The sequence below is a fragment of the Candidatus Binatia bacterium genome, assembly GCA_023150935.1.
Taxonomy (GTDB): Bacteria; Desulfobacterota; Binatia; order HRBIN30; family HRBIN30; genus JAKLJW01.
The window spans coordinates 1-55,813 of sequence record JAKLJW010000023.1 but is presented as its reverse complement, the minus strand read 5'-3'; the positions used below and the strand labels follow the sequence as shown (position 1 = coordinate 55,813).

General features: G+C 65.0%; 56 protein-coding genes and 8 tRNA genes (1 of these 64 cut by a window edge). 45 read left to right on the top strand and 19 right to left on the bottom strand.

Translation table 11 applies throughout. The features are described from left to right. The 8 genes from L6Q96_14410 to L6Q96_14375 form a co-directional block, all read left to right on the top strand. Positions 1–831: the final stretch of a protein kinase gene (locus L6Q96_14410; protein MCK6555746.1), read on the top strand. 3,573 nt of this gene lie to the left of the window's left edge; only the last 831 of its 4,404 coding nucleotides appear in the window; its start codon lies beyond the left edge, outside the window; it ends in the stop codon at positions 829–831. Further along, a complete protein-coding gene (locus L6Q96_14405; protein MCK6555745.1) occupies positions 815–1,438 on the top strand; it encodes a hypothetical protein in 624 nt (207 codons plus the stop codon). The genes L6Q96_14410 and L6Q96_14405 overlap by 17 nt, the downstream gene beginning before the upstream one ends. Positions 1,439–1,520: 82 nt before the next feature. Next, positions 1,521–2,243: a 1-acyl-sn-glycerol-3-phosphate acyltransferase gene (locus L6Q96_14400; protein ID MCK6555744.1), complete on the top strand. Its 723-nt coding sequence runs from the start codon at positions 1,521–1,523 to the stop codon at positions 2,241–2,243. A 271-nt stretch (positions 2,244–2,514) separates the two neighbouring features. After that, positions 2,515–3,231 carry a paraquat-inducible protein A gene (locus L6Q96_14395; GenBank protein ID MCK6555743.1) on the top strand — a complete coding sequence of 239 codons (717 nt, stop codon included), beginning with the start codon at positions 2,515–2,517 and terminating at the stop codon, positions 3,229–3,231. After that, positions 3,228–3,869 (top strand): paraquat-inducible protein A, encoded by a 642-nt coding sequence (locus tag L6Q96_14390; GenBank protein MCK6555742.1) that lies wholly within the window; start codon positions 3,228–3,230, stop codon positions 3,867–3,869. The genes L6Q96_14395 and L6Q96_14390 overlap by 4 nt, the downstream gene beginning before the upstream one ends. After that, positions 3,862–5,484 carry an MlaD family protein gene (locus L6Q96_14385; protein ID MCK6555741.1) on the top strand — a complete coding sequence of 541 codons (1,623 nt, stop codon included), beginning with the start codon at positions 3,862–3,864 and terminating at the stop codon, positions 5,482–5,484. The genes L6Q96_14390 and L6Q96_14385 overlap by 8 nt, the downstream gene beginning before the upstream one ends. Beyond that, complete coding sequence (locus tag L6Q96_14380; protein MCK6555740.1) at positions 5,481–6,071, top strand: PqiC family protein; 591 nt, start codon at positions 5,481–5,483, stop codon at positions 6,069–6,071. Before L6Q96_14385 ends, L6Q96_14380 begins: the two co-directional genes overlap by 4 nt. A gap of 110 nt (positions 6,072–6,181) precedes the next feature. After that, positions 6,182–7,330: an acyl-CoA dehydrogenase family protein gene (locus L6Q96_14375; GenBank protein MCK6555739.1), complete on the top strand. Its 1,149-nt coding sequence runs from the start codon at positions 6,182–6,184 to the stop codon at positions 7,328–7,330. A 25-nt stretch (positions 7,331–7,355) separates the two neighbouring features. Here the strand turns inward: L6Q96_14375 and L6Q96_14370 are convergent, their stop codons facing one another. Beyond that, positions 7,356–8,561 (bottom strand): acetate/propionate family kinase, encoded by a 1,206-nt coding sequence (locus L6Q96_14370; GenBank protein MCK6555738.1) that lies wholly within the window; start codon positions 8,559–8,561, stop codon positions 7,356–7,358. Positions 8,562–8,684: 123 nt separating this feature from the next. Between L6Q96_14370 and L6Q96_14365 the strand changes: the two genes are divergently transcribed. Together L6Q96_14365 and L6Q96_14360 are read left to right on the top strand one after the other, a co-directional pair. After that, positions 8,685–9,140, top strand: a complete 456-nt coding sequence (locus tag L6Q96_14365) for a universal stress protein (GenBank protein MCK6555737.1) — start codon at positions 8,685–8,687, stop codon at positions 9,138–9,140. A gap of 28 nt (positions 9,141–9,168) precedes the next feature. Beyond that, positions 9,169–9,864 (top strand): class I SAM-dependent methyltransferase, encoded by a 696-nt coding sequence (locus L6Q96_14360; protein ID MCK6555736.1) that lies wholly within the window; start codon positions 9,169–9,171, stop codon positions 9,862–9,864. An 11-nt stretch (positions 9,865–9,875) separates the two neighbouring features. On the opposite strand, the gene L6Q96_14355 is transcribed toward L6Q96_14360, so the two are convergent. Beyond that, a complete protein-coding gene (locus L6Q96_14355; protein ID MCK6555735.1) occupies positions 9,876–11,717 on the bottom strand; it encodes a lytic transglycosylase domain-containing protein in 1,842 nt (613 codons plus the stop codon). A 101-nt stretch (positions 11,718–11,818) separates the two neighbouring features. On the opposite strand from L6Q96_14355, the gene L6Q96_14350 reads away from it, so the two are divergent. Beyond that, positions 11,819–13,006 (top strand): acetyl-CoA C-acyltransferase, encoded by a 1,188-nt coding sequence (locus L6Q96_14350; GenBank protein MCK6555734.1) that lies wholly within the window; start codon positions 11,819–11,821, stop codon positions 13,004–13,006. A gap of 149 nt (positions 13,007–13,155) precedes the next feature. Here the strand turns inward: L6Q96_14350 and L6Q96_14345 are convergent, their stop codons facing one another. Both L6Q96_14345 and L6Q96_14340 read right to left on the bottom strand, forming a co-directional pair. Then, a complete protein-coding gene (locus L6Q96_14345) occupies positions 13,156–13,473 on the bottom strand; it encodes a hypothetical protein (GenBank protein ID MCK6555733.1) in 318 nt (105 codons plus the stop codon). Between the two features lie 165 nt (positions 13,474–13,638). Further along, positions 13,639–14,370 (bottom strand): SIMPL domain-containing protein, encoded by a 732-nt coding sequence (locus tag L6Q96_14340; protein ID MCK6555732.1) that lies wholly within the window; start codon positions 14,368–14,370, stop codon positions 13,639–13,641. A 143-nt stretch (positions 14,371–14,513) separates the two neighbouring features. On the opposite strand from L6Q96_14340, the gene L6Q96_14335 reads away from it, so the two are divergent. Next, positions 14,514–15,053: a hypothetical protein gene (locus L6Q96_14335; protein MCK6555731.1), complete on the top strand. Its 540-nt coding sequence runs from the start codon at positions 14,514–14,516 to the stop codon at positions 15,051–15,053. A 43-nt stretch (positions 15,054–15,096) separates the two neighbouring features. Here L6Q96_14335 and L6Q96_14330 read toward each other — a convergent pair whose 3' ends face one another. From L6Q96_14330 to L6Q96_14310, 5 genes are all read right to left on the bottom strand, one after another. Beyond that, positions 15,097–16,389, bottom strand: coding sequence for a metallophosphoesterase (locus tag L6Q96_14330; GenBank protein ID MCK6555730.1), 1,293 nt, complete (start codon positions 16,387–16,389; stop codon positions 15,097–15,099). Positions 16,390–16,476: 87 nt separating this feature from the next. Beyond that, positions 16,477–17,025, bottom strand: a complete 549-nt coding sequence (locus tag L6Q96_14325) for a hypothetical protein (protein ID MCK6555729.1) — start codon at positions 17,023–17,025, stop codon at positions 16,477–16,479. Positions 17,026–17,425: 400 nt separating this feature from the next. Beyond that, positions 17,426–19,489 (bottom strand): VCBS repeat-containing protein, encoded by a 2,064-nt coding sequence (locus tag L6Q96_14320; protein MCK6555728.1) that lies wholly within the window; start codon positions 19,487–19,489, stop codon positions 17,426–17,428. 206 nt (positions 19,490–19,695) lie between these two features. Beyond that, positions 19,696–20,874, bottom strand: a complete 1,179-nt coding sequence (locus tag L6Q96_14315; protein MCK6555727.1) for a beta-lactamase family protein — start codon at positions 20,872–20,874, stop codon at positions 19,696–19,698. A gap of 192 nt (positions 20,875–21,066) precedes the next feature. Further along, entirely contained in the window at positions 21,067–21,441 is a 375-nt protein-coding gene (locus tag L6Q96_14310) for a hypothetical protein (GenBank protein MCK6555726.1), read from the bottom strand. A gap of 268 nt (positions 21,442–21,709) precedes the next feature. On the opposite strand from L6Q96_14310, the gene L6Q96_14305 reads away from it, so the two are divergent. Further along, positions 21,710–22,573, top strand: coding sequence for a c-type cytochrome (locus tag L6Q96_14305; protein MCK6555725.1), 864 nt, complete (start codon positions 21,710–21,712; stop codon positions 22,571–22,573). Between the two features lie 22 nt (positions 22,574–22,595). On the opposite strand, the gene L6Q96_14300 is transcribed toward L6Q96_14305, so the two are convergent. Next, complete coding sequence (locus tag L6Q96_14300) at positions 22,596–24,176, bottom strand: sigma 54-interacting transcriptional regulator (GenBank protein ID MCK6555724.1); 1,581 nt, start codon at positions 24,174–24,176, stop codon at positions 22,596–22,598. A 295-nt stretch (positions 24,177–24,471) separates the two neighbouring features. Here L6Q96_14300 and L6Q96_14295 point away from each other — a divergent pair, with 295 nt between their 5' ends. The 9 genes from L6Q96_14295 (at position 24,472) to L6Q96_14255 (ending at position 33,167) form a co-directional block, all read left to right on the top strand. Beyond that, positions 24,472–24,666: a helix-turn-helix domain-containing protein gene (locus L6Q96_14295; GenBank protein MCK6555723.1), complete on the top strand. Its 195-nt coding sequence runs from the start codon at positions 24,472–24,474 to the stop codon at positions 24,664–24,666. A gap of 168 nt (positions 24,667–24,834) precedes the next feature. Continuing rightward, positions 24,835–25,410 (top strand): PadR family transcriptional regulator, encoded by a 576-nt coding sequence (locus L6Q96_14290; GenBank protein MCK6555722.1) that lies wholly within the window; start codon positions 24,835–24,837, stop codon positions 25,408–25,410. Then, complete coding sequence (locus tag L6Q96_14285; protein ID MCK6555721.1) at positions 25,397–26,473, top strand: polyprenyl synthetase family protein; 1,077 nt, start codon at positions 25,397–25,399, stop codon at positions 26,471–26,473. The genes L6Q96_14290 and L6Q96_14285 overlap by 14 nt, the downstream gene beginning before the upstream one ends. Beyond that, complete coding sequence (locus L6Q96_14280) at positions 26,457–28,334, top strand: geranylgeranyl reductase family protein (GenBank protein MCK6555720.1); 1,878 nt, start codon at positions 26,457–26,459, stop codon at positions 28,332–28,334. The genes L6Q96_14285 and L6Q96_14280 overlap by 17 nt, the downstream gene beginning before the upstream one ends. Before the next feature lie 9 nt (positions 28,335–28,343). Continuing rightward, entirely contained in the window at positions 28,344–30,920 is a 2,577-nt protein-coding gene (locus L6Q96_14275) for an ABC transporter permease (GenBank protein MCK6555719.1), read from the top strand. After that, positions 30,917–31,639 carry an ABC transporter ATP-binding protein gene (locus L6Q96_14270; GenBank protein MCK6555718.1) on the top strand — a complete coding sequence of 241 codons (723 nt, stop codon included), beginning with the start codon at positions 30,917–30,919 and terminating at the stop codon, positions 31,637–31,639. The genes L6Q96_14275 and L6Q96_14270 overlap by 4 nt, the downstream gene beginning before the upstream one ends. Next, positions 31,636–31,944, top strand: coding sequence for a helix-turn-helix transcriptional regulator (locus L6Q96_14265; GenBank protein ID MCK6555717.1), 309 nt, complete (start codon positions 31,636–31,638; stop codon positions 31,942–31,944). Before L6Q96_14270 ends, L6Q96_14265 begins: the two co-directional genes overlap by 4 nt. 247 nt (positions 31,945–32,191) lie before the next feature. Further along, a complete protein-coding gene (locus tag L6Q96_14260) occupies positions 32,192–32,602 on the top strand; it encodes a hypothetical protein (GenBank protein ID MCK6555716.1) in 411 nt (136 codons plus the stop codon). Further along, positions 32,556–33,167, top strand: a complete 612-nt coding sequence (locus L6Q96_14255; GenBank protein ID MCK6555715.1) for a hypothetical protein — start codon at positions 32,556–32,558, stop codon at positions 33,165–33,167. Before L6Q96_14260 ends, L6Q96_14255 begins: the two co-directional genes overlap by 47 nt. A gap of 10 nt (positions 33,168–33,177) precedes the next feature. Here L6Q96_14255 and L6Q96_14250 read toward each other — a convergent pair whose 3' ends face one another. The 5 genes from L6Q96_14250 to L6Q96_14230 all read right to left on the bottom strand — a co-directional run bounded on the left by L6Q96_14250 (position 33,178) and on the right by L6Q96_14230 (position 37,330). Beyond that, positions 33,178–33,462 carry a DUF3553 domain-containing protein gene (locus tag L6Q96_14250; protein MCK6555714.1) on the bottom strand — a complete coding sequence of 95 codons (285 nt, stop codon included), beginning with the start codon at positions 33,460–33,462 and terminating at the stop codon, positions 33,178–33,180. 86 nt (positions 33,463–33,548) lie between these two features. After that, positions 33,549–35,585 carry a hypothetical protein gene (locus L6Q96_14245; GenBank protein ID MCK6555713.1) on the bottom strand — a complete coding sequence of 679 codons (2,037 nt, stop codon included), beginning with the start codon at positions 35,583–35,585 and terminating at the stop codon, positions 33,549–33,551. Between the two features lie 12 nt (positions 35,586–35,597). After that, positions 35,598–36,398, bottom strand: coding sequence for a hypothetical protein (locus tag L6Q96_14240; GenBank protein MCK6555712.1), 801 nt, complete (start codon positions 36,396–36,398; stop codon positions 35,598–35,600). 28 nt (positions 36,399–36,426) lie between these two features. Next, a complete protein-coding gene (locus L6Q96_14235) occupies positions 36,427–36,843 on the bottom strand; it encodes a prepilin-type N-terminal cleavage/methylation domain-containing protein (protein ID MCK6555711.1) in 417 nt (138 codons plus the stop codon). Then, a complete protein-coding gene (locus tag L6Q96_14230; protein ID MCK6555710.1) occupies positions 36,830–37,330 on the bottom strand; it encodes a prepilin-type N-terminal cleavage/methylation domain-containing protein in 501 nt (166 codons plus the stop codon). The genes L6Q96_14235 and L6Q96_14230 overlap by 14 nt, the downstream gene beginning before the upstream one ends. 384 nt (positions 37,331–37,714) lie before the next feature. On the opposite strand from L6Q96_14230, the gene L6Q96_14225 reads away from it, so the two are divergent. From L6Q96_14225 to L6Q96_14200, 6 genes are all read left to right on the top strand, one after another. Beyond that, on the top strand, positions 37,715–38,311 hold the full coding sequence (locus tag L6Q96_14225; GenBank protein MCK6555709.1) for a molybdenum cofactor guanylyltransferase: 597 nt from the start codon (positions 37,715–37,717) through the stop codon (positions 38,309–38,311). A 144-nt stretch (positions 38,312–38,455) separates the two neighbouring features. Further along, positions 38,456–39,094, top strand: a complete 639-nt coding sequence (locus tag L6Q96_14220; GenBank protein ID MCK6555708.1) for a hypothetical protein — start codon at positions 38,456–38,458, stop codon at positions 39,092–39,094. Continuing rightward, positions 39,091–39,606, top strand: a complete 516-nt coding sequence (locus L6Q96_14215; GenBank protein ID MCK6555707.1) for an NUDIX domain-containing protein — start codon at positions 39,091–39,093, stop codon at positions 39,604–39,606. Before L6Q96_14220 ends, L6Q96_14215 begins: the two co-directional genes overlap by 4 nt. Positions 39,607–39,870: 264 nt before the next feature. After that, the gene (gene tadA / locus L6Q96_14210) at positions 39,871–40,356 is read left to right on the top strand and encodes a tRNA adenosine(34) deaminase TadA (protein ID MCK6555706.1); all 486 of its coding nucleotides are present in this window, start codon (positions 39,871–39,873) and stop codon (positions 40,354–40,356) included. Next, positions 40,343–40,430, top strand: a tRNA-Ser gene (locus L6Q96_14205). The genes tadA and L6Q96_14205 overlap by 14 nt, the downstream gene beginning before the upstream one ends. Positions 40,431–40,503: 73 nt before the next feature. Next, positions 40,504–41,340 carry a hypothetical protein gene (locus tag L6Q96_14200; GenBank protein ID MCK6555705.1) on the top strand — a complete coding sequence of 279 codons (837 nt, stop codon included), beginning with the start codon at positions 40,504–40,506 and terminating at the stop codon, positions 41,338–41,340. Positions 41,341–41,434: 94 nt separating this feature from the next. On the opposite strand, the gene L6Q96_14195 is transcribed toward L6Q96_14200, so the two are convergent. Together L6Q96_14195 and L6Q96_14190 are read right to left on the bottom strand one after the other, a co-directional pair. Beyond that, positions 41,435–41,836 (bottom strand): hypothetical protein, encoded by a 402-nt coding sequence (locus L6Q96_14195; GenBank protein ID MCK6555704.1) that lies wholly within the window; start codon positions 41,834–41,836, stop codon positions 41,435–41,437. A gap of 586 nt (positions 41,837–42,422) precedes the next feature. After that, positions 42,423–42,932 (bottom strand): Mut7-C RNAse domain-containing protein, encoded by a 510-nt coding sequence (locus L6Q96_14190; protein MCK6555703.1) that lies wholly within the window; start codon positions 42,930–42,932, stop codon positions 42,423–42,425. Positions 42,933–42,971: 39 nt separating this feature from the next. Here L6Q96_14190 and L6Q96_14185 point away from each other — a divergent pair, with 39 nt between their 5' ends. The 11 genes from L6Q96_14185 (at position 42,972) to rpsI (ending at position 51,905) form a co-directional block, all read left to right on the top strand. Then, complete coding sequence (locus L6Q96_14185; protein MCK6555702.1) at positions 42,972–44,447, top strand: transglutaminase domain-containing protein; 1,476 nt, start codon at positions 42,972–42,974, stop codon at positions 44,445–44,447. Between the two features lie 63 nt (positions 44,448–44,510). Beyond that, positions 44,511–44,592, top strand: a tRNA-Leu gene (locus L6Q96_14180). A gap of 73 nt (positions 44,593–44,665) precedes the next feature. Continuing rightward, positions 44,666–45,991, top strand: coding sequence for a trigger factor (gene tig, locus L6Q96_14175; GenBank protein ID MCK6555701.1), 1,326 nt, complete (start codon positions 44,666–44,668; stop codon positions 45,989–45,991). 36 nt (positions 45,992–46,027) lie between these two features. Continuing rightward, the gene (gene clpP / locus L6Q96_14170) at positions 46,028–46,624 is read left to right on the top strand and encodes an ATP-dependent Clp endopeptidase proteolytic subunit ClpP (GenBank protein MCK6555700.1); all 597 of its coding nucleotides are present in this window, start codon (positions 46,028–46,030) and stop codon (positions 46,622–46,624) included. A gap of 7 nt (positions 46,625–46,631) precedes the next feature. Continuing rightward, on the top strand, positions 46,632–47,885 hold the full coding sequence (gene clpX, locus L6Q96_14165; GenBank protein MCK6555699.1) for an ATP-dependent Clp protease ATP-binding subunit ClpX: 1,254 nt from the start codon (positions 46,632–46,634) through the stop codon (positions 47,883–47,885). A gap of 25 nt (positions 47,886–47,910) precedes the next feature. After that, positions 47,911–50,361, top strand: a complete 2,451-nt coding sequence (lon, locus tag L6Q96_14160; GenBank protein ID MCK6555698.1) for an endopeptidase La — start codon at positions 47,911–47,913, stop codon at positions 50,359–50,361. A gap of 82 nt (positions 50,362–50,443) precedes the next feature. Next, on the top strand, positions 50,444–50,716 hold the full coding sequence (locus L6Q96_14155) for an HU family DNA-binding protein (protein MCK6555697.1): 273 nt from the start codon (positions 50,444–50,446) through the stop codon (positions 50,714–50,716). A 17-nt stretch (positions 50,717–50,733) separates the two neighbouring features. Continuing rightward, positions 50,734–50,805, top strand: a tRNA-Val gene (locus L6Q96_14150). Positions 50,806–50,887: 82 nt separating this feature from the next. Continuing rightward, positions 50,888–50,965 (top strand) — tRNA-Asp (locus L6Q96_14145). 80 nt (positions 50,966–51,045) lie between these two features. After that, on the top strand, positions 51,046–51,492 hold the full coding sequence (gene rplM, locus L6Q96_14140; protein ID MCK6555696.1) for a 50S ribosomal protein L13: 447 nt from the start codon (positions 51,046–51,048) through the stop codon (positions 51,490–51,492). A gap of 14 nt (positions 51,493–51,506) precedes the next feature. Then, positions 51,507–51,905, top strand: a complete 399-nt coding sequence (gene rpsI, locus L6Q96_14135) for a 30S ribosomal protein S9 (GenBank protein MCK6555695.1) — start codon at positions 51,507–51,509, stop codon at positions 51,903–51,905. Positions 51,906–51,938: 33 nt separating this feature from the next. Here the strand turns inward: rpsI and lptG are convergent, their stop codons facing one another. Both lptG and lptF read right to left on the bottom strand, forming a co-directional pair. Beyond that, on the bottom strand, positions 51,939–53,039 hold the full coding sequence (gene lptG / locus L6Q96_14130; GenBank protein MCK6555694.1) for an LPS export ABC transporter permease LptG: 1,101 nt from the start codon (positions 53,037–53,039) through the stop codon (positions 51,939–51,941). Continuing rightward, positions 53,036–54,313, bottom strand: a complete 1,278-nt coding sequence (lptF, locus tag L6Q96_14125; GenBank protein MCK6555693.1) for an LPS export ABC transporter permease LptF — start codon at positions 54,311–54,313, stop codon at positions 53,036–53,038. The genes lptG and lptF overlap by 4 nt, the downstream gene beginning before the upstream one ends. Here lptF and rlmB point away from each other — a divergent pair. From rlmB to L6Q96_14095, 6 genes are all read left to right on the top strand, one after another. Beyond that, complete coding sequence (rlmB, locus tag L6Q96_14120) at positions 54,242–55,006, top strand: 23S rRNA (guanosine(2251)-2'-O)-methyltransferase RlmB (protein MCK6555692.1); 765 nt, start codon at positions 54,242–54,244, stop codon at positions 55,004–55,006. The two genes, lptF and rlmB, sit on opposite strands and share 72 nt — an antisense overlap. 97 nt (positions 55,007–55,103) lie before the next feature. Next, positions 55,104–55,178 (top strand) — tRNA-Thr (locus L6Q96_14115). A gap of 8 nt (positions 55,179–55,186) precedes the next feature. Beyond that, positions 55,187–55,272, top strand: a tRNA-Tyr gene (locus tag L6Q96_14110). A gap of 35 nt (positions 55,273–55,307) precedes the next feature. After that, positions 55,308–55,381, top strand: a tRNA-Gly gene (locus L6Q96_14105). A gap of 53 nt (positions 55,382–55,434) precedes the next feature. Beyond that, a tRNA-Thr gene (locus tag L6Q96_14100) sits at positions 55,435–55,508 on the top strand. 49 nt (positions 55,509–55,557) lie between these two features. Next, a partial coding sequence (locus L6Q96_14095; protein MCK6555691.1) for a GTP-binding protein occupies positions 55,558–55,813 on the top strand: 256 nt, incomplete at its 3' end.

Genomic DNA, 55,813 nt, shown 5'->3' with positions numbered 1-55,813 from the left:
CCGGAACTCGGCCGTGCCTGCTTCGACCTGGCGCGCCTATTGGCCGCCGCTCGGGCGGAAACTAGCATCGGTGACGAAACGCGCCAGCTCATCGACCTCGCCCTGAGCGCCTTCGGACGTGGGGGTCTCGCCCCGTGGACGGCTCGGGCAGAGGCCTGGGCAGCCGCGCACGGAATCGAGGTTGTGCCCTTGGCGCGGGCAAGCGGTGTTGCGGATCAGGCGCAACCGTGGTCGGGCCAGGCAGCAGCGGGCATCGCCAGGACTCCGGAGCGGCAGGTGCTGGCGGTGCTCTTCACCGATCTGGCAGGGTCCACCGAGCTTATTGACCGGCTCGGGGACGTTGGTGCCCGGGCCGTGCTGCGACGGCACGACCACATTGTCAGGCGCTGCCTGACGAAACGTGGCGCTCGGCAGCTCAAACACACCGGCGACGGTTTCATGGCGGCGTTTGCGGCCGCCGCCGACGCCGTCAGGTGCGCCCTCGACATCCAGGCCGAACTGGCCAAACAGAACACGGCCGACGCGGACGCTCGGCTGCTAGTTCGCATCGGCATTAGTGCGGGCGAACCCGTCCGCGACGGCAGCGAATTGTTTGGCGCGGCCGTGAACGCTGCGGCCCGGATTTGCGGGCGTGCCCGGCCCGGTCAGGTGCTGGTGGCGGACGTCGTGCGCCAGCTAATCGCCGATCCGGCGTTCTCTTTCGTGGACCGTGGCCGCGTTTCTTTGCGCGGGTTCCGCGAACGAGTTCACGTGTTCGAAGTGCAGCGCAAACCGCCACTGACGCGCCCACGGCGCGCAAGAAAAGGAGAAGGCAATGCCCATCAGCGGTGATGACCCCAACTCGACCCTGGCGCTCACACAGCAGTACTCGAAGCCCGACATACTCCAACGTATGGACCTGGCATCTCTGAATCAGACGCAGGCGAGCCTCAAGGTAATCCGCGATCAGGTTAAGGGTACTCAGGATCTCGCCGCACTCGGCATTGCCCTCAATCTTATCGCCGGACCGGCTGAGGAACTGCACATAAGAGATCACTGGTTCGACGAGTCCGGCGGTGGATGGTTCAAGAGCGTTCCGAACGTGAAAGCCCGCATCCGCGCCGGGTTTCTAGAGGTGCTGCGCCTGCTGCGCCAGAGCCCCCGGCCGCTGCAAATGTTCCTGCAAGTCATCCCGAATCCGCCCGGCGGCGGTTTCACGTTCTCGCACCTGCTGATCCCGAACAGTCTCGTCGTAATTCTTACGGTACCGACCCCCCAGGTGCCTCAAGGGACGGCGATCGCGATGGACACCGACGATGTCGTCCTGGTTACGGCACAGTTCGGCGAAACCATCGAGACGCGTTTCGGTCAAGTGGGAGTTGGGGTCACCATGCACGGGACGGAATCGGCGAGTTCACGGCCAAGTTCGCCGGCGGGACGCGGGCGGCGCCGCCGCTGATGACGACCGGTTGCGCTCGGGACCGCGGTTCGTTCTCGGCTCGGTCTCACCTGGGTCATGTGCGGTGCGCCCGTACGCCATCGTGACACGATTCGTCGTCTCGGCCGCGCTGCGTTTGTGGGTCCACCGGTTGGTCGTTCGCCGTCGCGGTCCGCAGCCGCAGCTGGCGGTGGCGCAGATGCAGCGCTGGTGTCGGCGCGCCTGGCGGCGACTGCGTCTCGAGGTGAGGATCGTTGGGGAGCCGCTCGACACCCCGTGTCTTTACGTATCCAATCATCGGACATACCTCGACATCGCCGTCCTTTCCGGCGCGCTCGGGGCGACCTTTCTCAGTCGTGCGGACGTTGCCGACTGGCCCGTGTTCGGCGGCGTGGCGCGCGCCGCCGGCAGCATCTTCGTCGACCGCGACGATCCGGCTGACCGCGTAAGGGCGGCGCGCGAGTTGCTGCGGCGCGTACGAACGATGCGTGTTGTCGTCTTTCCGGAAGGAACCACGCGGGGCGAGCGGCTGCCCGGGCCGTTCGCCCCCGGCCTCCTGCGCCTCCTGCGTTGCGCACGCGTGCCGGTGGTCCCGGTGACGTTGCGCTACAGCGACCGGAGCGCCTACTGGGTAGACGATATTACGATGTGGACGCACTTACGTACGCGTGTTCTCGCGGGAACAGGTCTGAGCTGCTGGGTCCACGTCGGCACGCCGCTGGTACTTGCCGACACCATGGAGAACGCCCCGGAGACGATTGCGCGGGGTGAAGTCGCCCGACCGATCGAGATGTTCGGAGAGCTCTGCGGCCGCTACCCGCGGTAACGGAGCCGCACCGACCGAACGCGCTGCCGAGTGTGCGTTACGCGGGCAAGGGGTTGTCTTTCCCGCATCCGAATCCGCGGGAACCGTGGACACCTCGCCCGAACCGACGCGGCGATGCTGTCCCGGCGCAGTGGCTCGGTGTGGCCGCGTCTCATACGATTCTCGGGGAACACGGGGGTGAGTATGACAGGCAACGATAAAGCGCGCAGATGCCGCTGTTGGATTGACCTCCTGTCTTCCGTGTGCCATCCCGCGAATTGAGATGTGGAAGATGGTGGTGAGGGACGACGGCTCAGCAGGTAAGGCGGGACGGTTCTTCAACGCACCCGGGCCGGATGCGGGGATCGTCGCCTGTCCGCACTGTGACTTACTGCAAGGATATCCGAGCCTGACGGCCTGGGCCTCGGTACGGTGCCCGCGTTGCTACGGCGAGATAGGGCGGCACCGGCCCGACGCATTCGTCCGGATGCTGGCTCTCGCTCTGGCGGCCTCGGTGCTCTACGTGGTTGCCAACGCAACTCCGATGTTGGGGCTCTCGGCGGCTGGTCGGGCCGCTTCCACGACCGTAATCGGCGGCGTCCATCATCTGTGGAACAGCGGCGAGGCGGCGGTAGCGGTTCTGGTGCTATGGACCGCGGTGGTTGCGCCGGCGTTGCAGATCGGATTCGCACTGGCGATTGTCCTCGGTGTCCGCTGGACTCGCCCGCCCCGCTGGGTTGGGATACTCATGCGCTACCATCGGCTGACCGTGACCTGGAGCATGATCGAAGTGATGCTGCTCGGTGTGCTGGTGGCCCTGATCAAGATTGCGGACTATGCGGCGGTGATTCCAGGAGCGGCGCTCTACTTCCTCGGTGCGCTCGTCTTCGTGCTCGCGGCCATGCAGGCGAACGTCGATCGCCAGCAGGTATGGCGCCGGGTCGTCTGGGCGGAAGACAGCGTTCGATCGGCCGGCATGGCCGACATGTTGGCGGAGGCGACGCGGTGAGCCGCACGGCCTCGACCGCTATGCAGGCTGGATTGCAGAGCTGCGGAACGTGCGCGCTGCTCTCCCGGCCGGCCCATGGAGCGGAGCGCGGCCTTTGCCCCCGTTGCGGCGACGAACTGACATTCCGCAAGCCTTACAGCCTGCAACGCACATGGGCGTACCTCGTTGCCGCCGCGATCTGTTACGTTCCGGCCAACCTGCTGCCCGTGCTGACCACGACGACACCCGAGGGCACCGAATCCGACACGATTCTGCAGGGGGTCGCGCTCCTGTGGTCACCTACGGGCTGGCCGTTGTCGCTGATCGTCCTTTGCGCCAGCATCGTGATCCCGAGCGTGAAGATCCTGGCGATGGGATACATCCTCGTGAGCGTTGGGCGCGGTTCGGTCGCCAACACAGTGCAACGTATTCGCCTCTACCGGACGGTCGAACTGATCGGCCGCTGGTCGATGGTTGATGTCTTCGTCGACACGTTCACGGCTGCCCTCGTGCAACTGCAGCCGTTGATGTCCGTCTCGCCGGCCCCCGGTCTGTTTTTCTTCGCTGCCGTCGTCGTGCTCACCATGCTGGCGGTCGATGCATTCGACCCGCGCTTGATATGGGACGCCGACAGCGCCAACGAGCCGCAGTATGCCTGAGCGCGACCCGCCGCCGCTCCCGGAATCGAAGATCGTTGCGAAGGCACGTGCGCGGATCTCCGCCGTCTGGATCGTACCGGCTGTGGCTGCGTTGGTCGGCGCGTGGGTCGCGGCGACTCGCATCCTGAATCAGGGGCCCACGATCTCTATCGTTTTCAGGTCCGCCGAAGGCCTCGAGGCCGGCAAGACCCAGATCCATTACAATGGCGTACCGGTGGGGACGTTGACGACGATCGCCCTCGCGGACGATCACAAACGGGTCATCGCCTGGGCGCAGATGGCACCGGGAACGGCCGACTTGCTTGCCGAGGATACACGGTTCTGGGTCGTGGGCCCGCGCATTTCCGGAGCGAATGTGACCGGTTTGAGCACGCTGATTTCCGGCGCGTACATCGGCATGGAGATCGGTAAGTCACCGCAGAGGCGACGCGAGTTTGTCGCTCTGGACGCTCCGCCCGTCGTAACCGGGGAGACTGCCGGTCGTTTCTTCAAGCTGAAGACCCGTGACCTGGGGTCGATCGACACTGGGACGCCGCTGTTCTTCAGGCGCCTGCAGGTGGGACAGGTGGCGTCATACGTACTCGATCCGGACGGCCAGGCCATCACCGTCCGGGTCTTCGTGCAAGCGCCGTACGACCGGTACGTCAATGCCGACACGCGCTTCTGGCAAGCCAGCGGTGTCGACGTGTCACTGACCGCAGGCGGGATCGACATAGAGACGCAATCGCTGCTGTCCATTCTGGTCGGCGGGATCGCGTTCGAAACGCCTGCCACCGCGACGACGAGATCGGCGGCGGAGACCGATGCCCTCTTTCCTCTCTTCGACAACCGCAGCGATGCTCTTAAGATGACCGCTCAGGACCCACAGACGTACGTACTGGTGTTCACGGAGTCGGTGCGTGGGCTTGTCGATGGGGCGCCCGTGGAGTTTCGTGGCATTCCCATCGGCGAAGTGGTCGGTGTCAGCGGACAGGTCGATGCCCGGACGTTCACGTTCACCGCCCCGGTAACAATCCGGATCGACCTGCAGCGCTTTGGCGTCAGGGTGATCGAACCGGAGGCGAACCCCGATTCCGGAGCGATGCGGCGGCAGTTGATCGACTCTTTGGTGGCGCACGGGGTACGGGCGCAGCTCCAGACGGGGAACCTGCTAACTGGAGCGTTATTTGTGGCCTTCGATTTCTTTCCCGAAGCCCCTCCCGAGACCGTGGATTGGACGCACGATCCGGTTGAGCTGCCGACGGTGCCGGGTCAGCTTGCGGCGCTGGAAACCCGCATTGCCAGCATCGTTCGAAAGCTCGACGGCGTACCTTTCGATGCCATTGGCGAAGATGTGCAGGGACTGCTGGCGAAGCTCGATCGGGTTCCTTACGAGCGACTTGGCAACGACGTGCAACGTGCCGTCGAGGAACTTGGCCGCACGCTGGTTAGCGCCCGCAGCGCCCTCGATCACGCCGACCAGCTCGTCAAGCCCGAGTCGGTGCTGAGTCAGGAGGTCGCTGTCGCGTTGCAGGAAGTCGCTCGTGCCGCTCGCGGTCTGCGCGTGCTGGTTGACTATCTTGAGCGGCACCCGGAAGCGTTGTTGCGCGGCAAGTCGGGAGAGGGTCGGCCATGACGCCGCCGTTCTTCCGTATGCTCGCGATCCTGGCTTCGGCGTCGTCGCTGTGTGGCTGCGGAGCGTCGGCGCCTTCCCGTTTCTACACGTTGTCGGCCACGGCGCGGGCCGATGGCACGCCGGCGACCGCATGTGCGGTGTTGGTCGGGCCGGTGACGATTCCGGCGGCCGTCGATCGACCGCAGTTTGTGGTGCAGATCGCGCCGAACCGTGTCGACATCGACGAGTTCAATCGTTGGGTGGCGCCTCTGGCCGACGCTATTTCGCGGACCGTTGCCGCCGATCTTGCGACGTTGCTCGGGACGCCCGACGTGGCGGCCTGGCCGCTGGCGAACTTCGCTCCCGCGTATCGTGTGACGATCGATGTGCAGCGCTTCGAGTCGCTACGACTGCAGGCGGCCGTGCTGGATGCGGTGTGGACCGTGCAGCGGGCGACCGACGGGTCGACGCGGGTCGGGCGCACCGCCACCCGCGAGCCGGTTGGCGACGACTCCTTCGATGCGCTGGCGGCGGCCCACAGTCGGGCGTTGGCGACGATGAGCGCCGACATAGCTGCGGCCATTCGCGCCGACGCCGCGGCGCGGTAGTGCGCATGTACGCCCCCCTCGCCATGACGGCGGTACGCCGGTAATATCCCGCGCCGCCACGCCCGCGTTCACTCGCGTGCGGACGGCCGGGTGCCCGTCAGGAGGCTTGCATGCGACGCGATATCTTCACCGAAGAACACGAGCAGTTTCGTAGCCAGTTCCGGCGCTTTGCGGAGGCGGAGGTAATGCCCAAGATCCCCGAGTGGAACCTCCGCGGTATGAGCGACCGCGAAACCTGGCGGCGAGCCGGGGCGGCAGGTTTCCTTGGTGCGAACCAGCCCGCCGAGTACGGCGGTGCCGGCGGGGACTTCCTTTACGATGCCGTCATTATCGAGGAGATGACGTGGATCCGAGCGCACGCCATGATGATCTCGCTGCACTCGGACATCTGCATGCCCTACCTGGTTGCGTACGGCAACGTCGAACAGAAACGGAAGTACCTCCCGGGGGCGATCGCCGGCGATATCCTCCTCGGCATCGCCATGACCGAACCCGGCACCGGCTCCGACCTGGCGAATGTGCAAACGCGCGCCCTCCGGCGCGGCGATCACTACATCCTCAACGGTTCCAAGACATTCATCTCCAACGGTCAGATCGGCGACCTGTTCATCGTCGTCGCCAAGACCGATCCCGACGCCAACCCGCCCCACCAGGGCATTAGCTTGATTCTGGTCGAGGCGGGTACACCCGGGTTCGTCAAGGGAAGGAAGTTGGACAAGCTCGGCCTGCGCGGTCAGGACACCAGCGAACTGTCGTTCGAGGACTGCGCGGTGCCGGTACGCAACCTTCTCGGTGCGGAGGGGCAGGGCTTCCGCATGCTCATGGAGAAACTCCAACAGGAGCGGCTGTCGATCGCCGTGGCGTCGATAACCTCGTGCCGGCGGGCCCTTGCCGACACCATCGATTACACCAAACAGCGTAAGGCTTTCGGCCAGTCCGTCGCCGCCTTCCAGAACACGCAGTTCAAGCTTGCCGAGTACGCCACCGAGTGCGAGATCGGTCAGGCGTTTGTCGACAAGCTGCTCGTCGCCCACGTGCGCGGCGAGGATATCGTCAAGGAAGTGAGCATGGCGAAGTGGTGGACGACCGATCTCCAGAAGCGATTGACCAGCGACTGCGTGCAGCTCCACGGTGGCTATGGGTTCATGCTGGAGTATCCCATCGCCATGGATTACGCGGATGCGGCCGTGCAGAGCATCTATGCCGGCACGAACGAGATCATGAAGGTTATCATTGCGCGCCGGTTGGGGCTGACCTAGGCGGAAGGCGGAGGCCGGCAGCAGGTTACCGCCGTGGCGCTGAAAGCGGTGCGGCGGAAGCCGTCAGAACGCGCTGCGTATGGCGGGCGATCATGAGGTTTTCGTCGGTTCGCACTACCCAGGCGGATGGCGGTGCGGGCGAGCGGGAGATGCATGGGCCGCCGGCCTCGTTGGCGGCGCGATCGAGGGCCAGACCCAGCCATGCGGCGTCGGTGCACACCCGGGCGCGAATTGTGGCGGCGTTCTCGCCGATGCCGCCGGTGAACACCAGTGCGTCGACACCGCCGAGGGCGGCTACCAGGGAGCCCAGCTCGCGCGAGATCCGGTACACGAAGAGGTCGACGGCAGCCGCGGCGCGCGCCTCGCCACTGGCGAGTAACGTTCGCATGTCGCTCGAGATGCCGGAGACGCCCAGCAAACCCGCCTCGTGGTACAGCAACCGTTCCAACGCACGGGCGTCCATCCCTCGCTGGTCCATCAGGTAGAGTAGCACCCCGGGGTCGAGGGCCCCGCAGCGGGTACCCATCACCAGGCCGTCGAGGGCAGTGAACCCCATCGTGGTCGCGACGCTTCGGCCGTCCCGCATGGCACACATGCTGGCGCCGTTACCGAGATGGGCGACGACGACTCGGCCGTCGCCGACTTCCGGAGCGAGGGTCGGCAAGGCCGAGGCGATGTACTCGTACGAGAGGCCGTGGAAGCCGTAACGCCGCACCCCCATATCCGTGATCTGCCGCGGCAGCGCGCAGGCTTGCGCAACCGGCGGCTGCGAGCGGTGAAAGGCAGTGTCGAAGCAGGCCACCTGCGCCACCTCGGGCATCGACTCAGCCACCGCCCGGATGACGGCAAGGTTGTGCGGTTGGTGCAGCGGTGCGAGGGGGATCAGTTGTTCGAGCGCGGCGAGCACTGCCGCATCGATCCGCACCGGGGTGGCGAACTCCTGGCCACCGTGTACGATACGATGGCCCACGGCCCGAACGACACCGCCCCTCAAGTGCTCGCCGAGCCAGTGCCGGATCTCGTCGAGCGCACCCTGGTGCGTCGCGGCCTTCGGGCATGGCCGGTCGATGCTCGCCGATCCGCCGGTGCCGACCGTCAGCCGCGGCGCGGTGCCGATACCCTCGACCTGGCCGTGCGCCCCGGGCGCCAGTCTGCCGCTTGTGCCGACGTCGAACAGGGCGAACTTGATGCTCGAAGAGCCGGCGTTAACTACGAGAATCGTTTCTGACATGGGAGCCTGCCGCTGTGGCGTTTCAATACCCCGAAGCGGTCGCGGGGCCAATCCGGTGGGACCTGTCTCGATCCCTGTTCGTCGGCGCGGAAGCAGGTATACTCGGGACCGGAGGGTGTGCGCATGTTCGAATACTTCACCCGGATACTCGTGACCACCGACTTCTCCGAGGCGGGAAACCATGCCGTTGACCACGCCTTTCGCATCGCTGCCGATCAGGAGGCCGAAGTCTTGCTCTGTCACGTCTTCGAAGCCCTGGTTGTGCCCAATCCTATGTATGCGCAGTACTATCCCAGCGATGTGCTCGGGCCCGATGCACGGGAGCGGGCCGAGATCGACGCTCGCAACGCCTTGATCGAATGTGTGCCGAAGACCGGACCGCTCGCCGGTGTGCGCTACCGTACCGTGGTCGCCCATGGCATGCCGGCGGAGGAGATAATCCGAGTTGCCGAACAGGAAGGGGTCGATCTGGTCGTGATTGCCACCAAGGGTAGAACCGGCTTGCGCCACCTCCTGTTGGGCAGCGTCGCCGAACGGGTCGTGCGCCACGCCCATTGCCCGGTGTTGGTGGTGCGCTAGCTGCGCCGGGCCCGTCGCTGCGAACCGGATGGAGATCGGACCCGTGCTCGACAAGTTCATCGCTTTGACGCCGGAGACGTACAGTTATCTCGTTGCGCACCGCAGCGATCGGGACCCTTTGCTTGCCGAACTGGCTGAGGAAACTGCGGCTCTCGGGAACATCAGTCTGATGCAGGTCGCACCGGAGCAGGGAGCATTCATGGCTCTGCTGGCACGAGCGATCGGCGCGCGACACGCGATCGAGGTCGGCACTTTCACCGGTTACAGCGCCCTGTGTCTGGCACGGGCATTGCCCGACGACGGGCGCCTTCTGTGCTGCGATATCAGCGAGGAATGGACATCGATCGGCCGGCGCTTCTGGGAGCGGGCCGATGTCGCTCACAAGATCGATCTCCGACTTGGTCCTGCCCTGGAAACCCTGCGCGGGTTGCCGCCGACGGAGCAATTCGACCTTGCATTTGTCGATGCCGACAAGCCCGGCTACTCCGACTACTTCGAGGAGATTCTGCTGCGCCTGCGCCCGAATGGCCTGGTCCTGTTCGATAACGTGCTGTGGATGGGCGAGGTTGCCAACCCCTACGCGCAGGACGCGGATACGCTTGCCCTGCGAACCCTCAACGATGGTCTTGCCGTCGATCCGCGGGTCGAAAGCGTGATGGTTCCTATTGCCGACGGCCTCACGATCGTGCGTAAGCGCCGCGCGGGCGAGGGTTCCGAACGGTAGCGCGACCGCCCTCAGGCCCCCACGAAACACCGCCTCACTTCGGACTCCCGTCCCTCGCTTACGGCGCTGAACTTCTCCCAGAACACGCGATCGATGTGACGCAACTGGCGGGATGTCTGCGGCTTGCGGTACCGAGCCAGATGTCCGGGACCGCCGTTGTACACGGCGTAGGTGGCACGGGCCAGGTTGTCATGACCGCCGGGGCGTTCGTGCTCGCCGCGGGCGATGGCGTAGTCGCGCAGGTAGTGCTGCAGAATCTCGGTCCCGGCGCGGGCGTTGTACCGGATGTCCCAGCGCAGGCCGCGAATATCGTACAAACCGCGCCAGACCCGCTCGTTGATTTGCATCAAACCCACGGCACCGACCGGTGAGCGGATGTAAGTTGCCTGCCCGCCGCTGCGTACGAACTGGCGCCAGCAGCTTTCCTGCCACGCCGTCGCCAGCACCAGTCGGCGGTACAGATCGAGGTAGGACTCGCCGAGGGGCTGGCGATCGAGGGTTGCGGCCGTGGCGTCGTCGAGTACCTGGCGTACCGCTCGCAAGTAATCGTCGATGCGGTCGGTCGTGGGCAGCCATCCGGATACGCTTGCGGGCGGCGGCGCCTCGCCGGCCAATGCCGGTCGCGTGAGCCACCACTGTCGCCACCAGGATTGCGATTCGACGGCGTCGGGAGGGACGTCGGGAGGCGGCAACGGTGCACCGAAGCCGAACAGGTCGCGCAACTCCGGGTCGACTTCGGTGGAGTACGCCAAAGGGTCTTCGTCCGCAGTCGGAGCGAGGATGCGAGCCATACGCCGCAGGCCGTCGCCGGAGATCTCGATCCCCATCCCCGGACCGAGCTCGTGCAGCGCCACCAGAGCATCCGCTGCGGTTATGAAGCTGATGTAGCGCAGCCCCACTGATCCCGGCTGCGTCGCGGCGGCGTTGCGCAACACCGGGGCGAGCCGCTCCCAGGTCTTCAGGAACAAAGCCGGCGTCGGATCGTACGCCTCTGGAGTCGTCGGAGCGAGGACTTCGACGATCTCGTAGCGGCCCTCGATCAATGTCGTTCGCAAGGCCGCATGGAGATCGGGTGCCGCGCGGTCCCGGCCGAATACCTTGATGACGAAGGTCAGAAACGCGTCCCAGCGCTGCAGGGCGTCGTCCCAGCGCCGCAGTTCTTCCGGGGTCAGCGTGGGTTCTGCGGGCGCAGGGCTGGTTGCCGGCGGTGCCGCAACTTCAAAGGCGAGCGTCGCGCCGAGGCCGGCGTCGGTCACCGCGACGGCGCTGACGCGTACGGACTCGAGCATCCGTCGCACCTGCAGGGTGTCCCTGCCGGCGACCCAGAACGGAAGTAGCTCGCGCAGGTCGCGCAAAGGCCCCCCAATGTCGATACTGACGGCGGCAAACCTCGGGTGCACGCGATCCTTGACGAGGTCCCATAGCCGTCCGGTCATCAGAGGCTTCTTCCACTGCAAGTCGTAGACGTGCGAGTCGGCGATCGCGAACCTGATGGCATCGCCATCGGGACCGACGCTGGGGACCTCGATCAGCTCCAAGAATCCGTCCCACGTGATCGGCGACAGGCACAGGCCGCCGACGGCGGTTCCGAGTCGCCCCTCGCCGCGCGTTACGACGCGCAGCCGATCGCCGGCGCTGCTGACCACTGGGTCCCAGAGGCGCACGTAAGCGCAGTCCTTGCCGTCATTCCAAACCTCTGCTTTGCCGGGCTTCCCCCCATAGACCTGTTGCACGAGCGCCTGCTGCACGAAAGCGTGGTCCAGTCGCAGAGGGACCTGCACCTGCCGCTCCGTCTGCGCCGCGGCGAGGGCACACACCAGAATCGTCGCGAGGCCACAGCACGTCTGCCGCACCGGATCACCTCCCTCCGTCTCCCCGACCGCGACCCTGCTTGCAACCGAGGCTGACTCCTGACACCATCCGCCAGTTTTGCAAGTCCAAAGGAGACCTCGTCATGCGTGAAGCAGTCATCGTTGCCACCGCCCGGACCGGCATGGCCAAGTCGTTTCGCGGCTCTTTCAATCGCACCCGTCCGGATGACATGGCAGCTCACTGTATCAAAGAAGTCGTGAAGAAGGTTCCGCAGCTCGATCCGAAGGAGATCGAGGAGGTCGTGATCGGGACGGGATTCCCCGAAGGTCCGCAGGGGTTCAACGCCGGCCGCAACGTCGCGGTTCTCGCCGGTTTGCCGATCACAGTTCCGGGCGTGACGGTCAGTCGGTTCTGCTCCTCGGGCCTCAATGCCGTCGCCAACGCGGCGCACATGGTAATGGTGGAGGGGGCAGATGTGGTTATCGGGGGCGGCATCGAGTCCATCACGATGCTGCAGAACGATTTCAACAAGAACAACCTTTTCAACCCGTGGCTCCTCGATCACAAGAAGGACATCTACATGCCCATGGGCCTCACCGCCGAGGTGGTGGCGACCCGATACAAGGTGAGTCGCGAGAAGCAGGACGAATTCGCCCTGACCTCGCAGCAGCGAACGGCAGCGGCGCAAAAGGCGGGCAAATTCAGGGACGAGATCGCGCCGATGAAGGCGACGATGGACGTCACCGACAAGGCGACCGGCGTGACCTCGCAAAAGGAGGTCGTTGTCGACCGCGACGAGTGTAATCGACCGGACACGACCCCCGAGGGGCTCGCGAAGCTGGCCCCGGCCTTCAAGGAAGGTGGTTCGGTTACGGCGGGCAACTCTTCGCAGTTCTCCGACGGCGCGTCGGTAAACCTCATTATGTCGCTTGACCGCGCCAAGGCGCTGGGCATCAAGCCGCTCGGGTTTTTCCGCGGTTGTGTGTTTGCGGCTTGCGAGCCCGACGAGATGGGCATCGGCCCCGTGTTTGCCGTGCCTAAGCTGCTCAAGCAGCATGGCCTGAAGATAGACGACATCGACATCGTCGAGCTCAACGAGGCGTTCGCCTCGCAGGCCGTCTATGTGCGGGACAAGCTCGGCATCGACTCGACCAGGCTGAACCCGAACGGCGGCGCCATCTCGATCGGACATCCCTACGGTATGACCGGTGCACGCCAGACCGGACACCTGTTGCTCGAGTTGCAGCGACAGAAGAAGCGCTGGGGTATCGTGACGATGTGCGTCGGGGGCGGCATGGGTGCGGCAGGATTGTTCGAGGCGGCGCTGTAGTGGCCGGCTTATGCCACACGCCGTAAGGGGGGGCGGGCGGGGCGGTCGCTGCGTAGAGGATTGAACAAGGACTTTCTAATGGCCAACGCCCCGCTCTCCGCGTTCCGGCCGCTACCCCACCGTTCCGTATCCGAATCCGAAGCGCGCAGCTAGTGCTGGAACTCCTCGCCGAAGTCGGTCGGACTCTGCCCGTAACAGGGATTCCTGCGCCGCCGGTTGTCCTGGTCGAAGATCCACTGATTGTAAACGTTCCTGTCGCCGCACATGTACTGCAAGCAGCGTTTCGTCGAACCGTACCAGTTGATGCCGATGGGGAGGTCGCAATCGAACGGCGTCTGGGGTCGGTTCACGTCGATCTGTGCCGGCGGCCCGACTCGAGCCGGGGATTCGGCGGTGGCGGTGGTGGCTGGCAGATGGAGGACCGCGGCGGTCACTACGGCCAGACCCCATAACGCGGGAGTGTTCATACGTGCAGGATGAGCCGCCGGATGAGAGTTTGCAACCGCTGGTCGCCGGACCGATGAACCACGACCGGCGATCGGCGGTTGGTCCTTCCTGGGCGGTCGAAGGCGACCGGCGAACGGCGGCCGTCGTCTGCCCAGGTGAGCGTTCATCGATCGCCCGGCCAGCCCTTACTCGATCTCCCAGGTCACGGTCAGCGTTGCCGACACGCTGACCGTGCCGGGTTCGATCGGGGTCGGAGATCGAGCCTCGGCGGCCATCATGCCGTAGTCGAAGCGGCGCATCGGGACCACCGGGCCGCTGCTGGTGGTGGCGGCGACGATGCGGATGAGCTTGACACCGAGGCCTCGGGCGATGCTCTCGGCCTGCGCACGTGCGTCGGTGGCGGCACCCTCGATGGCCGCACCCTGGTGTTCGTTCTTCTTGCTCAGCGTGAACTGCAGGTTGGCGACGCGGTTGGCGCCGGCTGCCGTCGCGGTATCGATGAGGCTGCCGAGGGCGTCGACAGCGCGGGTCTCCACCCGCACTTCGTTGCGCGCCACGTAACCGACGATACGGGGCTGTTCCCCTTCTCCGCGGCGGGTTTGTTCGTAGCGGGGTTCGAGCGAATAACGCGTGGTGGCGACACGATCGTCCTTGCCCAGGGTGCTGCGGACGGCCTTGATCACGGCGTCCGCCCGCCGGGCATTGTCGGCGATGGCGTCCGCGGCCTTGGTGCCCGTGGTTTCGATGGCGAAGCTGATCACCGCCAGGTCCGGGGTGGCATCGACCTCTCCATGGCCGGTCACCGAGACGGTTCGGCGCGAGGACGTCCCGGCTTCCTGCCCCGGCGCCGTGCCGGCGACGCTCAGGGCAAAGAACACGGCGGCGCCGGTTAAGGTCAGGCCGTCAGGGTGGCGCATACGAGGCTCCTTTCTCACGTAGGACCGTTTGCAGTTCTGCCGCCGTCGGCGTAGGCGTGAGTCTAGCTGACGGGCCCATGAGGCGGAACTGCCGGAGGAAAGCGGTGTGGCGCCTTGGTTCGATATGCGGAGGCGCGTGGACGGTGGCTGCGCGTGCTGCAGCACAGCCGGCCATCGACCGCGAGATGCAGCGCAGCGTTACGCGCGCCGACAGAACGTTGGAGCGGCTGATGATGGTGTTTGCCGAAGTCGGGGCGCTCTGGTTGTGGGTGGTCGCTTCGGTCGTCGGATATTGCCTCGTGGTGGCCGTGGCGTCTGTACTCGATCGCCGCATGTTCGCTTTGCGCGGCTCGGTCGAGGTCCTGCGCTACTCCGTTCACGGGGTACGGACGTTCTTCCGCCTGGCACGGGACCGGCGAACACCGGCGGCGGCGCGCGGTATTCTGGTGCTGGGTTTGGTCTACTGGTTGTTCCCTTACGATCCATTCGTCGAGTGGTCCTATTTCACTCCGCTCGACGGCGACTGGTTCGGCTTCTTCGACGATCTGTGTGTCGCCGTCATAGCGGCGAAAGCGTTTCTGTTTCTCTGCCCCGATGGGCTGGTTGCCGAGCACGCCCTCGCGATCGAACGCCAGCGAGGGCGAGGTGCGGTCGCACGTCCGGTTACGCCGCGAGGCGGCTAGCATTCTCGCGGGATCTTCTCCGGCCCGCGTACGTGCACTGTTTTCAGGCCTCGCTCCGCCGGGTGTCGGGGTGGCGTAGCTCGAGGAGCGTGATCTCCCGCGGCGTGCTCAGCCGGATGCGCTGGGCGGTGACGCCGAGGCCGCAGTTGACGTAAAGGAAGCTGCCGTTGTGTTCGAATAAACCGCGATCGAACCGGGTAACCAGTTCGGCAAGGTTGCGAACCCGTCCATTGAACCACGGGATGCCGATCTGCCCGCCATGCGTATGTCCCGCAAGTGTTAGCGCCACTCCGCGAGCGGCGGCCTGGGGGAAGATGTCGGGTCGGTGACAGAGCAGCAGGACAGGTTCGCCGGCCGGCACCGCCTCGATTGCCGTGGCGAGTGCGGTGGCTTCGTGGACACCGCGGGCCCAGTCGCGACCGCGGTCGTCGAGGCCAATGACGTGCAAGCGCGTTTGCCTGAGCTGTATCGTGGCGGATTGGTCGCGAAGCACCACGAACCGTGTCAGGCGGCGCAGCGCGGCTTCCACGCGATCGGCGCCGGCGTAGTGATCGTGGTTGCCGAGGATAGCCAGCACCCCGCGGCGTGCATCGAGACCGGCTAGAATGGGCAGAAAGCTTTCGAGATCGGCCAACGGAGAGTCGGCGATGTCGCCAGTGACGCACACGATGTCGGCGTCCAGCTCGTTGACCCGCGCGACGAAGTTCATGAGTTCGCGGCGGCGGAGGTTCTGGCCGATGTGGATGTCGCTGATCTGCGCGATGCGGAGACCGTCGAGGGCGGCCGGTAGCCGCCTGCTGAGCACAGGTACGTGGCGAACCGTCAGCCGGCGTTGGCCGACGGTGTAACCATAGAGGAAGGCGAGGGCGATTGCGGCCACCCCGGCATTGGCGAACCAGCGAAATCCGCTGTCCAGGTTGCGGTCCATTTCGACTCCCACGGTGGCGCCGCGTGCCTGCGTGGCGACGGCGCCGAGCACTGTACGGGCGGAGATCCAGAGCACCCCCGTGCTCGCAAGGAAAAGGCAGCAGAAGAGGCAAGTGAAAGCCGCGGCGTAGTACAGGCGGGGCAGAGCATTAGTCGGGCTGTGCACACGGCGTTCACGCCGTGTGCGGGAGGCGAGGGCGAGGTTGAATCCGTAGACGCCGACTGGCGCGGCCAGTTGCGCGGCGACCGGCAAACTGCCGATCGCGCCGGGGAAGAGCCACCATGCCATTCCCCACTGCGCGGCGCTTACCGCGACGAGCAACAATCGGAAGAAGTTGGCGAAGAACAGGCCGACCAACAACCTCCGGACGCTGCGCACCTGGGCGGCGGCGTTGGACCAAAGCAGCATGCCTGGACGCTACCGGAAGCGCGCGGTGCAAGCCAGCGCTGGAATCGTTGGTCGTGGGACGATTGGAGAGTAGGGAACGACGACTGCCTACCGGCCGGGTTTGTCGGCTCGGAGGGCGGCGGCCTCCGCCGCGACCTTGAGCTCGAGAACCGACTGCCGCAGGGCCTGGCCCTCCATGATCTTGCGGACTGGTCCGGGGACCCAGAAGCCCAGTGCGATTTCCTGCCGGCAGGTGGCGCGGGTGATGCTGGGGGTGATCTTTTCGAATTGGTAGTCGCCCTGGATCGATTCGACGTCGCCGCCGATGGATTCCCACGACAGTGCCCGTGGTTTGTCGTACTTGTAGGCGAGGACGTAGCGAATGGATTTCAGGCGCAGGTCGGCGGTGAACTCGACGCGTTTGCCGAGTCCATTGCGGTAGCGTTCCAGGACGCGCGCCGCGGCGACGGCGGAGAACCATGCAGGGTAGCGCTCGAAGTCGGTAATCGTCGCAAAACAGAGCGGGACCGAGGCCAGCACCTCGGTGGTGAACATCTGCGCGCCGCTGAGGCTCATGGGAAGACTATCTATCGCCGGCGGCAAGCAGGAGGCAACGCCCTCCGAATAGTTCTCGGCGCGGTTCGATTGGAACGACATGACTCGGTCATAACGTCTCCGCCCTCGCGACCATGCCTTCGCCGACCTCTTGGAAAGCCGATCTCCTGCGGATCTCGATCGCTGCCGGATGAAGCGGAGAACCGGCCGGCGCTCGAAGGTTATGTCGGATCGGAGTTGCCGATTGACATTCGCGAAGCGACCCGGGTACGCATTTTCAGGGGCCTGTAACGCCAGCGGCCCGGGAAGCAGGTCTGTCGTGTCAAGCATCGCCAGGCGTAGGCAAGTCGTTGTCGTGGTCACGCTGGTCGCCGGCTTCACAACGCAAGATAAAGCCTGTGCCGGCGACGCCCACTCTATCCGGTGTAACTGACGCGGTCCTCAAGGCGGGTTGTCAGACTGTTGGGCTGTCGGGCGATCGCGCCGGCCCGCCGGCTCGTCGTCACCATCCTACCGCCGCTCGCTCCCATGGGTCCGTGACGTGCGCCGCGGTTTCCGCCGGCAGGGCGGTGGCGAGCGGTCGCTTTGACGAAGACCGGCTGTCGTTGAGCAGCATCGCTACCGTTCTTGTGCCGCGGCTGATGACGAGCAGGTCGGGGAGGCGATCGCCGTTGACATCGCCCGCGGCTGCCGCCATCGGCTGCCGAGCGACCGGCAAGCGCACGGGCTCGCCGAACTTGCCGTCGCCGTGTCCCGGCAGGATCGACAGATCATCGCCCGTGGTTTCACTGACGACAAGATCGATCACCCCGTCGAGGTTGAAATCCTCGGAAACCGACGGTCTAACCCGACCGCCAAGATCTCCGGGTGCGGGCGGAGTGAACCCCGCCTTCGCGGTTTTCAGAATCGATACCTGATCCGAGTGTCGCGCTCCGATCACCAGGTCGGCGCGCCGGTCGGCGTTCAAGTCGCCGGTGATGAGAAATGTGGGCCGCGGTACAACCGGGAAGCTCTGTACCTCGGTGAAACGGCCGCGACCGTCGCCGAACGCCAGTGAAAGGCTGTCGGAAATGCTGTTGGCGACGGCGAGATCGAGGTGACCGTCGCCGTTCCAGTCGCCGGTAGCCAGGTCGGTGGGCCCGACGCCGACACCAACGAGCACCGGCGCTGTAAACGCCCCCCCGCCAGTGCCCGCGAGCACGGCGACGTCATCGGAAGCAAACCCGACCACCGCCAGGTCGAGCCAGCCGTCGGCATCGAAGTCGGCTGCCGTCAGTGCGCGTGGTTCACGACCGACTCGCGCCGTTGCGCGAGGGGTAAAATTACCCGCGCCGTCACCGAGAAGGACGTGAACCGTGTCCGTCCCCTGACTTGCAACCGCGGCATCGAGGTGCGAGTCATTGTCGAAGTCCGCTAGGGTGGCAGCGACTGGGTCGCCACTGGTGTCGAGCAACGGTGGGCCGGCGAAGCGCCCGCGGCCCAGGGCTTTCAAGAGGGTGAGCGAGTCGCCACCGCGGTTGAACGCCACCAGATCGACGTAGCGGTCACCGGTGACATCGGCGGCAAGAAGCGCTTCCGCACCCGCGCCCACACTCATGAGTGGCCCGCTAAGGAACGTCCCGTCCGCGGCGCCGAACAATGCCAGGACAAGGTTGCGGCGGGGATCGACGACAGCCAGATCCTGCCGGCCGTCACCGTTGAGGTCCGCTGCCGCGAGGCCGCGCAGGCGATCGTCACGCCAGACCAACTGTGAGTTGCTGAAGCCGCCGGTGCCGTCGCCGGCCAGAACGACGACGCCGCGGTCGTCGAGCAGTGCGAGATCGAGACGGCCATCATGATTGAGGTCTGCTGCGACGGCCCGGCGCGGACCGGCGCCGGCTGCAGTGTGGGGTCGGGCGTCGAAATCGCCGGCCTTTGTAGCGACCAGGACGATGACGGCGTTGCGCTCCGGGTCGGTCACCACCGCGTCTGTGCGCCCGTCGCCGCTGAAGTCGCCGGTGACGACTGTACGTACGCGGAACCCGGTCAGTAGCTCACGTGGCTTCGTGAACCCCCCACGACCGTCGTTCAGCAGGAGAGACAAACCCGCTTGATGTCCGATGATGAGGTCGAGGCTCGGGTCCCCGTTGGCGTCAATGACCGCCATCGCCGACACGGCCGCCGAGACCGGGAAACTCCGCGCCGTCACGAACCCGCCGGTCCCGTCGCCCGGATGGAGCGTTACTGCTGCGTCGTTGCCACCCGCCACGACATCGGCCCGTCCGTCGCCGTTGAAGTCAGCGACGGCGATTGCCTCGGGAGGCGGTGTCATGCGCAGCAAGGTCGGAGTCGAAAACCCAGATGGCTGCACGCCCAGCAGCGTGAGGAGTCCGCGACTGTCTATGACGACCAGGTCTGGCTGCCGATCGTCGTTGAGGTGGGTTGCCACGGCGGCGGTGGGGCCGGAGCCGGCCGGATAATCTTGCCGTGTGACGAAGGAGATGTCGGCAACCGCAGGCAACGCCGTGGCCGCACACGCCAGGGCGAGCAGTGCGGTGCGGATCGTTAAGAGAGGAGGACGTAGCATGAAGGGTCGATTTCCGAGAGTTCTTAGGGCTATCGAGTCGGCGCCCAAGGGCAGGTGACTACACCAGCGGTACCATAGTGGCGCGGAGTTTTCCCAGCCGTAAGTAGCGACGAAGGCACGCGGGGACGAGACCAGGTGGCCTTAAGGCCTTACACCGTCAAGCAGTTGAGCTGTCGGACGGAGGCGCCCCCGTCTCCCCGAGGCCCTCAGGCCCCCAAGCCCTCAAACACCGCCTCCACCAGCCGTTGCCCGCGCGGGTTGAGAAGGAGTCCCGGGCCCATCTGATTCATGACGTACCCGAACGCCACCCGGGCTACCGGGTCGGCGAAACCCAGAGAGCCGCCGGCGCCCGAATGCCCGAAAGCCTCGGGGTTGGGTCCGAGGCGTATGCTGTCTTCGTCGCCGTTGTCGGTCGTCTTGATGAAGCCCGCGGTGAAGCGGGTCGAGATGGACAGGATTCGGTCCGGACCTTCCGACTCGGCGACGCCGAGTCGGGCGAGGATGGTCGGGCCGACAAGTTCGCGGTTGCCTCCGGTCTTTCCTCCGGCGACGAGCGGTGCGTACATGCCGGCGAGAGCCCGCGCAGTGCATATCCCGTTGGCGGCGGGTACCTCGGCGGCGCGGACAGTGCGAGAGTTGGCCTGGCCGGGCATCATCATGCCACGGGGATTGAGGAACGTGCGCGAGGTCAGGGAATCGCGGTCGAGCATGGCGGCCAGAAGCGGTGAAGCCTTGCGCTGTGGTGGTGGGAGGCGCACCGGGGCGACGCGGGGCTCGTATTCTGCGGGCAGGCCGATCCAGAAATCGAGCCCGAGTGGAGCGGCGATCTCGTCGCGGAAGAAAGTGCCGACGGTCTTGCCGCTGATGCGGCGAACGACCTCGCCGACGAGCCAGCCGAACGTCATGGCGTGATAGCCGTGGGCCGTGCCGGGTTCCCAGTAGGGTGGCTGTTCGGCAAGAGCCTCGGTCAGCGTCGGCCAGTCGAAGATGGCGTCGGGGGGAAGATTGCGGGCTATGGCGGGAAGACCCGCCTGGTGATTGAGCAACATGCCCACGGTGATCCGCTCTTTTCCAGCCGCGGCGAATTCCGGCCAGTAGCGGCACACGGGTGCGTCGAGATCGAGGTGGCCGCGACTCGCGAGCACGTGGGCGCACAATGCCGTCGCGCCTTTGGTGGCTGAGAAGATCATCGTCAACGTATCCGGCGTCCACGGGGTTCGAGTCCGCCGGTCCGAGTATCCGCCCCACAGGTCGACCACAGTGCGCCCGTCGACGGTCACGCTCAGCGCCGCGCCGACCTCGCCGCGGGTCGCGAAGTTCTCGCGAAAAACCTCTTGCACTGCGGCGAACCGCGGATCGGTTGTTCCTTGGACGGCGACGGTCATTGCTCTTCTTCTATACTGGCAAAGCTGGCTGCGGAAGTTGTGCGACACGGTTCCGGCAACCGGACTCCGGGTCAGTTCGGGGACTACATGACGGGATAAGTGGCGATCGGCCGGAAAAAGATGCGCCGGGCTCACCCGGGGGCGCGAGTCCGCTGCGCTCGGGTCGGCGCCGCCCCCGGGGCGGCCGTACGACTACGGGACGCAAGCAAGCTGCGCGCGACTGAAGCAGCGGCCGAGTCCACAGTCGCAAGTGGGGACATTGCGACTGAACATCGGTGCGCAACCGCAGGCGCCGATCTCGCACATATCCGGGAAGTCAGGTGCGCTCGAACAGCACAGCGTAGTGGAAACCGAGCCCCCCGAGGCGAGACATCCCCGCTGCTCGGCCGATCCGCCGCAGTTTCCCATGGCGTTGTTTACCGCAACCAGGATCTCGTCGACGGTAACCTGCTGGTCGGAGTTGAAGTCCCCCTGGCAGGTGGGATTGCACTGGGCGACCGAGGCCGATGCTGCAAGCGCAAGCGCCGACATGGCCGCGATTGCCACGAAAAGACGGCTGTAGTGCATGTGAAGGCCCTTTCTACGTTCCTCGTTTCGTCATCCCAGGTCCCGAAACGATCTTACCACGGAGAAGGAGAGACCGAGAGGGAAGTGTGCTTCGAAGGATGACGGGGCACCGGCGGTGCCAAGACGCGTCGGCACGAATCCGGCTGGACTTCCCGCGATGCGGGCTTGACGCGCGCCGACGGCTCCGGTGTCGGCGAGTCGTGTTTCGGCGTGCAGCTAAGTTGAGCTATGAACTGGCCGCAGCATGATCAAGGTTTCTTACCCGAGGATGCTCGCAATCGAGCTGCTGCTCGTGGTGCTGGCTTCCGTCGCCGGGGCTGCCGAGTCGAGCGGCGAGCGGTTGTACCGCCGTCACTGTGCTCCTTGCCACGGTTCCGACGGCCGCGGCGACGGGCCCGATGCGGAGTTGTTTTCCAGCCGTCCGCGCGATCTGCGCGAGGGGTTTCTCGATAAGTACTCCACTGCCGATCTGGTGCGGCGGATTCGCGACGGTGCCGCGCTCCAGCTCGGGGTAGACTTGCCGGCGTTGCAGGCACGGGCGGCCGAGGTGGAGGCGATTGCCGCCTACATGAAGAAGCTCCCGGCCATCGATTGGGCGCAGGTCGAAGTGGGGCGCGAAATATACCTCGACCGCTGCGAAATCTGCCACGGGCCGTACGGTCGGGCTCCGCGCGATCTGCCGGCCGGCGTTGCCCGCTCCGCGGACCTGACGCCGGTGCGCCTCGAGGCGGTCGGCCGGCCGGATTCGCTGGTAGCGCTGGTTCGTCGCGGGCACGCGAAGATGCCGGCTCTGGTGCCGCGACTGCCTGAAGCCGAAGGTGAGCCACTGGCAGCCTTCCTACGACTGCTGTCGCCCGGTTTCGAGAGCTGGGACCGCAACTGTACTGCCTGTCACGGCGACGACGGGCGCGGCGAGGGGCGACTTGCCGAGGCACTGGGTATGCCGCGCGTCGTATTCGACGCGAACTACTTTAGCTCCCACGATCCGGAGCAACTGCGCGCTTCGATCTGGCACATGCTGGGGCAGCAGAAGCCGACGATGCCGCATTTTCGGTGGACCATAACCGCAGCGCAGGCTGCGGCCATCGTGGAGTATCTGCGGCGCGCCGAGCCGGAGGCGACGCCGCGGTAGAAGGTTGTTGGCGAAGTAAGGATCATCCCACCTCTCGCATCCCCGCCTCATCGGCCGGGGTGGCAGGCGTCTTCAGTCCGAGCGACTTGAGGAGGCGGCCGAAGTTGGAGCGGGACATTCCCAGCAGGCGGGCGGCGGCGGCCTGGTTGCCATTGCTCTGGTGCAGGGCGTCGCGGACGCGGCGAACTTTTTCCTCGCGGACGATGTGGCTGAGACTATGACTGTCGGCGCCGTAGGCGTCGAAGCCGGTTAGGTGTTCGGGGCGGATGGTATCGCCGGCGCAGAGGAGAACGGCGCGGTCGATTACGTTGCGGAGTTCGCGGACATTACCGGGCCAATGGTACGAGCGCAGCATGGCGAGGGCGCGTCCGGTGAAGCCGAGGATGCGTTTGCCGGCGGCGCTGGCGGCGGCGGTGGCGAAGTGGGTGGCGAGTACGGGTATGTCGTCGGCTCGCTCGCGCAGCGCTGGTACGTCGATGGTGACGGTGGCGAGGCGGTAGTAGAGGTCGTCGCGGAAGGCATGGGGCATTTCGGCCCGCAAATCGCGATTGGTGGCGGCGACGATGCGGATGTCGAGGCGGCGGGACTTGCGTGCGCCCAGTCGTTGGATCTCGCGTTCTTGAAGTACGCGCAGCAGTTTCACCTGGAGGGGTAGGGGCAGTTCGGCGATTTCGTCGAGAAACACGGTGCCGCCGTCGGCGAGTTCGAACTTGCCGGGGCGGGCGTCGATGGCGTCGGTGAAGGCGCCGCGTTCGTGCCCGAACAGCTCGCTTTCGGCAAGGTGGTGCGGGATGGCGGGGCAGTTGACGCTGACGAGCGGCCCCTCGCGACGGTCGCTGCGGGCATGAATGGCGCGGGCGATCAGCTCCTTTCCGGTGCCCGTTTCGCCGGTGATAAGGACGGAGCTGGCGCTGGCGGCTACTTTATCGACCAGAAGCAGTGCCCGTTGTAAGACCGGGCTCCGCCCGATTATCTCTGGAAACCCATCGATCGGCACAGATGGCTCGACTTCGGCGATACTATTTGCAACGAGTTGTTGCTCGAGCCGGCGGCAGTCGTCGACCTGCCGACGCAGCGTGTCGCCAAGCGCGGCGACCTGCCAGAGGACATCTAGATGTGCGGCCACCGTCATTGCGATTCCGACGTCGAGTGCGCTGAGGGCGCGGCCGTTGCGGCGGTGGCCGAGTGCGATCAGGGTGGTGCCTCGCGGAGCGACGGCGTGAGCGCCCCACGTTGTGGGGGCCGTCGGGTAGGCGTCGCCGGACGAAACAGCGAGAATCGGTGAAGAGGCGCCGATGCGGCCGCCCGTGGGGTACGGCGCGGCGCTCAGTTCATGTGGGGCGGTGAGCTGTCCGCAAGCGGCGACCAGTTCCCAGGGGTCGGTTGCTGCCGCGCGACGGTAGACGGCGGTGCCGATGAGGTCGATGGCGTCGCCGACGGCCCGTGCCAGAATCGCGCAGGCGTCGACGGGCGACCTCTCCTCGTGTGCGAGCCTCGCGAGTTCCTTGTTGACGACAAGTAGTTCCTCTCGCCGGGCGCCGGCCGTCCACCAGTGGCGCAGCGTGTCCCAGCATCGACGTCGCGGCTTTGTCGACTCCCGCATGGCGCTTCCCCTCCTCCTCTGCCCGTCAGCCTCGGTCCTGCAGGGCGCACAGCAGATGCTACGGGTGCCCGCATGCGTCAACGGGAAAGCGGGGATAAAACTCGAATGTTCACGAGTCGATAGATAGATCCATGCGGCTGCCGGTAGCCCGGGCCGCGGACGGCGGTGGTAGCACTGTAGGTGATGTCAGGGGCCAATTCGGCCTTGATTTTCGACTACCCGGACGTCGTACTGAACGGCAGGTGTGTTCAGGGCATGCCCGCGGCCAGCCATGCGTTTAGCGCTAGAGAACGAAATGTCCGGTCGGTTGTTTCGGGCCGACTGGTCGGACGCCGACCTTGCCGGACGGGCTGGTCTGTCCCGGCTGCGGGTGAACCGCATCAAGAACCGTCGCATCCGTCCGACGGTCAGGGACGCGTTGCTCATCAGTCGTGCTCTCGGGGTGCCGGTCGGCGCGCTGTTTCGACTGGCCGATAGCGAGCGGCCGTGAAGACGCCTTGCGGGTAGTACAGAGCTATGTAGCTTGCAGTGAACATCATCGCCGAGTTGACAGATATCAATTGACGCGGCGGTTGCGGCGAGTGTAGGTCGGGACTCATTGGAGCCGCCGGGCAGAAGCGGGTGCGGAATCAGGCGGCAACTTGTTGGAGGAGCATTCGTGGTTCGATACGCACTGTTGGGGCTCCTGCGGGAGCGGAGAGATTACGGCTACCAACTGAAGCGGCGATTTGACGAGCGCATGGGTGCCGTATGGCGGCTCAATATCGGCCAAGTCTATCAGACGCTGCGGGCCTTGGAACGTATCGGCTTGATCGCCGAGGTCAACGACGGCGCGACGGCCGAGACCGGGAGGCGTGTGTTCCGGCTGACGGCGAAAGGGGGGCGGGTGCTGGAGCGCTGGCTGCAGCGGCCGCCGATGCGGCCCCGGCCGGTGCGGGATGAGACGCTGGTGCGGTTGCTGGTGGTGCGACCGGCGGGCAGTCGGGAAGCGCTGGGGCGAATCACCGAACAGGAGCGGCTCTACAAGCGGCATCTGGCGCGACTGGTGGCGCAAAAGCGCCGCGCGATGCGGAACGGTGGCGAGGTGCTGGGTTTCGGTGAGTTGGGGCTGGAGGCTGCGCTGCTGCACGGTGAGGCGCACTTGAAATGGCTGGAGCATTGTCGGCGGTGCCTCGAACACATGGACGAAGGTGCGGGGGAGCAGAAGGGGGATAGGACGGGTGGACACAAATAGGCATGCCTGGTTGAGGGACGCGGGCGTGGTGCAGGCCCTTGCGGAGGTTGAGGGCTTGCTGCGTGGGGTGGGCTGCTCGGCCGAGGCTGGGCGGGCATTGCACGCGCAGTTGCTCTCGGTGCGCAGCAAGCGTCTGCGTCCCGCTTTGTTGCTGTTGTCGGCGAGGCTTGGCGGTGGCGGCATGGGGCCCGCGGTGGTGCGCGCGGCGGCGGCGATCGAGCTGCTGCACGAGGCCACGCTGTACCACGACGACATCGTCGACGAAGCGGAGGAGCGGCGCGGGCAGCCGAGCGTTCATGCGAGCGTGGGCACGGCGGCAGCGGCGCTAGCCGGATCGGAGCTGCTGTATGCCAGCGTCGAGCTGCTGGCCGAGCTCCCGGTGGGGATGCGGCGAGCCGTGGGGCGCGCCGGGCAGCGCCTTTGCCGTGGGCAGTTGCGAGAGCTCGAGTTGATTGGGCAGCCACGTGTGTCGGTGCGCGACCGGCTACGGGTGATGCGAGACAAGACGGCGAGCTTGTTCGAGTTGGCGACGCGGCTCGGGGGTTGGCTGGGCGGCCTCGACACCGTGAGCGTGGCGAAACTGACGCGCTTCGGTCGTCTCCTGGGGTTGGCCTATCAATTGGCCGACGATCTTCGGGATCTGTGTGCTCCGGCCGCGGAGCTGGGGCGAGCACCGCGGGCCGACTTGCGCGACGGTGTTTACACGCTGCCGGTGGTGTATGCCCTCGCAGGCCGTGGGCTTTCTTCGACCGTGTTGCGTTGTGCCCTTGGTAAACGGGCGCGGGGGGAGTCGCAGCCCGATGTCGATGACATCGTGTCGGCGATCCGAGCGGGGGGTGGGGTTAGCGCCGCCGTCGCACAGTTACGGCGTTGGACTGACGAGGCGATCGGAGCGCTCCGTGCGGTGTCGTCCCATGGATGCGCCCTGACGGAGCTTGAGAGCTTGACCGAGGGGGTGTTGCGCCAGGGGTTGGCCGGGCAAGCGACGGCAGCGATACCGGGACCTGGTCTCGAAGTGCCGATGGCGGGCAGGTGCGGAGCGGGCCATGTCGCGTTTGTATGATGCGGTGGTTGTGGGAGCCGGGCCGGCTGGCAGCGCGGCAGCTTTCCACGCGGCGTCCGCCGGTCGGCGGGTGCTGCTGATCGATCGCAGTGGATTTCCCCGAGAGAAGACCTGTGGCGATGCCGTGAGCCCGCGGGGCATAGCGGCGTTGCGACGTATGGGGGTGCTGGAGCCTTTGGGTTGGCGTGTTGTCGGCACGCGCTTCGTGCGGCAGCCCGGCGGCGAGGCGTGGTACGAGGATTTCCGAACCCACGACGGCCCGGGTTGGGGAAGCGTTATAAGGCGCTCGGAACTCGACCAGCGACTGGTGGCGGCCGCGCAGACGGCCGGCGCCGACGTTGTCACGGCCGCGGCCCGAGACATAGAGATTGGGGCCGACGGTTACGGCGGCGTCACGTTGGGGCCGGGCGGAGAGGGGGTGCGCGTAAGGGCAAGAGCGGTGGTCATTGCCACCGGGTCGGGAGGAACAGCGCAACTCCTGCGGCCACGTTCCAAGATGCCCCATGTCGGGTGGGGAATCGCGGCGCGGGGGTATTTCGCCAGCGACGACGGGACCGGGCGCGAGTTGCGGATTTTCTTCCCGGTGCGCATTCACGGACGGGTTTACGCCGGCTATGTCTGGGCCTTCCCGGCTGCCGAGCGGTGTTGGAATATCGGTGTTGGGATCTTCCGTTCGGCGGCCATCGGTGCGGTCTCGCTGCGCTCCGTGTTGCGCGAGTTCCTCTTGACCGTTGGACCTGGCGTCGGGCTCGGCGCCCTGCGTCCGCTCGGGCCGGTATCGTCTGCACCCATAGCCGTGGAGCCACTGGTCGACTCGGAGTCCGGCCTCCTGGCGGTAGGTGACGCGGCCGGACTCGCCAACCCGTTTACGGGAGAGGGCATCGCCGCCGCGCTGGAGTCCGGAGAGCTGGCTGGCCGGCTGCTTGCCGATGACCCTGACGGGGCGGGCCGAAGATACGCCGGCGAACTCGCGCGCCTCTTCCCGGGGCGTCCGGCGCTACGTCCGGCGCTGCGTGCGCTGTACGAGCACGCGGACCTGTTCCTTGGGCGGGGGGCCGACGCGGTGACGGGAGGGACCGGGCTGGTCGGCGGTGCCCTGCGCGGCTTGGTCTGGGACAATTTGCCTCGCTGCGGTGGCGTGGGCACTGCGCCGGGGCCGCGGTCCGGGCTCCTGGACATGTGCTCCGTGATGGATGGCGTTGTGTCGGTGGGCCGACGCATGCGGCCGCTGTTCGGGGAGCTGCTGGCGGGAATCGTGATCGACCCACGCAGTGGGCTGGGGTGGAGCGCCGCGTTTGCAATCGCAGCGGCGGGATGCCTGGAGCCGGCGCAACTGCCGTTGCGCATGCCCGTAAAGGATCTGCTGGTCGTGGTTGAAATAGTGGAGGCCGTGGCGGCCTTGCACCGCGATCTGCTACCGCACAGGAGCAGTTCCGAGGGCGGTACGTGGGGGAGAAATACGGTAGCGCTGGCGTTGGCGGACGCGCTGACCGCCGAGGCGCTGCGCCGTTTGTACGCGTGCGACGAAGCCGAGGCTGTGGCGGTTGGCGGAGCCGCCCGGCGCTTTCTGCGGGCGGCGGCCATCGACGCCGCGAGCGGAACCCGTCAGTCGAGCGGAGCCGTCGCTTTGTTCATGGCCGCAGCAGGCGTTGCGGTCGGTGGCCCGGGTTCGACCTTGCCGGCGTGGATGAGGGGCGCGGCGGCGCAGGTGGCGGCGGCCCACACGGTGACTGCGGAAGGGGGCAATGCCGCGGCGTCCGCGGGGGACGTGCCCATGGCGGAGTACTTGGCTCGAGATGCGGCGGGCCTCTTCGCTGCATGGCGCGCGCTGATGCATGTTCCGGGCGCGGTACGCGGATAGGACGGCGAGATGTGGATGCTTCGCGAACTCTCGTGGCCGCACTTGCGGCACCACCGCGCACGTACGCTGCTGGCCGGCCTCGGTATCGCGCTTGGCGTCGGGGCCATTATCGCGACGGACGCGGTCACGGACGCCGTGCTGAGTGCGTTTCGGCGGACTGTCGACGCCACCACGGGTCGGGCGAACCTGCACGTCACCGGCGATGCGGCCGGGGTTCCTGGAGCCCTGGTCGACACCCTGGGCGCGGTGGCTGGCGTGCGTCGGGTTACCGCTGTGTCGGAGGGTTTCGTTGGTCTGGCAGACTCGCCGGGGGATATGCTCGCCGTGTTCGGATTCGATCTGCTTGGCGAGAATCCCTACGAGACCCAACTGCCGCGCAGCGCGATCGAGCTGAGAGACGAGATCGAGTTCCTCAATCAGACGGACTCGATCGTCCTGCCGCGTCCCTTCGCGGAGCGGCACGGTCTCGAGCTCGGTGGTCGTCTCGACGTCATGAGCCCCCGGGGTAGGCGCACGCTGGTGGTGCGCGGGCTGGCCGATGCGAACGGTCCGGCAGCTCTGTTCGGCGGGGCGGTGGCGATGATGGACCTTCCTGCCGCACAACGCCTTCTCGATACGGGCGACAAAGTCGATCGTATCGAGATCGAGGTCGCCGAAGGTGCGGACGCGGAGACGGTGCGCAATGCGGTCGGGGCTCAGGTGGACGGTGTGGGCAAGGTCGAATCCGCGTCGGCGCAGCGGACGCGTGCCGAGGAGTTGCTGTTTTCGTTCCGGGTTACGCTTGCTTTGGCCGGCCTGGTTGGGGCGATCGTCGGCCTCTGCATCATTTACCACACCACGACCGTATCGGTGGCACAACGGCGCCGCGACATCGCCTTGCTGCATGCACTGGGCGTCTCACGCCGGCGGGTGTTCACGTGGCTGGCGACCGAAGCGATCGTGTTGGCCGCCGGCTCCTCCGCGCTAGGGTTGGTGTTGGGACAAATTCTTGCCCGGGCCGCGATGTCGACCGTGGGGACGGTGGTGACGGCCTGGATTCGTTTGCCGATCGAGTCGGCCACGGCATCGGCGACGACGTTGCTGGTGGGCTTTACGGTCGGGATCGTGACGGCGGTGGCGGCGACGTTGCTCGCGGCGCGGAGCATTGTGACCGAGGCTCTCGCCGGCGCCCTGCGTGGGATGCCCACGCAACGCGGCGTGCGCGTTCAGATTCGCGCCAGTATCCTTGTCGCTACAGGTGGGTTGCTGGCAGCGGCCTTCCTGATCTGGGCGGCGCCGTCGCGGCTCGGCTTTACCGCGTTGGTGACCTACATATTCGTTCTTAATAGCCTCGTTCTGGTCAGTGTGGCGTGGTTGTCGCCGGCTTTGGCGGCGGTCCTGGGTGCGCTCGCCTCGGTGTGTGGGGGGTGGAGCCGCGGGACGACGGCGCTGCTTGCCGGCGGTTCTCTGGGTCGTAACCCTGCCGGGGCGATTGCGGTGGTGGCGGCGATCGTCATGGGTCTCGGCTGGACTCTCGCCGATGCGGCGCTCGTGCAGAGCCTGCAGCGTTCCTGGCTCGATTGGCTCGATGGATACTATCGGAGCGATCTGGTGGTGACAGCCGGGACCGGGACGGTGAGCTTCGTGACCAGCCCGGCGGTGGCGGACGAGGTCGTGGCCGGAATTGCCGCTCTGCCGGGGGTGCGCGAGGTGCAGGGCGTGCGTGTGCTGCGTGCCACTTACGACGGCGGTCCGATCGTCGTCGAGGGCGTCGATCCGGCGACCCGTGGCCTGCCGCGCACCGACGGCGACTGGAGTGCGATCGCCGCCGCGTTCTGGGCCGGAGATGGTGTCGTCGTGAACGAGAAGCTGGCGCACCGTCGCGGGGTAAGGCGCGGCGACACTCTGGAGCTGGCGACACCGTCCGGCGAGCGTTCGTTCCGTGTGCTCGGCGTGGTCTCGGATTTCCAAAATGGTGACCTCGGGGGCATTGGCGTGACCCGAAGTCTTTACCGGGATCTCTGGCGCGATCCGTTGGTTAATGCGGTGTTCGTGTGGGTCGAGTCCGCGGACCGGGTCCGTGACGTACGGACAGCCATCCAGGCGGCATACGCAGGCACGCACGGCCTTTACGCCGTTACTGCCGCGGAGTTCCGAGCCAACGTTGCCGAACTGGTCGTACAGGTATTCTCTCTAACCTACGTGCTGATGCTGGTGGCGCTGACGATCTCTTTCGTCGGCGTAACCAACTTTCTTCTCGCGGCGATCCTTGACCGGCGTGGGGAGTTGAACGTGCTCGGCGCGGTGGGGTTGACGCCCACGCAGATCGGCGCCGCGATCGTTACGGAGGGGGCGCTGCTCGGTGCGGTAGGCGTTGTAGCCGGGTTGGCTGCCGGAACATTGATCTCGCGCATCATCGTCGAGCACTCGGTCCCGATGGTGAATGGTTGGCGCTTTCAATACCTGTTCCCGACGCCGACGGCAGTGCAGCTCTGCCTGGGGGCGCTGCTGCTGTCGGCCGCCGCCGGGTTGATGCCGGCCCGACTGGCGACGCGCCGAAACGGGCGCGCCGTGCGCGGGAGAAACACAGACGGAGAAGCGACATGATAGAACTGGATTCGGTGTCGAAACGTTATGGAGACGGTCCGGGTGCCGTGTGGGCGTTGCGAGAGGTCTCGCTGTGGGTGCGGCGGCGGGAATTCCTTGCCGTCATGGGTCCGAGCGGCTCAGGTAAGTCATCGCTGTTGAACCTCATCGCCGGACTCGACGCGCCGCACGAAGGAGAGGTCCGCGTTGCCGGATCTGTCGTAGCCCAGCTTGCGGATCGGCAGTTGGCACGGCTGCGCCGGTCCACGGTGACGGTGATCTTCCAGTTCTTCAACCTCCTGCCGACCCTCACCGCGGAACAGAACGTAGCGGTGCCGCTGCGCGCCGACGGGCGCAGCCGGCGCGAAACGCGGGAACGGGTTGCCCGTGCGCTCGATGCGGTGGCCATGACGCACCGAGCACGGCACTATCCCAGTGAGCTCTCGGGGGGCGAGATGCAGCGCGTCGCCATCGCTCGCGCGTTGGCGACGGATGCGCAAGTGGTGCTCGCCGACGAGCCGACGGGTAACCTCGACTCGGCCCGCGGGGATGAGATTCTCGAACTGTTGCGCGGCGCGGTCGACCGAGAAGGGCGCACCGTGGTGATGGTCACGCACGACGTCCGTGCCGCCGCCTACGGGGATCGAATTATAACGCTGCGCGATGGCCGCATTGTCGACGAGGTGACCGGCGCGCGCGGCGCTGTGCGGGTGGTCGAGATGGATCGGGTTGCGTCATGAAGGGCCCGGCTGTCGCCAACCGACTGCGCGCCGCGCTAGCCGACCGTGACTGGTCACAGCAGGACCTGTCGGATCTTTCCGGGTTGCCGTACGCGACGATTCGCCGGCTGGTGCGCGATGGCGGAAACCATCCGCTCGATCTCGCGCTGGCCGTTTGCGGAGCGCTCGGCGTCGACCTGGAGGATGTCTATCGGTTGGAGTCTGATGCCGAGGGAACGACCGGAGGTGCGGTGGCTCGGCGATCTGGGCTGGCGCGCGAGCCGGTAGAACGGGGCAAGCATCGAGCAAAACGGCGCAGCGGTTGAGAACCGGGCCGGACGTCGTCCAGGTTGAACGGCGGGCGGCGCTGAGTCATGAGGTCATTCGGCTGGGAATTCACGACGCTGCCAGGAGACGCAATGTGAATTGTCGATTTGGGCTGTAAGTGCCTGTGCGTGCGCGTTAAATTCAGACGACTCTGGGCTGCCCCCGGAACTTCGTTGACATTCCGAGGGTGGGGCACTAGGAACACGTGCCCCGGTGTGAGAGTGGTTCCCGGTGGAGCAAGCGTACATGCGCATGATTCTACCGCCGCTACGGGCGCGGCGCTTGATTGACCATCAGCTTTCTGAGTTCTTCCGCGCCCATAAGGAGGCGGAGTTCAACCGCGCCATTGGGGCGATGTGTCGCTTCTACCACCTGCGCCGGCCGCGGGTCGAATGGTTCGAGTATCTCGACTGGGGCCGTACCGCCGGGAAGACGTACGAGGACGGTAAGATTCATCTCGTGCACCCGGAGAATTGGAAGCGGGGTCGGAAGTACAACTCGGAACGACGCTGGATCAACACAGTGTACCACGAGATGGGGCACTACGTGCTCTGGGCGGATGCGGAGGCGAAAGCGGATCTGTTCGCCCACCGCATGGTTCGTAGGCTGTATGGGGACGGGCACAAAATCAACGGGCGGCGGCTCGCGCGGGCGTGAGTCTGGGCGCCGGCCGCCGAGGGTCGAGAAGGCGTCGCAACCGGCCACCGATAAGTGGTGGGTTGACAAGACCGGCGTCGACAAGGCTCCGGAGGCGAAGCAGCTGCCGGGCCCGGCGGGTAGCAAGTTCTTCGAGCTGGGGCGTGACTTCGATCAGGAAAAAGCGCGCGAGCGGCTCAGCGACGACAATCTAAAGGTTGTCGAGGCGGCGATCCCGTCCGAGGGCGCGTGGGGTTACGTGCAACTGGCCGAGACGGCATATCCGGGGCGCGAACTCGATCGCATCAAGAAGCTCGTCGCGCTGCCCGCCTACGCGCGCGGGGTGATTGTCGACTGCGGTCGCTCGGTGCGTCTGCTGGTGACGGGCACGCCGGCGGGCGAGCGGTTGCTGGAGCTTACGTTGGGAGAGGAGCCGTCTTTCGACTGCTGGATACGCGGCGAGTGGGTTGGCGAAGCTGTGTTCAAGGACGCGGAGCGAGCCCTTGCGGCGCTGCACGGTTACATCGAGCAATACCTCTCGCCGGAAGGAGTGGCGCGGCTCGACGCCAGTACGCCCCGGGCCTGACCGTGCCGGGTCATCCGCGCCGCAGGCGGCGGCGCGTTGGGTGCTGCGAGAGATCGGGTGCTGCGGTGTCCGGCCACTCCTTGCGAATCCCGAAGTAGTAGCAACACGTCTCGTTATCGAGATCGTTGTTGAAGGTGCGCTGACGGCCGTCGGCGAACTGAATGCGGACAAGGCAGGTCCCCCCGGGAAGGTTTGAGGTCATCTCCTCGACCACGCGGCCGAGGCCCCATTCCTCGTAATCCCGGTGCAGCACGGCGTCGCCGAGCCGCAAGTAGAGGCGCTTGTCGGACGTCATGCGGGCATCCCGTCGGACCGCGGCTGTTTATCACGGTCGAGCGCGGCGGGCCAACAGGTTCGGGTCGCTTTTGTTGCGGGGCGGACCTACTTGAAGTCCTCGGTGAACAGCACCTGCTGCACATAGACGAAGCGGGGTGTCAGCGGCGGCAGGTATTTTGCGTCATTGAACTTCGGCTCGTAGTTCCACGTCCTTGTGGGCGGGTTGTATATGTTGCAGCCGCTGGTGAGTGTACCGCCCGTCCCACACCACGCGCCGTTCTGGTGTGCCGGGGTGCCGAGGCTAACGAAGGAGCCGCTGTAAGTCAGAGTCCGTCCGCCCCAGTCTTCGTGGAAACGGGGGTAGTTTTCCAGACCGCCGTTGTATGTCGCGCCGACGGTGGGGTCGATTCCGCCGAGGAAAGCGGCGTTGACGACGGTGCTGGCGGCGTCGCGCAAGGCGTCACCGAGGCTGAGGTTCGACTGGCGGTCGTTGGTGCAGTTCGAGGTGCAGCCGGTGGTCCAGTAGCCTTGCGAGAGGACATTGATGGTATCGCCGATGATCGCCGCCGGCTGCCAGGTGCCGGTGTTGTTGAAATGACCCTGGGCATACATCGCCTGGTCGCTGACGATCGTGATTCCCGTGGGATCGGCGAGAGCCGGGAACGAGAGGGTGGTGCTGCCAAAGACGCGGACGCCGTAGTTGTTGTTGCCGCTCGAAGCCGGCCCGACGACGGTCAGAAAGACGACAAGGCCACCGTCCGTGGTGTCGTTGGCCAGGAAGAAAGGTTCGCCATTTGTCCGGTTCCAGGCCAGCAAGTCGCCCACGTTGACGTTGAGCATGCGGATCCACTTCTTCTCGCGCCAGTTGTAGAAGCCGCCGCGGCGGTAGTTGAGATCGAAGTTGCCGAGACCGGAGCCCATGATGCTGGCGTAGACGCGGTTGTTACTCGAAAATCCTGCGGGGTACGCGGTCGACACGTTGTTGTTGCAGCCGCCGGGGTTGGCGTCGGTGCAGGTCGAGCCGGAGGCGTCTGGTAAGTCGGTGTAAAAGACTGCCATGGTACCCTTGTAGCTGCTGTTGGCCGAGTTCCACGCGGCATCGGCCATGAAGTTGTGCAGCGCGGTCGTCTTCGTTGCGTCGCGGTTGCCGGCGGCGTCTTGGACTTCGATGGTATGGGACATGACCGGGCCGCCGGGCAACTGGTCGGCCTGATTCAGGACCAGGGCGATGCGGAGGTCGGCCTTTTGCCAGAAACCCTGGGAATTCAGTCTCGCGATCTGGTCAGGTTGTGGAACGTTGATGCTTTCTATGTTGGGGACGATGCTGCCTTTCCACTTGGCAAGCTCGGCAGTCGAGATCTTCGTTGTCCCGCCGCCGACGCAGGCGAGCTCCCGCGCGTCGAGGTCGTTCGGCGTTGGGGCGACGATGTCCTCCAGTTTGTCGATGCTGACGGTGCCGAGACAGGTACTGGTGTTCTTGCGGCCGCGATAGACGTCGCCGACCGCTGACACCTGGACCGTCGGGATACCGAGCGCGTAGTTGTCCCAGATGGCAAGCGTTTTTCCGCTCTCGGCGTTGAGGTAGAGATTGCCGTTGGTGTGTAGACGGCCGTTCAGGGTCATGTTGGCGCCGGGGAGGACCTCGAGGTCCCCGGCGTAGAAGGCGAGGAACTGGAATAGCGGGATGTTGCCGACGAGGAACTCGGCGCCGACGGAGGCCTCGATGTCGCCCAGGGCGCTGTAGGACTTCGAATTGGCGGTGTAGTCGTATTGCAGGGAATTGAGGCCGGCAAATACCTGGCCGGAAGGAATCGTGATCTGTTCCGGGGTCCCGGGGGGATCGTTCTTGTCCTGGAGCTTGTACTTAACGGTACGGGTGCCCAGGGCGAAGGTGTGTTCGTCGAAATCCGTACCCGAGGGAACGTTGAAAGAGAGGAAGATGTTCTTGTAATCGCCCATGCCCTTGTTCAACCCCGACTCGGCGGCGTAGAAGCCGGTCAGGCTGTGGCCGAAGGCGCCGCGAGTCTGCGTGTCCATGCCGATCATCATGGCGATGGTTGCGGCGAGGGCGGAGAGGAAGGCGAGCACCACCACCACCGCCACCAGGGCGATCCCGCGTTCTGAAGCACGACGGCGGGACATGGCGAATTCCTCCTACTTGGGAAGCAGATTGCGGGGTTTCACGGCGACATCGAGTGTCCGCCGGTAGTAAGTTCCGTCGAGGCTCGGGCGCAACGAGCGGGCGGTAACCGTGAGACGCATCTCGTCGACCAGACGCCATTCGTCGTCGTCGGCCGGGATGTCGACCACATCGCAAGTTGGGCAATTGCGGCGCAGGACATACCGAATGTCGAGCTCCTCGATGCCGACGGCGAAGGACTGCGCAGTAGTCTCGCCGATCTGCATCATCAGCTCGGGTGCGTTGCCCCAGGGGAAATCGGTGTGCCGGATGTAGAAGCGGCGCTCGTCCATGGCGTAGACGCCGCTGGTTACCGGGTAGTCGCGCGTGAAGTTGCGATCGCGCCCCAGGGTGTCCGTGCTGGCGTTGATCGAGGTGACGTTGAAGAACTCGCCCTGGCCGTCCGGGGCCTGAATGTAGGCGCGCATCCCGACGATGAACCCGTCGACGTCCTCGACCACGAGGCTGGACCCCGTTGCCGGAGTGTCACCGGGCGTCGCCGTGCGCACGCACGACAGGTCGGGTCGGGTCAGGCCTGTGCGTGTGGTGATCTCGTCCTCGGTGCCACTATCGACCCCGGAAAGGGTCACGAAGCTGCCGGTTACCGGCAGGCACGCACCGCCCAGCCGGAGATCGCGAACCATGGTGTCGATGACGGCACGGGCTGTATGGGTGGTCTCGATCTGGCGCTGCTGATTGCGCATGAATCGCACGCTGGCATGGAAGAATGCCGTCGTCGCCATCATGGCGATTGTGGTGATGGCGACGGCGAGCAACAGCTCGAGCGTCGAGACACCGGCGTTCTCAGCGTTTGACCGCGGTGTAGATGGTGTTGAGGCTGACATTGCGGCTGCCCGCGGGCTCGTCCCAGCTTACGGTGACCGTGATGGTCTTGAGGTTCGTGGCTGGAACGTTCGCCTGGACGACAGTGGCGAGGCTGAAGTGCACGTTGCCCAGGTCGAGCGTTCGACTGTTCGAGGCGATGTCGGAGTAGTCGAGCGCGCGGATGTTCTCGAGTTCCTCTTCGGCGAGCGCATAGGCTCGCGAAGTCAGGTTGTTTGTTGACGCCATGCGGATCTGAGAGGTCATCAAACGGCCGATGGCCGACGAACACAGGGCGAACAGGGTCAGGGCGACCATCGTTTCCATGAGGGTCACCCCGCGGCGGCAGCGCCACCGCGATGCGAACGTCACCGCAGTTGGCCGGTCAGTCCTCTTCATAAATCTGCCCCGCCGGGGTCACCACCACGGTGTGCGAAGCACCGAGGGAGTCCCACACCGCGATGCGCACGGATTGCGGCGAAACCTGGTTGGTGTAGGAGTCGATCGACATGCCCCTGGTGTTGAACATTACATGTTCTCCATGCGGTCCGACGTAGTTCTGCAAGGACCAACTGACGTGCGCGGGGAGGGTGTAGGTGAGGATGTTCCTGTCGCTGGCCCAGTAGGGTGCGGAGGTGACCTCCTTCCAGCGGCGCACGTAGTACTTGTTGCTGGCGTTCTTGTGGAAGCAGTAATGACATCCGGTGCTGATGGCTTTGCTGCGGGCAAGGCGTAGGTGGGCGATGACCGACTGCACTGTGGTGTTGGTGGTTTCGCGACGGGTGTCCATGTGTGGCAGGGCCGTCGCCACGAGGATGCCCAGGATGCCGACCGCAACGAGGACCTCGACCAGGCTGTAGCCGGAGGTTTTCGGGGTTCGCTTCATGGCCGGGTGCTCCGGGTCTCGGTCGGCGGTGGTCGTCGCACGGAACAGCCGGGTGCGGGGCACGAAGTACTAGGCCCCGGCATCCGCACGATGACTGCCCGGTTGATGATGAAGGCAAGGGGTGTGCCCCGGGTGCTCCGGGCTCTAGTGCGGGGCCAGACCCGCCGCGACCGTCGAGTAGTTGCCGCCCGGATTGCGAGAGCGTCAATCCCTCGCCGGTGCGCATCTGTCTGGGCGGGTGGCGGTGCGACTGCTTTGGGGGCCGGCACGACGTTCTTGACTGGCCGGAGGGTGGTTCATATGCTCGCGCTACCGTTTGAGGAAGCCGTGCTGGACCCGATGCGTGGTATAGGGTTGACCCAGGTCCCCGGTGTCGGAGGCCGGTTGAGTGACAATGTCGCGGGAGTGATTCTCGCCGGTGGGCAAAACCGTCGAATGGGGGGGGCCGACAAGGCCTTTCTCACCGTGGACGGCCACTCGGTTTTCGAGCGGACCTTGGAGGTATTGCGGAGATGTTTTCCGCGCATCGTGGTGGCGAGCAACGCGCCCGAAAAGTACCGCAGCTTTGACGTGGAGGTGGTGGTCGACGAGTTCCCACGCCAGGGACCATTGGCGGGTATCCACGCCGCTTTTGGGCGCATCACCGAACCGTACGCCTTTGTGGTAGCGTGCGATATGCCTTTCTTGCGCGTCGAGCCGATCGCATTGCTTGTGGAGCGGATCGCTTCTCAGGATGCCGTCATCGCGTGCTGGGACGGTGACATCGAGCCGCTGCACGCGGTGTACGGCACCGTCCTGCGCGGGAAGATGGAAGGGGCGTTGCGGGAAGGGGTTTCGGCGATTCGCGATTTCCTGCCGCGGATTAAGGTCGAGTATGTGCCCGAGGCCTCGATGCGGCAGGTCGCTGGTGCGGAAGAGTCGTTCAGGAACATTAATACGCCGGAGGATGCGGCGCGGTTCGCGGTACGGTTGTCCGCGTGATCCAACGCAGTTTTGCCAGCGCGCGTTGACCGTTGCAGTGGGCCGCAGTAGAGTCTCAGCACTGGCTGCGCTAAGGGCGTCGCCGAAAGGGCAGGCTGAGCCTATGTCTGCGAAACCGAGCCCAGACTTCCTGTAGATACTGTCGTGAGTACTGCCGCATCATCTTCCAAGTCGGCGTCCGATCTGCTGACTGAGACCCTGAACCAGTGGACGGAGGGTCGCGAGCCGTTACCTGCGCGGGTCGTTTTGTTCGAACGGGTCCGCGATATCCCTTATGCCTACCCGGCGAGTCGGGATCCGGCTGAGGTACTACGCCTGCAGCGAGGCTCGTGTTCCGGAAAGCACTACCTATTGGGCGCGTTGTTTCGGGGCATGGGGTTGCGGGTGCGCCACATGATCTGCACGCACCGGTTCAACGAGTCGCCGATCGTGTTTCCCGAGCCGATGCAGCACCTGCTCGAGAAGAACGAGATCGTGGACTGCCACGACTACCTGCGGATCGATGTCGAAGGCGATTGGGCAGACGTCGATGCGACGTGGGAGCGCGGCCTACGCGAGTTCGGCTTCCCGGTTAACGAGGACTGGGACGGTCGCAGTTCGATGCCACTGAGCGTGGTGCCGGAGGATCTGGCGATAGCCGAGAGCGATCCTGAGCGGCTCAAGGAGGAATTGTTATCGAAGCTCACGCCCCGCCAGAGGGCCCTCCGCAGGCAGTTTCTCGAGGCTCTGGCCAGGTGGGTGCAGGAGTTGAGTGCGGAGATGCAGCGCGGGGCGACGAGATGAGGGCAGACGAGTTGGTCGACGTCCTCGGGGAAGACGGCGGCGTGGTGGGTCAGGCAACGCGCAGTCAGGTGCGTCGGCAGGGTCTGCTTCATCAGAGCGTGTACGTGCTGGTGTTCAATTCCCGAGGGCAGCTCTTTGTGCACGAGCGGACCCCCACCAAGGACGTGTATCCGGGCTGCTGGGATGTGGCGGTCGGAGGTGTGGTCGGTGCGGGTGAGGATACGGCTGCGGGAGCTCGACGCGAGTTGTTTGAGGAGCTGGGTGTGCGGACGGCGTTGCGCCAGTTGTTCAGCTTTCGGTTCGAGGAGGACGGCAACCGGGTGATTGGGGCGGTCTTCAGTTGTACTTGGGATGGGCCGGTCAAACTGCAGGCTGAGGAGATCGTGCGGGGCGAATGGCTGGATCTCGAAGCTGTGGTGGAGCGGAGTCGCCGCGATAGCTTCTGTCCCGATAGCCTCGAGGCGCTTGGGATGTATCTTGCGAAGTTGGAGGCGGCGATGGATCGCCGCTAGTCGTCCTCGGCGCTCCGATTGGGTTCCACGCGGCGGAGGGCCGAGTCTATAACTGTCCTGCGCAGCCCGGCCACGCTCTCGATCGAGATCCGGCGGCCGTCTATGGCAACGACCCGGAAGCGTCCGACGTCGCTCATCAGCACCACTTGGTCACCGACCTGCAGGGTCATATGGCCAGACAAGATAGCCGTGCCGCGGCGCGCGAGCAAAGTCCCTGGCACCTGGGGTGGCCGCCGTTGGGGAGGCATGGTACGGGGGTACCGCATGGATTCCGTAGCGTTCGGTGCCGTGCAAGCGCACAGCGATGTCGGCTTCATGGAGATGGCGCTACGAGTTGCGGCGCGGGCGACGGCGCTCGGAGAAGTTCCCGTTGGGGCGTTAGTAGTTGTCGATGGCGAGGTGGTTGGGAGCGCCCATAATGGGTCGATCGGTCTATGCGACCCTACCGCCCATGCCGAGGTGCTGGCTTTACGTGCCGCCGGTCAGCGGGTTCGCAACTATCGCCTCCCGGGTGGAGTTGTGTACGTTACCGTCGAGCCTTGTGTCATGTGCGTAGGCGCGCTAGTTCAAGCGCGCATCGCGCGGTTGGTCTACGGCTGTCGGGAGCCCAAGGCCGGCGCGCTTGGATCGGTCTACGATGTTGGGCGCGATGGCCGCGGTAACCATCGGCTGGAGGTTACGGGAGGGATTTGCGCGGAGGCCGCGCAGGGACTGATGCAGTCGTTTTTCGCCTTGCGGAGAGGTGCGTGAGTCCGGTTGAAACGGCACGACTCGAAATCGTGTGACCCCACGTGGGTCCGGGGGTTCGAATCCCCCCCTCTCCGTCCCTCTTGTTCGCTGCCTCATTGGTTTCGATTCGCGCGTGCTGCGTGTGCCGCGCTGGCGTTTTGGAGTCTGGTGTTTGCAGGCCCCGCCTTCGGGCACGGACAGGGCCCCCCGCTGGCATTCTATGGGGCGGAAATGTTCGGCGTCGAGGCCGGACGTTGTCAGCGCATGATCGCCCGCGCCGCCCATCGGTGCTTCGCCCCCCTGGCGCGCAGCCGACTGCAGTGCGCGGCCGCTGACCTGCTTGGCGCCGGGTGCGATCTGACTGCGTTAGCTGCGAAAGAGGCTTTTCTTCGCGAGCGACTGAGGCGACTGATTGTCCGGGGCTGCACCGCAGACCAGGTGTTTCTCCTCGGGTTCTTGTCGTTGGAGGAGTTGGAGGCCGACTTACTCGGTGCTTGCGAACAGGAGGCGGCGGCGACGACATCGCTGATATTTGGCCCGGCGATGGTTGCTGGAAGACTGGAGAGCGGCCCGGCCGCGCGCGACGCCTGCCTGCTGTCGGCTGCACACGGCACGTTCAAAGTCGCCCGGGCGGCGTTGCAGGAGCGGGGGCGGGCTTTGGGGCGCATCGCCGGTTCAGTAATGGACGTTCCCACTAAGCTGGCCGCGATGGCGGCGGCGGACGGCGAGGTGGGACGCTTGCGGCGCGTTGCGGCGGCAGCACTGGAGCAGGCATGCGGCGCGGAGTTTGGAACGGCCTACGGGGTCTCTACGGATTCATTTCTGCGCAGTGTGGCCGCAAGAGGCGAGTGCGTGGCAGCCGCGGCATTCGTGGTCGAAGCGGTGACCTGTCCCGCGCCGGTGTGTGGAAACCGGGTTCTGGAACCGACCGAGGAGTGTGACGACGGCAACCTTGCAGCGGACGACGCCTGCGACGCCGCGTGCCGTGTGCGCCGCCGAGAATAGCGCACCGGTCTGTGTTCATCGACTGCAAGCCGACGGCCCCAGACCGGTGCGCAGGTGCCCCCGCGCCCCCGACAACGGGGTGGTCTCAAAGTATTCAGCGCCTGCGCGCGTAAACGCGCCCAGGGATGCGAACGTTGTGCCGGGCGCGTGGGATGGCTTTCCGCGGAGGGACCTGGGCGCTCTTCATCACGCGGAGCGTTTTGCGCACCGCATCCGGATCGAGTCCGAGCACCTCGCAGACAACGATAAACGAAAAGGGGGAGTGCCGGCGGGGTGAGAAGATCCAGTGTTCGGCGTCCTGGGAGATGATGCGGGAGTTGCCGAGGTAGCTGCGAATACCGTCCTCAAGTACCGCTAACATGAGGGCCCGTGTCCCCGTGAGCTGGCCGCTCCTCGGCTCACCGCCGCTCAATGGCCCGAGTCGCAATACGTCGAGTTCATCGTCCGAGAGATTGAGCCCCGCGCCATTGTATGTGCGCTTACCGCCTCGCTGCATACTCCCTCCGAAGCCGGGCTCGTGTGACAGGCCTACGTAATCGTTCGTCATGGCCAACGACCCTAAGCAACGATTGTTCCCACGCCCAGCGAACTAGCCGGTGGGTAGTTCTCCCCTTACCGGCCACTGGCGATTTCGCCAGCCCTTGCACTGGCGCAAGGGCTGGGAGAGGCAGTGTGGCGCGGCCCTGCGGAGTTCCGGGGCGCTCAGCTTGGCGCCGATGAACCCCCTCTGGGGGTGCAGTCGCCGCGTTTGCAGCACCCGGCTAATGTCTCCACTATTTCGTAGCCCAGTGCCGCAAGCTTCGGCGCGGAGGTTGCCTCAAGGCCCATCACGGCAGAGTCGCAGTGTACGCAGCGACGCACGAGTGCGCCATCTCGGTCGCACTCGACGTGGGTCAGGACCCGGCGGCGACACCTCGTGCAGATACCGGTCGGGAGGCTGGCTTCGGAAACGGTTTCAAGGCTCATTCAAGGAAGGAACCTACTGGCGGCATAGCCAGTTGTCGAGAGGGCGATGCTTACCGGTGGGTGCCGTGCGAGCCATATAATGACGCGGGCGCATGGGGCTGGAATCGCATGGAGAGTCAGTCGACCGCCTTGGTACTCGTCGATCCCGGATCGCTGCCGCAGGGAAAGAGGTTCAGGGCGTGTATTTCAGCCCGAATACGGTTGTGGTGGCTGGCGGGCCAGTAGACGCGGCGGCACAGCGGGCAGCGAAAAAAGCGGGGCTGGGTGCGAAGCACGTAGGGCGGGACGGAGCCTGCCGCAGCGGCCGATTCCACGGGATGGAGGAGATGGTTGCAGCGGCAGCACCTCGTCAGTAGGCGGGGCCCAGGATCGAGACCGAAGGTGATGATGACGTCGCGCAACTGGTCGCGAAAGCGATCGGCGGTTACAAGGTGGATCGGAACTGAAATCCGTCTGGCAGCCAGGACGCGTTTGCGGGTCAGAACAACGCGATGTTCGGTTTGCGCATGGTGGAGCAATGCCTGGGAGTCGGCCTCCCGGGCGTACGTCGTGTCGTATCCGAGGAGGCGCAGCCAGGTTGCCAGGCGCCCGAGCATGCGGTCGACGGCGAATCGAACGTCCTGCATGCGAGTCGGTAAAGTATCCTGATTTGGATGAGTATACGAATGCAACCGGTGTTAGTCGCGGCGAGATGGATCACCGTGCTGGTCTGGGTTGCGCTTCTGGGTGTGGCGATGCAGCGCGCGTGGTGGAATTCTGAGGCGCGCATCGAACCCGGTCCGACGGTCTCAGCCGTGGCGGCTTTCGGAGAAGAGGAATGGTTGGGGGTGTACCGCGGGCGACAGAAGGTGGGGTACACGCAACAGGCCGTGGCGGCGGACGGTGACGGATACCGGTTCTCGCAAACTTCGTTGTTGCGTTTGTCTTTACTGGATACGCCGCAGACCGTTCACGTGCGGGCGCAGGGGACCACCGACAGGGACTGGGGCCTGAGAACGATGACGTTCGAGCTCGCGAGTGGACCGGGAACGTTGAGGGTGGATGCGCGTGTTGTCGAGCACGCGCTGGAGGCGGAGGTACGGGTTGGAGGCGAAACGACCAGGCACGCGATACCGCTTGCCGGGCCGGTGTACCTGGTGCCGATGGCCCGCAGCCTGATTGGCGGCGAGCGTCCAGTTCCTGGTCGAGTCATCGAAGTGTCGGTGTTCGACCCGATGGTGCTTGGCAGCGAACGTCTTCGTTTGGTGGTGGAGGGAGAGGGTGACGTTCCTGGCGTTGCCCGAGCGGGGCGTGGCTGGCGGGTTCGCGAGGAGTTCCGCGGTATGCAATCGACAGTGTGGCTCGACGCTGCCGGCAAGGTGCTGCGGGAGGAGGGGCCCATGGGTTTGATCGCGGTCCGGGAAGACCCGCAGCGTGCGGTATCGGATGGTTGGGGCGAAGGAGCCCTGCTCGATCTGATCGGGGAGGTCTCGATTCCGGTGGGCGGGATCGACCATCCGCGCACGCGGTCGGAGCTTCGACTGCGCCTGAGCGGAATTCGGGCGGATCGCGTGCCGAGTGACGGCGTGCAGCATTGGGACGGGACCATGGTCACGATCGTGCCGCCGAAGGCGAACGAGATCGGGACGTACGCGTTGCCGTACGGTGGTAAGGAGCACGCTGCCGCGTTGGCGAGCGAGCCGATGCTCCAGGTCGACCACCCCCGGGTGCGCGCGGCGGCGTCGGTTGCACGAGGCGGCGTTACCGACGCAAGGAAGGCTGTGCGGCAGTTGAACGAGTGGGTGTACGGGACACTTCGCAAGACCCCGACCGTGACCATCCCGAATGCCTTACAAGTGCTGGAGATGGGCGCCGGGGACTGCAACGAGCACGCCGTGTTGCTGGCGGCAATGGCGCGTGCGAGTGGAATTCCGACTCGCCTCGTCGCGGGCGTCGTGTACGTCGACGGGGCGTTCCTGTACCACGCCTGGTGCGAGGCATGGCTGGGGCGGTGGGTGCCTGTGGACCCCGCGCTGGGTCAGTTTCCGGCGGACGCCACTCACATCAAGTTCGTCGCCGGTGGACCCGAAGAGCAATTTGCCATGGTTGACGTGATCGGGCGACTGCGGATTGAGGTTGTCGACGCCGGCGGTTCTCCGTGAGGATGGGCGGCGTGGGGATGGCGGGTTGCGATGCCGCCCCCGCGTGATAGAAGCGGCGCTCGCGCGGGAGTGGCGGAACTGGCAGACGCGCTAGACTTAGGATCTAGTGGGACATCCCGTGGGGGTTCGAGTCCCCCCTCTCGCAGTATGGGCGGCGGCGAACACGCTTCCTTGAATCGGCGAAACCCGTATGTTTAAGGTCAGGGTAGTTGGCCGACATGATGAAGCACAAGGTGGAAGTTGAAACGATCGATGCGGTGCGGCGGCGGCTTGCCGTCGAGGTCCCCGCCGAGGAAGTGAGCGCGGAGCTCAGTGCAGCTTATGAAGCTCTGCGCCGTGATGCCCGCGTACGCGGCTTTCGACCGGGGCGCGTGCCGGCGGCGGTGCTCGAACAAATGTTCGGGGACCGTGTCCGGTCGGAGGTGTTCGAGCGATTAACGCAGCGTTCGCTGATCGAGGCGATCGAAACCCAGCAACTCGACGCGTTGGGTGTTCGGGAGATCGTCACCGAGCAGGCCGAGCCGGGGGCGGCTTTGCGTTATCTGGCGACGGTGGAAGTCATGCCTGAGGTGGTGGTGCGTAACTATGTCGGCCTCGATCTGGAGCGCCCGCTGGTGCCGGTGGAGGAGGTCGACGTGGACGCGGCGGTTGAGCGTTTGCGGCAGTCGTTCGCGAATCTCGATCCGCTCCCGGACGACACGGCGATAGAGTGCGGTCACGTGGTTTCTCTTGCGTACGAAGCCCGGGTCGATGGGCGGGTTGTCGGACGTTCGGACGAGCGGGTCGTCGAGATCGGGAACAGCCCGCTCCCGCCGGCTTTCGACGAGCACCTGCTCGGCCAGACCGCTGGAAGGGATGTGGCGTTCTCGATCGCCTATCCGGCGGAGCACGGCGCGCCGGAGGTCGCCGGGCGGACGGCGGACTTTGTCGTGCGCGTGCGCGCCGTATTCCGGAAGGAGGTCCCGGTTCTTGACGACGAGTTTGCCAAGGATCACGGTGAGTGTGGGAGCGTGACGGAGCTGCGTGAGCGGGTGCGGCGGCAACTGGAGGCGGACGCAGAGCGGGCGGCGGACGAGGCTTTGCGACGGGGGGCGATGGCGCAGTTGGCCGAGCGTGAAGATGTCCCGCTGCCCGAGGCGCTGGTGCGGCGGCGGACTTCGGATCTGGTCGACGAGATCTGGCGGGAGTGGGCGCAGCGACGGATTCACCCGCAGAACGAACGCGCAGCGCGCGAGCGCCTCGGGCAGGAGCTGGCGCCGCGTGCCAGGCAAGAGGTGAAACTCAGCTTGTTGCTGGACGCGATTGCGCGTCAGGAGGGCATTGCCGTCAGCGACGAGGCTGTCGAGGCGCACGTGGCCGAGTTGGCGGCGCGGGCGGGAAGGGAAGGCGAGCGCGTGCGTGCGATTTATAGCGAGGCCGAAGCGCGCCGCGCACTGCGGACGCGGCTCCTGCACGCGGGAGCCATAGACGCGCTCGTCGGTCGAGCGCAGGTACGTACCGTGGAGCGGCGAAACAGCGTTGCCGAGGTGAGCCAAAATGGGTAAGCTTTTGATGGTTGTGTTAGAGGAAGGCGCGACGCCATGAGCCTTGTTCCCATCGTGGTCGAGCAGACCGGGCGTGGCGAACGTGCCTACGACATCTACTCGCGGCTACTGAAAGACCGCATCGTCTTTCTGGGCTCGCCGGTTACGGATGACATCGCCAATCTGATCACAGCCCAGCTTCTGTTTCTGGAGTCCGAAGACCCCGAGCGCGAAATTCACTTCTACATAAACTCTCCCGGCGGATCGGTGACGGCCGGCCTGGCGATCTACGATACGATGCAATACATCAAGCCGGAGGTTTCGACCCTGTGCCTTGGCCAGGCGGCGAGCATGGCGGCGTGGCTGCTTGCAGCCGGGGCGCGCGGCAAGCGCTATGCGTTGCCGCACGCGCGGATCATGATTCACCAGCCGCTTGGCGGAGTGCAGGGGCAGGCGACCGACATCGACATCCAGGCGCGCGAGATCCTGCGGATCCGGGAGCAACTCAACAATATCCTGGTCAAGCACACCGGACAGAGTCTGAAGAAGGTCGAGAAGGACACCGACCGAGACCTGTTTCTGACGGGGAAGCAGGCGGTGGAGTACGGCCTGGTGGACGATGTGATCGCCGCCAGGCCAGCTCGGAAAGCGTGAGGACGGTATGGCGAAACACGGGGACGACCGGGGCGGCAATCTCGTCTGCTCTTTCTGCGGCAAGAGCCAGGACGAGGTCCGAAAGCTGATTGCCGGCCCCACGGTGTACATCTGCGACGAGTGCATCGACCTTTGTAACGACATCATTGCGGAGGAGTGCGATCAGGAAGAGGGTCTCGCGTCGACGTCTGCGGTGCCTAAGCCGTCCGAAATCAAGAAAGTACTTGACCAGTACGTCATCGGACAGGAGCGGGCGAAGAAGGTCCTGGCGGTAGCTGTCCACAACCACTACAAGCGCATCGACAGCCAGCTGGTGACCGGCGATGTCGAGCTGCAGAAGTCCAATATCCTGCTCATCGGACCGACCGGGTCGGGCAAGACGCTTCTGGCGCAGACCCTGGCTCGTTTCCTCCAGGTTCCTTTCACAATTGCCGATGCGACGAGTCTTACCGAAGCCGGCTACGTAGGCGAGGACGTGGAGAACATCATCCTGAGCCTGCTACAGAACGCGGACTATGACGTGGAGAAGGCGCAGCGCGGAATCGTGTATATCGACGAGATCGACAAGATATCGCGCAAGGGCGACAACCCGTCTATCACCCGGGACGTGTCCGGCGAGGGGGTTCAGCAGGCCCTCCTGAAGATTATCGAGGGGACCACGGCGAGCGTTCCGCCAAAGGGTGGACGCAAACACCCGCAGCAGGAGTTCCTACAGGTTGATACCTCCAACATTCTCTTTATCTGCGGGGGGGCGTTTGTCGGTCTCGAAGACATCATCCGCAGGCGCATCGGTATGAAGGGGATCGGTTTCGGAGCGGACATTCGCCGGAAGGAGGAGCGCAGCGTAAGCGAGTTGCTGCACGAGGTGCAGACGGAAGATCTTCTCAAGTTCGGCCTCATACCGGAATTCGTCGGCCGCCTGCCGGTCATTGCCACGCTGGACGAGCTCGCCGAGGAAGATCTGGTTCGCATTCTGCGCGAGCCGAAAAACGCGTTGACGCGGCAGTACCAGAAGTTGTTTGAGATGGAGGCGGTGCATCTCAAGTTTACCGAGGGCGCGTTGCGCGCGATCGCGCGCGAGGCGCTCAAGCGGAAGTCGGGGGCGCGCGGGCTACGGGCCATCCTCGAGAACACAATGCTCGACATCATGTACGAGATCCCCTCGCAGCCGTCCATCAAGGAGGTTCTTGTGTCGGAGGAGGTGGTGACCAAGGGCGAGGCCCCGATCGTGCTCTATCAGAAGGCGGCCGAAACCGCCTGAAGGTGTGAGCGAAAGGACGCATTGCATGCTCTTTCGAAACGACAAGCGCGACAACCCGGGATCGGGCGGGAGCCTCCGCATCCCCCTGTTGCCGCTTCGCGATATCATCGTTTTCCCTCACATGGTTGTACCTCTCTTCGTAGGGCGGCAGAAATCGATCAGGGCCCTCGAAGAGGCAATGAACAAGCAGAAGTTCATTCTGCTCGCGGCGCAGCGCGAAGCGAAGACCAATGACCCCGCCGAGGAGGACATCTTCAGGGTCGGTACGCTCGGTACCGTGGTGCAGTTGCTGCGCCTACCCGACGGCACGGTCAAGGTGCTGGTGGAGGGCAAGAAGCGGGCGCGGATAGTTCGCTACCTCGACGAGGCCGAATTTTTCCTCGTGCAGGCCGAAGAAATCGAGGAGGATTGCGAGAAGACGACCGAAGTGGAGGCCCTGATCCGTTCGGTCAACTCCACGTTCGAGAACTACGTCAAGCTCAACAAGAAGATACCGCCCGAGATGATCATGTCGGTGGCGTCCATCGACGAACCCTCGCGACTTGCGGACACCATAGTCGCCCACCTCGGGATCAAGATTGAGGACAAGCAGATCCTGCTCGAGGTCATTAACCCCGCCGAGCGTCTCGAACGCGTCCTCGGCCACATGCGCTCCGAGATCGAGATCCTCGAAGTCGAGAAGCGTATTCGGACGCGTGTCAAGAAGCAGATGGAGAAGACTCAGAAGGAGTACTACCTCAACGAGCAGATGCGGGCGATCCAGAAGGAACTCGGCGAGAAAGACGAGTTCAAGAACGAGATCCAGGAGCTCGAAGAAAAGATCAAGCAGAAGAAAATCTCGACGGAGGCCAAGGAGAAGGCCGAGAAGGAACTGAAGAAGCTCAAGATGATGTCGCCAATGTCGGCCGAGGCGACGGTGGTGCGGAATTACATCGACTGGCTCATTTCATTGCCGTGGAACGAGTTCACCGAGGACAAGCTCGACATAGCGGAGGCCGAGAGAGTTCTCGAAGAGGACCACTACGGTCTCGAGAAGGTCAAGCAGCGCATCCTCGAATACCTTGCTGTGCAGTCGCTGGTGGCGCAGACTAAGGGGCCGATTCTGTGTCTGGTCGGCCCACCCGGAGTCGGCAAGACGTCGCTTGGCAAGTCGATCGCTCGGGCTACCGGTCGCAAGTTCGTGCGAGTGTCGCTCGGGGGCGTCCGCGACGAGGCGGAGATCCGCGGGCACCGGCGGACGTACATCGGTGCGCTGCCGGGTAAGATCATCCAATCGATGAAGAAGGCGGGCTCCAGCAACCCGGTGTTTCTCCTCGACGAGGTCGACAAGATGTCGACCGACTTCCGTGGCGATCCATCTTCGGCGCTGCTCGAGGTGCTCGACCCGGAACAGAACTCGAGCTTTAACGACCACTACCTCGACGTCGACTACGATCTTTCCAAGGTGATGTTCATCACCACCGCGAACACGCTTGATCGCATCCCGCGGCCGTTGCAGGACCGCATGGAGATCATCCGGATTGCCGGCTACACGGACCTAGAGAAGCTCAACATCGCGAAACGTTACCTTGTCGAGAAGCAGCGCGAGGCGAACGGGCTCCAGGGCGAGAATCTCGAGATCTCGGACAATGCCATACTCGGTCTCGTTCGGCACTACACGCGCGAGGCGGGCGTTCGCAACCTGGAACGCGAGATCGCTGCGATCGCCAGGAAAGTGGCCGTTGAGATCCTCAAGAAAGATCGCAGTACCAAGGTGGTCGTTTCGAGCAAGAATCTGCCGAAATTCCTGGGGCCGCCACGATACCGCGTCGGCAAGGCGGAGGGCGAACAGAAGGTGGGGGTCGCCACGGGATTGGCATGGACGGAGATGGGTGGCGAGCTGCTCGGGACTGAGGTCACCGTGATGCCGGGGAAAGGGAAGCTGATCATTACCGGGCGCCTGGGCGACGTGATGCAGGAGTCGGCTCAGGCGGCGCTGAGCTATGTTCGCTCTCGCGCTGAAGAGCTGGGGCTGGAGCGGGACTTCTACCAGCGGGTGGACATCCACATTCACGTGCCGGAGGGCGCGACGCCCAAAGATGGCCCTTCGGCCGGAATTACCATGGCGACGGCGCTGGTGTCGGCGCTGACCAAGATCCCCGTGCGCAACGACATCGCCATGACCGGCGAGGTTACCCTCCGGGGCCGCATCCTGCCTATCGGGGGGCTGAAAGAGAAGGTGCTGGCGGCGCATCGCGGTGGCATCAAGACCGTCCTGATCCCGGGGGAGAACGAGAAGGACGTGCGTGACGTTCCACCGCTCGTCCTGAAGAGCGTGGCCATTAAGCTTGTCGATCACATGGACCAGGTGCTGCGGCAGGCGCTTGCGCTCGAAAGCCCGGAGGAGTTTCTGAAAAGGCCCGTGCCGGCGGACCAGCCAGTCGCTGCCGGCGCGTTCGACGTACCCCCCGTGGCGCCCGATGTAGTTACCCACTGAAAACGTGGGCTCGCGTTGACATACCCGAGGGTCGCTGTTACTAACCGCCGCTCATGTTGGATAATTTTGTCGGGGGGAGGCGATGACGAAAGCGGACCTCATCGAGTCGGTGGCCAGCAAGGTTGATCTCCCTCGCTTGACGGCGGAGCGTGCGGTGAACACGCTCTTCGAGGATATCGTCTCCGCCCTCAAGCAAGGCGAAAAGGTTAACATCTCCGGGTTTGGGACGTTCGCCGTCTCGGTTCGTAAGGCCCGGACCGGGCGCAACCCGAAGACCGGAGCAAGTATCGAGATTGCGGCGACAAAGGCCGCTAAGTTCAAGGCGGGTAAGACCCTGAAAGACTCCTTGAACTGAATCAGGGGAACGTATCGGGGCGGTTAGCTCAGCGGAAGAGCATCGGCCTTACAAGCCGGGGGTCATCCGTTCAAATCGGATACCGCCCATGCGAATGGCGGCACCGTTTGACAGACGCGGTGTCGACGGGCGTAGAAGGAGAGGCGAGGAATTCATCGCGCGGCGCATCGAGGGGTGGTAGTTCAGCTCGGTTAGAACGCCGGCCTGTCACGTCGGAGGTCGCGGGTTCAAGTCCCGTCCACCCCGCCATCTTCTTGGAGGAGGGCGATGTGCCGTCGGGCTGCCGCGGGTGGCCATACAGTGAAACGAGTGGAGAGCCAAGCAGCGTCATGAAACGAACATACATGCCGAGCCGTGAGGAGAGCCTGGCGGCCCGCCGCTGGTACCTGATGGACGCGCAGGACCAGGTGGTCGGTCGTATGGCGACTCGAATCGCCAACATCCTGCGAGGCAAGAACTCCGCTTGCTTCGTGCCGCACCACGATGCGGGCGATTTCGTGGTAGTGATCAACATCGAAGGGATGCGCCTTACCGGTTCCAAATTGCGTGACAAGCTTTACTACCGCCACAGCGGTTACCCGGGCGGCCTGCGTGTGCGGACCGCGGGCCGGGAGATGGCCGAAAGCCCGGAACGCCTGCTCCGAAAAGCAGTCGAAGGCATGTTGCCCAAGAATCGGCTCGGTCGTAGTTTGGCGACTAAATTGAAGGTCTACCGCGGGCCGGATCATCCACATGTGGCCCAGAAGCCGACGCTCGTCGATATGCCGGTGCGCTAGGCAGGGGAATGTTCATGGCGGAAGGAAGTGTTACGTTCGCGGCGACCGGGAAGCGCAAGTCGGCAGTTGCTAGGGTTCGCCTGTCACCTGGTACGGGGCAGGTCAGAATCAACCATCGGGCGGTGGAAGACTACTTCCCGAGACCGACGTCACAGATGATAATTGAGCAGCCGTTCCGGCTCACGAACAGCAGCGGGCAGTTCGACGTTGCCGCTAACGTCAGGGGCGGCGGGTTGGCCGCGCAGGCTGCGGCGGTCAGGCACGGTGTGACGCGGGCACTGATGTTGGCGAATTCGGAGCTTCGTGCCCCACTCAAGAAGGCCGGCTACGTCACGCGCGACCCCCGCGAAGTGGAACGTAAGAAGTACGGCCGACACAAGGCCCGTAAGCGTCCGCAATACTCGAAGCGCTAGGCCAGGTGCCGATGCGGCGGGTTGGTTGCCGCGTCACTCCGCGAACAGGAAGAGCGCCGCGGCGACCAGGGCAAAGATGATATTGGCGGCCCACGCGGCGATTGCGGGCGGGAGTGCGCCGCTGACGCCCAGCGAGTTCGCCAGGCCGAGCACGATCCAGTACAGGAAACCGACGGCGAAGCCGACCCCGACCGTGCCGGCGAGGCTCGGATGACGGCTCACGCGTCCCGCGATCGGGATCGCCACGGCGGCAAGAACCAGTGGCATGAAGGGTACCGCGAGCTTGAGGTGCAGGTCGACCAGGAAAGGCGACGGGTCGATTCCTTTGCGACTGAGCGCCAGCACTCTTCGGCGTAACGCAAGATAGCTGAGTTCCTCGGGTTCGCGGTGGACATCGAGGAAGTCGCCCAGGGTTTCCGGGATGACCTCGGTGGCCGCATCGACCGGCCGCGTTTCGATTTCTCCGTTGGCCCTGACCGTACGTTCCACTGCACCGATCAGCTCCCACCTCCCGCCCTTCCACTGTCCCGACGGGGCTTCGATGATCGTCTGGATGCCGAAGTCGGGCGCAGTGCGGTACACGGTCAGGCCGGCAAGAGTTTCACGTCGGGGGTCCAGATGATCGATGCTGTAGAAGCCGTTGGCGCCGTGGTACCAGATGTTGCGCTCGCTCAGGATCCCTTTCTGCCTCTGTTTCTTGATTTCGACGACGTTGACGTACTGAAAACGCTGCGCGCAGTAGGGTACAACGGTCTCGTTCCACGCGAGCGCCGCCAGGCTGATTACGGTCGCCATGGCGAGAAGCGGGCCCGCGGTCTGGAGCAAACTGATTCCCGATGCCCGGAACGCGACTATCTCATTGCGGCGGGCCAACATGCCGAGCCCGAGCAACGTGGCGGCAACTACGGCCGGGGGCAGTACAAGGGTCACCATGAGCGGGATCTTGAAGAAGAAGTACTTGAGGATGGCTACGGCTGCGGCGTCGTACGAGAGAAAGGTGCGCAGCCTCTCGAAGAAGTCGATGATTATGAACAAGACGACGAAGGCCGCCAGAATGGGCGCGAACAAGGCGAGGAATTCCCGGATCAGGTAGCCGCTGGCGGTCTTGCCAGGGAGGCGATGTCGGTGAGTCATGGTCTGCCCGGCCCCGCCGTAGCGACCGCAGGTCGTCGTCGGTTAGCCCGCCAGTGGAAGAGGAGGCGGCCGCGCAAGTTGCCGAGGCCCCCGTGGGAAACCACGGTGAAGGCTCCCAGGGCGAGTAAGACGAGGAAGGCGTTGGGTATCCACAGGGCGACTACTGCCGGCAGGATGCCGCGATTTCCCAGATTCTCGCCGAGGGACAAGAAGACGTAATATATGAAGATCAGTACGATGCTGAGAATAAAGCCACGGGAGCGGACCGCGCGGGAGGGCTGTATCCCGAGCGGCACGGCGATGGCGGCGAAGCCAAGACAGGCGAAGGGGATCGACAGTCGGCGCTGGATCTCCACCACCTCGGCGGTAGCACTAGTGCCGGTGGCCTCCTTTTCGGCGATCAGCCTGCGTAACTCCGCCGACGGGATCTCGCTCGGATCGCGTTCGCGCGGCCGCAAACGTGCCAGCGCCGCGTTGAGATCCAGGTTGATGTCGTACGTGTTGAAGTCGGTCCGGTGGTAACTGCGATCATGGTTGTCGAACGAGTGGACACTGCCGTGAGCCAGGCGCAACGTGAGCGTGTGCTGGTTTTCGTTCGGGACCAGGGTCCCGGATTGGGCCAGGATGGTGTTGCGCTGGCCCTTCTCCCGCGTGTCGGCGATCAGGACTCCGCGCAGGCTGTTGCCGCCGGGGCCCATCCGGTCGACGTATATCACCAGTCCGGGGAAGTCGTCGGCGAACACCCTCTCTCTCATGGCCGCAGTCGCCCCGGTCTTGGCGATTTCGTAGAGGCCCGTGCGTAGCAGGCCGTTCCCCCATGCACGACCGTACCATGATACGCCGAGCGCTACCGCGAAAACCGCGAGTGCGAACAGAGCGACCGGCCGGAGCATCTGCCACAAGCTCACTCCGGACGTCTGCAGGGCGGTGATCTCGCTGTCCGAAGACAACCGGCCGAACGCCACCAGGACGGCGAGCAGCAAGGCCATGGGAATCGTTACTTCGAGGAATGCGGGCAGGATGTAGGAGAAGACTCGCAGGACGTCGATGATTGGTACGCCACGGTTGACGACCAGTTCGATCAATTTCAAGATGCGAGCAATCAGCAGAATGAGAGTGAATACCCCCAGTCCCAGGCCGAAGGGAACGAGGATTTCGCGCAGGATGTACCGGTCAATGGTGCGCACCCGGCGCCGATCGTAATGAAGCGCCGCCGATTTGTAAACGCACCCGAGTTGCGCGGCGAGCGCAGCGGGGTGTTGTACGGTGCGCATGCTATTGGCGCATGGCTGACCTCCCAGCCGACCAGAGTGCGCGTCCTGCTATGCGAGGAGCCTCTTGCTCCGCGTCAGGCCGCAGTTGTCGCGGCGGCGCGGGCCAGGGGAGTACGCGTGGAGCCGACCGAGAGACGCGAACTCGTGGCGATGGTGGGGACGGCGCGGCATCAGGGATTGGTGGCGGAAGTGGCCCCGTTTCCGTTTGTCTCTACCGAGCGTGTCATTGACAGCGGGGCGGCGATGCTGGTGCTCGTGGATCATATTCAGGACCCGCACAATCTGGGGGCGATAATGCGCACGGCCGAGGCCGTCGGGGCTGGGGGGCTCCTCTTGCCGGAGGATGGCGCGGTCGGCGTGACCGCCTCGGTCGAGGCTGGTGCCGCAGGGGCCGCCGCCCGCCTTCCGGTCGCAAGGGTAAAGAACGTGGCCCGCGCGCTGGGGCAAGCCAAAGCCGCCGGATACTGGGTGGTGGGGCTCACCCCCGGGGACGGCGTCGACCTCTACACTGCCGATCTGCCCAACCGGGTAACCGTCGTTGTCGGAGGTGAGGCGGGCCTGCGACCGCTGGTGGCCGCCAACTGCGATTGGCGCGTTTTCGTTCCGATGTGTAAAGAAGCCGAGTCGCTCAACGCGTCGGTGGCGGCCGCCGTAGTCCTTTACGAGCTATACCGGCGATCGAGGACACCTTGACAGGCAAGAACGAGGAGTGTAACAAGCACGTTTTACGCCAAGCTGCCGCAGGGATGTGGGCGAGAGTCCTCGTGGTAGTGGAATGCGTGGTAGAAACGCCGATGTAGCTCAAGGGTAGAGCAACTGACTTGTAATCAGTAGGTTGCCAGTTCAAGTCTGGCCATCGGCTCCAGAGTGTGGGGAGAGGTACCCGAGTGGCCAAAGGGAGCAGACTGTAAATCTGCCGGCAAACGCCTTCGGAGGTTCGAATCCTCCCCTCTCCACCATCTGTTAAGGGTTGTCGAGGGGGCGCTACCTGCAGGCGGGAGTAGCTCAGTTGGTTAGAGCATCAGCCTTCCAAGCTGAGGGTCGCGGGTTCGAATCCCGTTTCCCGCTCTCTCGTGGGAGCGCCGGAGGTTGCGGGTAGCCGTAGCGTTGATACGGGAAACGCCCAGGTAGCTCAGTCGGTTAGAGCACGTCCTTGGTAAGGACGAGGTCGGCGGTTCGATTCCGCTCCTGGGCTTGTAGGGAAACGGCGCGAGCGCCGATTGGAGAGCGAGCAGGACTGAGCCATGGCGAAACAGAAGTTCGAGCGCAAGAAGCCGCACGCGAACGTGGGGACGATCGGGCACATCGATCACGGCAAGACGACGTTGACGGCGGCGATCACGAAGGTGCTGGCGAAGAGTGGATGGGCACAGTTCACGCCGTTCGATCAGATTGACAAGGCGCCGGAGGAGAAGGCGCGAGGGATCACGATAGCGACGGCGCACGTGGAGTACGAGACGGGAAACCGGCACTACGCGCACGTGGATTGCCCCGGGCACG

Coding starts and splice junctions, on each gene's coding strand:
- L6Q96_14405 (MCK6555745.1), top strand. CDS start 815: ATGCCCATCAGCGGTGATGACCCCAACTCGACCCTGGCGCTCACACAG.
- L6Q96_14395 (MCK6555743.1), top strand. CDS start 2,515: ATGGTGGTGAGGGACGACGGCTCAGCAGGTAAGGCGGGACGGTTCTTC.
- L6Q96_14385 (MCK6555741.1), top strand. CDS start 3,862: ATGCCTGAGCGCGACCCGCCGCCGCTCCCGGAATCGAAGATCGTTGCG.
- L6Q96_14380 (MCK6555740.1), top strand. CDS start 5,481: ATGACGCCGCCGTTCTTCCGTATGCTCGCGATCCTGGCTTCGGCGTCG.
- L6Q96_14375 (MCK6555739.1), top strand. CDS start 6,182: ATGCGACGCGATATCTTCACCGAAGAACACGAGCAGTTTCGTAGCCAG.
- L6Q96_14370 (MCK6555738.1), bottom strand. CDS start 8,561: ATGTCAGAAACGATTCTCGTAGTTAACGCCGGCTCTTCGAGCATCAAG.
- L6Q96_14365 (MCK6555737.1), top strand. CDS start 8,685: ATGTTCGAATACTTCACCCGGATACTCGTGACCACCGACTTCTCCGAG.
- L6Q96_14360 (MCK6555736.1), top strand. CDS start 9,169: ATGGAGATCGGACCCGTGCTCGACAAGTTCATCGCTTTGACGCCGGAG.
- L6Q96_14350 (MCK6555734.1), top strand. CDS start 11,819: ATGCGTGAAGCAGTCATCGTTGCCACCGCCCGGACCGGCATGGCCAAG.
- L6Q96_14345 (MCK6555733.1), bottom strand. CDS start 13,473: ATGAACACTCCCGCGTTATGGGGTCTGGCCGTAGTGACCGCCGCGGTC.
- L6Q96_14340 (MCK6555732.1), bottom strand. CDS start 14,370: ATGCGCCACCCTGACGGCCTGACCTTAACCGGCGCCGCCGTGTTCTTT.
- L6Q96_14330 (MCK6555730.1), bottom strand. CDS start 16,389: ATGCTGCTTTGGTCCAACGCCGCCGCCCAGGTGCGCAGCGTCCGGAGG.
- L6Q96_14325 (MCK6555729.1), bottom strand. CDS start 17,025: ATGTCGTTCCAATCGAACCGCGCCGAGAACTATTCGGAGGGCGTTGCC.
- L6Q96_14320 (MCK6555728.1), bottom strand. CDS start 19,489: ATGCTACGTCCTCCTCTCTTAACGATCCGCACCGCACTGCTCGCCCTG.
- L6Q96_14315 (MCK6555727.1), bottom strand. CDS start 20,874: ATGACCGTCGCCGTCCAAGGAACAACCGATCCGCGGTTCGCCGCAGTG.
- L6Q96_14310 (MCK6555726.1), bottom strand. CDS start 21,441: ATGCACTACAGCCGTCTTTTCGTGGCAATCGCGGCCATGTCGGCGCTT.
- L6Q96_14305 (MCK6555725.1), top strand. CDS start 21,710: ATGCTCGCAATCGAGCTGCTGCTCGTGGTGCTGGCTTCCGTCGCCGGG.
- L6Q96_14300 (MCK6555724.1), bottom strand. CDS start 24,176: ATGCGGGAGTCGACAAAGCCGCGACGTCGATGCTGGGACACGCTGCGC.
- L6Q96_14295 (MCK6555723.1), top strand. CDS start 24,472: ATGTCCGGTCGGTTGTTTCGGGCCGACTGGTCGGACGCCGACCTTGCC.
- L6Q96_14280 (MCK6555720.1), top strand. CDS start 26,457: ATGTCGCGTTTGTATGATGCGGTGGTTGTGGGAGCCGGGCCGGCTGGC.
- L6Q96_14275 (MCK6555719.1), top strand. CDS start 28,344: ATGTGGATGCTTCGCGAACTCTCGTGGCCGCACTTGCGGCACCACCGC.
- L6Q96_14270 (MCK6555718.1), top strand. CDS start 30,917: ATGATAGAACTGGATTCGGTGTCGAAACGTTATGGAGACGGTCCGGGT.
- L6Q96_14265 (MCK6555717.1), top strand. CDS start 31,636: ATGAAGGGCCCGGCTGTCGCCAACCGACTGCGCGCCGCGCTAGCCGAC.
- L6Q96_14260 (MCK6555716.1), top strand. CDS start 32,192: ATGCGCATGATTCTACCGCCGCTACGGGCGCGGCGCTTGATTGACCAT.
- L6Q96_14255 (MCK6555715.1), top strand. CDS start 32,556: ATGGGGACGGGCACAAAATCAACGGGCGGCGGCTCGCGCGGGCGTGAG.
- L6Q96_14250 (MCK6555714.1), bottom strand. CDS start 33,462: ATGACGTCCGACAAGCGCCTCTACTTGCGGCTCGGCGACGCCGTGCTG.
- L6Q96_14245 (MCK6555713.1), bottom strand. CDS start 35,585: ATGTCCCGCCGTCGTGCTTCAGAACGCGGGATCGCCCTGGTGGCGGTG.
- L6Q96_14235 (MCK6555711.1), bottom strand. CDS start 36,843: ATGAAGAGGACTGACCGGCCAACTGCGGTGACGTTCGCATCGCGGTGG.
- L6Q96_14230 (MCK6555710.1), bottom strand. CDS start 37,330: ATGAAGCGAACCCCGAAAACCTCCGGCTACAGCCTGGTCGAGGTCCTC.
- L6Q96_14215 (MCK6555707.1), top strand. CDS start 39,091: ATGAGGGCAGACGAGTTGGTCGACGTCCTCGGGGAAGACGGCGGCGTG.
- tadA (MCK6555706.1), top strand. CDS start 39,871: ATGGATTCCGTAGCGTTCGGTGCCGTGCAAGCGCACAGCGATGTCGGC.
- L6Q96_14195 (MCK6555704.1), bottom strand. CDS start 41,836: ATGCAGCGAGGCGGTAAGCGCACATACAATGGCGCGGGGCTCAATCTC.
- L6Q96_14190 (MCK6555703.1), bottom strand. CDS start 42,932: ATGCAGGACGTTCGATTCGCCGTCGACCGCATGCTCGGGCGCCTGGCA.
- L6Q96_14185 (MCK6555702.1), top strand. CDS start 42,972: ATGCAACCGGTGTTAGTCGCGGCGAGATGGATCACCGTGCTGGTCTGG.
- tig (MCK6555701.1), top strand. CDS start 44,666: ATGATGAAGCACAAGGTGGAAGTTGAAACGATCGATGCGGTGCGGCGG.
- clpP (MCK6555700.1), top strand. CDS start 46,028: ATGAGCCTTGTTCCCATCGTGGTCGAGCAGACCGGGCGTGGCGAACGT.
- clpX (MCK6555699.1), top strand. CDS start 46,632: ATGGCGAAACACGGGGACGACCGGGGCGGCAATCTCGTCTGCTCTTTC.
- lon (MCK6555698.1), top strand. CDS start 47,911: ATGCTCTTTCGAAACGACAAGCGCGACAACCCGGGATCGGGCGGGAGC.
- L6Q96_14155 (MCK6555697.1), top strand. CDS start 50,444: ATGACGAAAGCGGACCTCATCGAGTCGGTGGCCAGCAAGGTTGATCTC.
- rplM (MCK6555696.1), top strand. CDS start 51,046: ATGAAACGAACATACATGCCGAGCCGTGAGGAGAGCCTGGCGGCCCGC.
- rpsI (MCK6555695.1), top strand. CDS start 51,507: ATGGCGGAAGGAAGTGTTACGTTCGCGGCGACCGGGAAGCGCAAGTCG.
- lptG (MCK6555694.1), bottom strand. CDS start 53,039: ATGACTCACCGACATCGCCTCCCTGGCAAGACCGCCAGCGGCTACCTG.
- rlmB (MCK6555692.1), top strand. CDS start 54,242: ATGAAGCGCCGCCGATTTGTAAACGCACCCGAGTTGCGCGGCGAGCGC.
- lptF (MCK6555693.1), bottom strand. CDS start 54,313: ATGCGCACCGTACAACACCCCGCTGCGCTCGCCGCGCAACTCGGGTGC.